Genomic DNA, 57,671 nt, shown 5'->3' with positions numbered 1-57,671 from the left:
TTCGCCACGCACCCAATAACCATAATGACCTTTAAATCGCTCATCAATGACTTGTTTAATTTGTGCTAAAAAATCACTTAATTTCAGAGTTTCTTTAGCAGAGGTTAGCGCCGGTGAATTCATACATTGTCTTGTGCTATTGTAAGTCTAAAATATCGCTAATTTTCAGGTCTAATGTTTTAGCAATCACCGATAAAGGCACACCGGCACTTAGCATTTCTTCAGCCTCAAGCTTAAGCTCGGTATGCCGCAAATTATTTTCAAATGAAGATGAATGTTTCATAAACCCTCCTAGTTTATTTTTATATTAATTTAATTCAGTTGACATTATACGCTTTGATACAGACGCTGCTTGAGCGCTTGGCGGCGTTGCTCATAATGTTTTTGTTCATATTTACTCAACTGCAAAGTATAACTGATTTGACCATTAAATTTCAGCATGATTTTCTCCTTCTCTTTTTTTATATTTTTTATATTTTTTATGGCAAAAATGACCTATCCAAGCGCATCCCCAAGTAAACACCTTGAATGCTCACGCGATGCGCAGGATAGATCATCGGCGGGAGGTCTTCATTGTGAGGGATAAGTGTTACAGTTTTATTATCCTGCATTTTAAATTCTTTTAATGTGGCTTCCTTTTCATCGATTAATGCCACGACAATTTGACCATTGCGAGCAATGTGTTGTTTTTGAATCAGCACTAAATCACCATCTAAAATGCCACTGTCTTGCATTGAGTTGCCCGATATTTTTAATAAGTAGCGATCAGGCATATTCAAAAGCTCAGACAAATCGATGGTTTCTATCACCTCATACGCTTCTAATGGTAAACCTGCGGCGATCGTACCGACTAATGGTAAATGAAGAAGGTTGTGCTGTTCATTATCTGCTTGATCAATAATTTCAATATGCTTGCGCTTACCTTTAGGGATGTGGATATAGCCCTTTTCTTTGAGCGCTTTAATGTAGTAAGAAACTGTAGCTTTTGATTTGAGATTTAAAGCGTCTGCAATATCACTAAATGTTGGTGAGTAGCCATTTTCAACCTGAAAACTTTGGATAATGTTTAAAACCTGCTGTTCTTTGTTATTTAACATGAACTTATCTCATTGCCGTTGATCTATCGCTTATTATGTTCTAAAAAAGTTTAAAATCAAGTGCAATATGCAAATAAGTTCAAATTAAGTTTAACATCGGGAGTTAACGAGTACTTCTTCGCCAAACTTACCATTGTATAGCTAGATGATAATTCGACTTAACATATGCGTATTACTTCAAAAGACCCAAAAATTATTGTTTGCGCTGCCAAATAAAATTAGTATTAACAACATTAGAAAATTCATTTGGATAATTGATATGTATAAGCTATACCACAACCCACGGTGCAGTAAATCGCGTGCGGCATTAGCGTTTTTAACGCAAAATAATTATGAAGTTGAAGTGATTGAATATCTCAATACGCCGTTATCTCAAACAGATACATTGCGCATTTTAGAGAAGTTGACCGCTGCCAAACATATGCTTATTCGCAGTAGTGATGATGATTTCAAAGCTTTAAACATCTCAGAGGTTGAAAAGCTTTCAGATAGTGAAATTGCAGAGATTTTATTAAAAACTCCTAAATTAATGCAGCGCCCAATATTGGAGACAGAAACCAAGGCGGCGATTGCGCGCCCCATTGAAGATATGATCGCTATTTTAGAATAATCATTAAAATAACATTTCCCCTTTTTATCTGAGCGTATATTATGAGCCCTTTATTGTCGATAGTGGTCGCATAACATGAAATTTACTTTATTAAAAAAGAGTGCCAAAGCGCGTCGCGGCACCTTAACGTTTGAGCGTGGACAGGTACAAACACCCGCGTTTATGCCAGTAGGCACTTATGGAGCAGTAAAATCTTTGTCACCTGAAGACGTTAAAGCCACGGGTGCTGAAATCTTACTTGGCAACACTTTTCACTTATGGTTGCGCCCAGGCACTGAGATTGTCAAAATGCATGGTGATTTGCATGATTTTATGCAATGGCAAGGACCGATATTAACGGATTCTGGTGGTTTTCAAGTGTTTAGCTTAGGCGCTCTTAGAAAGCTTACTGAAGAAGGGGTTACCTTTCGCTCGCCACTTGATGGCTCAAAAGTATTTTTAGATCCTGAAATATCAATGCAAATTCAGCGTGATCTAGGATCTGATATCGTAATGTGTTTTGATGAATGCACACCGTATCCGGCAACAGAGCTTGAAACAAAGGCATCAATGGAGTTGTCGATGCGCTGGGCATTAAGAAGCAAAATCGCACATGGCGATAATCCATCGGCTTTATTTGGGATTATCCAAGGTGGAATGTATGAGCATCTACGTGACCAATCCTTAAAAGCACTAACGGATATTGGCTTTGATGGTTATGCAATTGGCGGTTTGTCTGTTGGTGAGCCCAAGCCTGATATGATTCGTATTTTAGATCATACAGCACATCAAATGCCTGAAGATAAGCCGCGTTATTTAATGGGTGTTGGTAAACCACAGGATCTAGTTGAAGGTGTGCGCCGAGGTGTAGATATGTTTGACTGTGTGATGCCATCAAGAAATGCTCGAAATGGTCATTTGTTTGTCAAAAGCGGTGTTATCCGCATTCGCAACAGTCAATATAAAACAGATACAGCACCATTAGATGAGAGTTGTGATTGTTACACTTGTCAGAATTTCTCAAGAAGTTATTTACATCATTTGGATAAAACCAAAGAGAGCTTGGGCGCGCGTTTAAATACAATTCACAATATCACGTATTATCAACGTTTAATGAAAAACATTCGTACAGCTTTAGATGAAGATCATTTTGAGGAGTTTGTGCAGGAATTTTATAACGATATTGGTCAAACAGTCCCTGAACTTAAAGCATAAAATGACGCAATTGTGAATTGTGTATTTCAACCTTGCTAAGGCGATGGTAACATAGATTCATTATAACCATGCCAATGCAAGATTCATGAGTATCTATTTATACAATTCATTATCTGGAAAGAAAGAGCTTTTTCAGCCGATTAGCCCACAAAAATTAAAAATGTATGTCTGTGGCATGACGGTTTATGATGATTGTCATATTGGACATGCACGCACACAAATCGCTTTTGATGTTATTGTGCGTTATTTTCGCTTTTGCAATTACGATGTGACTTATGTACGCAATATTACCGATATTGATGATAAAATCATTAAGCGAGCCAATGAAAACGGTGAATCAACTGATGCACTCGTTGAGCGCACAATCAAAAGCATGTATGACGATTTAGATCGTTTAAATATTCTACGGCCTGATTTTGACCCACGAGCTACGCAAACGATTCCTGAAATGTGTCAGATGATCGAAAACCTCATTGATAAAGGCTTTGCTTATGCCCCAGGCAATGGTGATGTTTATTATCGTGTCGAAGCATTTAAAGACTATGGTAAATTAAGTAAACAAAGCTTGGAGCACCTGCGTGTTGGTGCACGAATTGAAAGCAATGAACAAAAAGAAAATCCTTTAGACTTTGTGTTGTGGAAAGCGGCTAAAGCTGGTGAGCCAAGTTGGGATTCGCCATGGGGGAAAGGTCGTCCTGGTTGGCATATTGAGTGCTCGGCGATGTCTAAAAATCTATTAGGCGATAATTTTGATATTCATGCAGGAGGTTCAGATTTACGCTTCCCACATCATGAGAATGAAATCGCGCAATCAGAAGCCGCGAATGGCTGCAGCTTTGCCAATTACTGGTTGCATTCTGGCATGGTTCAGATCGATGATGAGAAAATGTCTAAATCATTGAATAATTTCTTCACAATTAAAGAAGTGCTTGCCGAGTACCATCCTGAAGTGGTTCGCTTCTTTTTGATTTCAGGACAATACCGCAGTGAAATCAATTACTCTAAAGAGAATTTAGATCAGGCAAAAGCCGCTGTTGAGCGTCTATACACTGCATTGCGTGGTATTGATGTCACTGAAAACACAGTAGCATTAGCCGAAGCTGATCGGTATATTAATGACTTTAAGCAGGCAATGAATAATGACTTCAACACACCAGAAGCATTGCCAGTATTGTTTGCCATTGCTAAGGAGATCAATAAATACCGTACAAATGATCAACAAAAAGCAGCAAGCTTTGCGAAACTATTATTACAGCTTGCCGATGTGTTGGGTATATTGAAACATTCGCCTGAGAGCTACTTCAAGCATAGTGGTGCCAATGACTTAAGTGATGAGGTCATTGAGCACATGATTGCTGAGCGCATGGATGCGAAAAAGAATAAAGATTATGCCAAAGCCGATCAGATTCGCCAAACTCTAGCAGAACAAGGTGTATTGCTTGAAGACTCAGCAACGGGCACAATCTGGAAAAGAGCATAAGGCACATAAAGCATAAGTGAGGATAAAAGATGAGTGATATTTTTGGAGGGGACGTCAATGTTGATGCATTGGCGCAGGACTTACATACAATACGTGATTATTTGCGTTGGGCAACATCTCGTTTCCTCGAAGCAGAGCTTTTTTATGGGCATGGTACAGATTCAGCATGGGATGAGGCCGTACACTTAGTGCTGCAGGCACTTTACTTACCATTAGATGTTGATCATCGTATTTTGGATGCGCGTTTAACGCATGTAGAACGCCAGAAAGTCATCAAATGGATTTATCGACGTGTAGTTGATCGTGTGCCATTGCCATATTTGACAAAAACAGCATGGTTTGCAGGAATGAAGTTCTATGTTGATCAACGAGTGATTGTGCCGCGCTCCCCTATTGGTGAGCTGATTCGCAATGAGTTTGAGCCATGGGTTAATCACCATAATGTCGCGCGCATATTGGACTTATGCACCGGCAGCGGTTGTATCGGTATTGCTACAGCACATGTATTCCCTGATGCAGAAGTGGTCTTAAGTGATATCTCAGAAGATGCGCTAGAAGTTGCCAAGCGCAATATCAAGCAGCATGATATGGAACAGCGTGTCACTGCCGTGCAATCGGATTTATTTGCAAGTTTAACAGGGCAAAAGTTTGATTTGATTATCTCTAATCCGCCGTATGTTGACATGAACGATTTAGCATCGATGCCACAAGAGTATTTAAAAGAGCCAGCATTGGCACTAGGTTCAGGTGATGATGGTTTAGATATTACACGTAAAATCTTAGTTAACGCACTTGATTATCTGAATGAAGGTGGCGTGTTGATCGTTGAAGTGGGTAATAGCCAACATGCTTTACAAGAAACCTTTCAAAGTGTGCCTTTCACATGGCTTAACTTTGAAGATGGAGGTGATGGTGTGTTCTTATTAACCTATGATGAGCTCAAAACTTATCGATCAATATTTGCCGAGGATTATCAAGATGCCAGGTAATACCTTTGGAACCTTATTTAAAGTCACTACCTTTGGTGAGAGTCATGGGTTAGCTTTGGGTGCGATTATTGATGGCTGTCCACCGGGACTATCATTGAGTGAGGAGGATCTTCAAGTAGATTTAGATAGACGTAAACCTGGGCAGTCAAAGTTTACCACACAGCGACGTGAGCCTGATCAAGTGAAGATTTTATCTGGTGTCTTTGAAGGCAAAACAACCGGTACACCAATTGGTTTAATCATTGAAAATACAGATCAGAAATCCAAAGACTATGGTGAGATCAAAGATCAGTTTCGACCAGGACATGCTGATTTCACCTACTTTCATAAATATGGCATTCGTGATTATCGTGGTGGTGGACGGTCTTCCGCCAGAGAGACAACCATGCGTGTCGCCGCAGGCGCGATTGCGAAAAAGATATTAAAAGAGCAGTTTAATAGTGAAATATTTGGCTATGTTTCACAAATTGGTGATATTGAACTTGAGCTAAAAGATCAAAACTTTATTGAGCAAAATCCTTTTTTCTGTGCAGATCCAAATAAGATCCCGCAGCTCGAGGAGTTGATGCAGTCCATTCGTAAACAAGGGGATTCTATTGGTGCCAAGGTCAATGTTGTGGCACGCAACATCCCTGTTGGATTAGGGGAACCGGTATTTGATCGTTTGGATGCCGACATTGCCAAAGCATTGATGAGCATTAATGCTGTTAAAGCAGTATCTATTGGTGATGGTTTTGATGTGGTTAGCCAAAAAGGCAGCGAGCATCGCGACGAATACATTAAAGGCAAAGGTTTTTTAAGCAATCATTCAGGTGGTATTTTAGGCGGGATCTCCTCAGGACAAGAGATCTTGGCGAGTATTGCCTTTAAACCTACTTCAAGCATTTTGGTGCCTGGTCGCTCAATTGATATTCATGGCGATCAATGTCAAGTCATTACCAAGGGACGACACGACCCGTGTGTCGGCATTCGCGGTGTGCCAATTGCTGAGGCAATGTTGGCACTTGTGCTTGTTGATCACTATTTGCAACATAAAGCGCAGAATTTGTGATAAAAATTAGACATTTATACCGCTTATGTAATAATGCCAGAATAAGTTAAGCTTCAATTATACCCCTCACCTGCGCAGCTTAAGCTGCACGAGGAGCAATCCCACAAGGGGAGAGGTACTAGCTGACGCAACTTATTATTGACTCATTACTATGAATCATTTTACAAGCACTTTCACTTCGACCACTTGAGGGGAATTGATATAGAAAAATCGCGTCACAACATTTGCCACATATCGCACATAAGCGTAATAATGTGGGTAAGCTGCCTCAATCACAAGTACATTGCTAACGTGATCATAATGAACTGCTTTAATCACTGATTTAAAAAATTGATATCTTTCTGCATTTTCCTCGCCATACAGGAATTTTAATGCCAACAAAAACCCATCATTATTGCGAATATCCAAATCGGAGAAAGCTCTAAAGACCTGCACCACACGATCAATATGACGAAAACTATTTAATCTAAGTTCAGGCTTTAAAGCGATCAACTCAAAGTGTGCACTTTGAGTGGTAAAGCTATTGGTGCTCACCTTGATCAAACTGCCATGTTCAGCTTTTTGTGTCCATTCCACTTTGGCAAAAATCCTTTTCTCAATATCTAATGCCTCGTTAATATCTTTAGGAGAGTAACTTAGTTTGCCGACATGCTTATGAAAAACATATTCACTGACCGTATGATTGTAATAATCTTTATACGGCTGATTATTAACCCATACTTGATGAACATAACAAGCGCGAGCATCGGGATCCTCAGGGTGCAGCAAAGGGATTTTATCATAGCGTTGATCAATTTTTTGTGACGTTGAATAGGCTTCAAACAGATTAAATAGCGGGATAATATTAGTAATAAACAATCGATCCTTCTGGCTAATGAGCTCAAAAAAATCCGCTCTATCATATATCCCCATAGGAAATATCAACATCATTTCTTTGACTTTGGCAGTCGTTTCAGTCACCGGAATCTGCGACAGTTCGATACTTAATTTCAAAGAAAACTCAGGTGACAATAAATCTAGACGCGTTTTATCATTTAACCCTAGCGTGTATGCATCGCTATTGTAAACCCTCGCTAAGACTTCCTTTTGTGTACCATCATCATAGATCACACGCACTTTAATTTTGTTGTCTTTAAGGAGCATTTCTTTTAATTGACACAGTTTAAACTCGGCTTGTTTCCATAACAAAGGATTGACCCACAAATCAAAGACATTGTGATTAAGCTCTGTTGGGGCATTAGTTTGTAATGAAACTTGCGTCGAGGTCGTTGTTAAATCGACATGATCAACCTTAAAACACGTCAAATTAACTTCGCTTAAATTGCTATAATGAAACTGTTTTTTTGCTTGAATATCATAAACATCAAAACGCTCTTTTGGCTCAAGGTTTAAGCAAGCTTTTTTAATCTTTGACTTAACAGCGATGAGCATATGCTTAGGCAACTGCATTAGCAAATTTTGGTTATAGCGTGATAAGCGATAATCTCGCTCACTTCTAAGTTGTGCCACCAAGTTGCTTTGAATATCCTTACCTAATGCATCAAACAAATGGGTCAACACCTGATAATGATCATCTGATAAATCATAGCTTTTACTAACAAAAGTCATTTTTTCATCAAGAAAATTCATACCCTTCACCCTGTCATTGTTGTCATTTGTGATGGATTGATAAAACTAACAACCCCGCCAACTGCTGTCGTGCACATTGCTTTATTATTCATCGTATTAATGGGAGAACCTTGCACCATTGTCATAATATTTGTTGGGATAAACTGTCCTGCTGGAATGCACGGCGAAATCGGCTTTAATGGGTTCCATGCCGGATTTGTCACTGCTGTGCAACTTGGCATCGGCAAAATATTTACCATTGGGGCGGCATCGGTGATATTAGCTGCCGGTTTATTGTTAATCAACACAGTTGCACGCAAGGTGCTATACATACCAGGACCCAAACCAAAGGTGCATAACATTTGTGAGCTGGTACACGTGACCATGGTTGCTTGTGGTGAGCCACTACTGGCACTTAATGTACTTGCTGCTTGACCACTTAATACGGCGGTATTACTCAGCGAGTTATTTAAATTTGCTAAAGTAACCTCAAGTTCAGCTTGCTCAGCTACCTGTTTTGCTGTTTGCGTGCTTTGAGTATTACGCTGCTGAGTCGCAATCACATTTTGCATCTGCATCGTCTTTGCTTGCATTTCATCTAACGCTTTGGCTGCATTTTTTGACTTTTGCGCATGTGAGCCAATCTCGCCTGCGGCTGAAGCTAAAGCACTATTAATCTCATTAATTTCATCTTCAATATGCGTTAAATTCTCACAACTTTGTAGCTGATTCAATAGCTTTGGTGTTTCAGGAATTAAATCATTAACACTAGGAACACCAGATGTTGACATACTAGGAATCTCACCACTTAACAAAGCTTGCATGTTAGGTAGCGATTGGTTCCCCATGGTATTGATGAAATTTTGCTGATCCAATGCCATAAATTGATTTTGATAATTAAGCACTGGCACCAACACATCATTAAGGTTAGCCACACTTGCCATAGAGACACCATTAGGTAATGGAGCCTCCTGATTTAGTAACATTGACAAGCAATTTTGCAAGTCTTGCAAAGGAGGTAATAAATCAACGGACAACGAAGGTAAGTTTGGCACCCCCATCAAAGGAGGCATCGAAAAGCTCATCGCATTTGCTAAATTTTGACACAATGCATCAAGCTTCATTTGAATTTGTTTAAGCGAACTTAACACATCAGGCAATGACATTGTATTAAGATCTATGCCTTGCAAAAAGCTTGCCAGATCAGGCAATGACGCCAAGCTTGACGTATTGACACTAGGTAAACTGATCTTGCCAATAAGCGATTTTAACTGACTAAAAGCATCCAACACCTCATCGCACAAACAACTGGCCACTTGCATATTCGCCGTAGGCGTTTTAGGTAGATTTTGTGATAGATTTTTAAGCTTCATCATTTCCGCATTGATACTTCTTTGCAATGCCAATGACTCACTACCTTGTTCAGCCAACATCGCATTTAAACTTGACATATACGGTCCAACAATAGCGCTACTATCTAAGCTTTCTCCTTGAGGTAATTGCGGGAGTTTAGGCAAATGATCTAATGCGCTTTGTAGCTCAGTCATTTTTGGTAGCATCTCTTGTGCATTAAAACTCACATCAGGCACGCATGGACAGAGTGAATCATGTAGTGCATTAGCCTTTGCAGCAAGTTGTGATTGGAATGCCAAAGCCGTTGGTATTTGTTGCTTAAAATGCTCCAACGCTGTTGTCGTACTTTGTAAATGTGTTTGATAGTTTGCTGAAAGCTCATCGCTACTGGGGTTTCTTTGCCACGCCAATGCACTTGTCTTTAATCCCGAGAATTCTGTCATAACTGCGGCATTCGCATTGATTAATTCTGATAATGGTGACGTGCTTACCTGTAATTGAGCAATAAGTAAACTTGGTGTCACTTTCACAACACTCATCAAATAATCACTTTGCAAACGCGTCACTTGCTGTGATGGCATACTTGCAAATGCTTGCTCGAAACGCGCCTGCTTAGCCATTTGTAGATCACTGCCCATAAGATGTGATGCACCATGATCATTTAACACCATTACTACACTTTCTCCGGCAACAACCTCCATCTTGCGGTTTCCTATTGTCTGGCTTTGCTTAGATGCTGCTGGTTGTACATCGCCTAACATCCGCGCCTTTTTACTGACATTTTCAGCCACAAATGGTAAATCAGCAGGTACCACAAACATTGACCAACTTTGTACTTGCCCATTTAGCTTATTCAACGCTTGTTGCTTTTGTGTATCTTGCGTACTGCTTGCCAGCTCTTGGACATGTGCTGATGCCGTATTCGGATCCCCTAGTTGCACATTTTGCGTCTTGGTAACTTCTTCATGGTAACTGACGATTGATTTAACCATTTCAGCGTCATGCTCAGGCAGTTTTATTTGTCCTGTTTGCTGCAAAAAGTGTGTATTTTTCATCATCAACTGATCGGTCGTGGGTAAAGCCGCTGTATTTGCAGTCTTAGCATCAAAAGAAGCATTGGGATAACCCATAAAATCAGCTAAGGTTTGCTTTTTTGCAATCTCACTTACTGCATCTTTTCCTTTATTTTCTCTATTTCCTTTATTCCCATTACTCAAATCACTTAACTCTTTTGATAGATTTTCTTGATAATGAGCATACGCCTGTGTCTGACTATTAATATCTTCAACACTACTTTCTGAATTTAAGCCGAGAATATTTTTATGGATCTGTAGCAAACTTGTCCTTTGACTATTATCGCCTGCTACATTAGTCACGCTTATTGCAGGCACTTGTGCCTGGCTTTTCTTTAGCTGATCACTCAAGGTATTGATATATTCACTGCTTGGTGTCATGGTTTGCGGGTCAACATTAACTCGCTGTGATTGCCGTGTTAATAGTGCGTCCTTTTCACTTTGCTGAAAATTGCTTACTTGCGAGCTTAAACTCTCGGAGATTTTAGCAACTTTGGATATATCACCAGCGGATCTTGCATCAGTTAATGCCTCATTTGCTGCTTTTAAACTTTGTATATTTGGTGCATCTGGTGCTTGGGTTGATCTAGAAGTCAAATCCGCAATTAATTTCTGTGTTTGATCCAGATGAACATTCTCAATACCACTGGCTTTATACTCAGGGTTTGCATATTGCTTTAATGAACTTAAGTTACGCTGCAAAATACTACTTTTTTGTGTTAAGCCTTTTATCTCACTTTCATTATAGACTGATAAGTTGTCAATAAACTTTTGAAAATATGCCAATTCATTTGCCATAAGCAGCCCTTAACCCAATGAGGTGGTTAAACCTTTTACCGTCGTACTTGTCGTGCCTTTAATATCCACTGTCATACCTTGCACAGAGGCTGCTTGAGAGGCCTTAACGGCGATACTGCCACCTTGCAAACTTGCACTACTTGTTGATTTTAAACTTAACGAATTTGATCCAGTAATACTGACTTTATCCGCATTAAGCGTAATTTCACCGTCTTTGACTTCAATCACACTGCTACCCACTGCAAGCTTAATATCTTTATCTTTCAGTGAAATGCTCGTACTACTTTTTTGAATCAACACTTCATCCGTAGTCACTTTGACCGTGATATCACCAACGACAAATGCAATTGTTTTTTCAGCCTTTAAATTGTATTCATTACCAATTTGCAATACGGCATCACCCGCACTTTTATATTGGATATTACAGACTTCTTTTTCTTCTTTACCCTTCACAGCAACCGAAATCCCGTCGCTGTTCATTGCGATTGCGTGCTTTGCCATTATGAATCCTTTTTAACACTATATTGATTAATGATGAAACTGATACTCTCACCTTGCGGCTTCTCAATAAAATACTTCCAACCAGATACCGGCTGATGCTTTAAGATAAAATAAATAGCAACAGGCGTGTCACTCACATCTAAAGAGATCTTTTGTGCCCCTTGATCTGGCATAAATACATAGCGGCTAACACCTTGATCAAGTGCATTTTGGCTAATCGTTGCGTAGTCTGCGGTAACAAAATTCTTTTGATCTGCCGGTTGACTAATCAACATTGTGATTGGCTGTTTATCATTGGCATCTTTTGACATATCGACCTTAACCGTCATCGTTGTTGAGTGATACCAAGGGATTAACGAGCAACCGCTCAACATTAAAAGCACGGCTGCTATCATTGTATACTTCATCATTTTTGCCATTATTTTACTCCTTTGTGGCGATTTAAGCCTCTGGCTGATTTATATGCCCATATTTCTTTGGGCGTATGCAATACGCCCCTACATGTTTTTTATTTCCCGCTAAACAACACCCCGTCAGCCTACGGCTGCCACCCCTCTTGAAAAGAGGGGAATAATAAAGGATGTCGCAACATTCCCCTCTTTTCAAGAGGGGTGCTTAAGCTTGCGAGGCGGGGTGTTTATAAATCATATCTACGCCTGAAAATTATTCGCATTATTGTCTTGTTGGTATTTAACCAATTTCAAAATATCCGATTTTAACTGAAAGCTCACGACAAAAGGCGCTACTTTGCTATTATCACTACTAATCTTCCAACTACATAACCAGTCACTATTGCAATTAGCATCTGCCAACATCTTAAATACTGCCCATTCACCTTGATAGGTTTTTTGATAAGTTATATTGCTGTTACTTAACCAGCCAATGGATACCGTTGGTTGCAGTTGCCAATCATAAACAACCGGATGATTGCGTTGATCATAAGTATCTAAGCCCAATACACGATCCTTGCTACCAATCTGCATAAACGACAATACCATTTTGCTAATGCCATCTAGGGAAACCTGTTTAAAAGGCGTTGCCGCTACAAACATATCAACTGCTCGCGGTTTGCCATCTGATGTCCATAAGTCACTTTGCAAACGATAGAAATAATTAAGTGAATCAACATAGCTGACAAGCGTCTTTTGTTGCTCTTGAGTTAAATTATTATCTACCTGCCAAACGCCACTAATCGCATCTAAGTGAATAAAGCCTTTAAGTAGTGAATACATTTCATTATAAACAACACCTTTAGGTCCAAACATGTCATTTAATGCATCTGAGCTAATAGTGCTACCGGAGCTTAAATCCAATGGAAACTTGCTTTTCACCAATGCGATTTTAGGCACGATATCCAGATCCCATTGCTGTTTCAAATCAGTAATAAGATACTGTGCAACACTCAAGCGAATGATACTCTCTGGTACTTTAAGCAATTGATATGCCTCATTATTTGGCACACCTAAGGCGTCGATCAGACCATTGAGTTTAGCTAACAATGAATCTTCTTTGGTTGAATTGATCTCTTCATATAAACGGGTGTAATTTTCACGATTACGTTGATAGAGATTATTACTAATGGATGACAATACTTGCTTATAATCTTGATATTTCTCGGATGCCACAAATTCATTTAGTCGCGCGAAATTATTCGGAATAATTTGCAGCTCAGCAGGTAGTGTTTCCCCTTTAGCAAAGCTTGTATTGGTTTTGATATAATCAAGCATATTGCTAAATGGCGTATTATCCGAAGTGATATCAATCAAAAACATCTGCAGATTATCGATCGACACTTTGGTTGGTAGCGCGTTTTGCAATACTTGATTCAACATCTGCACATATTGACTGGCATAATGTGTTAACGCTCCTTTTTCCAAACGATCAAATGCGCCATAGTTGATATTGTATTGCTGTAGTAACTTCACCAAACTCTCATAGCGTTTTAATAGCGGTAATACAGCATTCATTAAAGTGTTTTTTGAATAAACTAACGACACAGCGGTTACGTTACGCGAGAACACCGTTTTAAAAGTATATTGATAGTAATCACTGTCATCGAGCAAATTGATTGTATTTTGATTGCGATTAAGAACACTGACCAAAATAGAGTTAAGCTCAGCACTTAATAAAATACGCTTCCAATTCTGTTCTTTTGACTGATCAACTGAACGCTTACTAAAAAACGCATTGATTTTATCGTTATAGTGAAACATTTGTTCAACGATATCCGAAAAGCTTGTAATATTATTCTGCGTAGCTGGAATAAGATTTTGTAAATCAATCAATGCCGTGCTACCGCTACAATAAGACTGATCCTGTGGTAAGGCGCTACCTAGTTTTGCTAAAAACTTGCTCACGCCTGAATTATTATTAAGCACATCATTGGTTAACATGTCAGGCACAACTTGTTGCAATAAACATACCTCTTGATGGGTAATCACGTTGCGACTGATATACTCCTTTAACTGATCATTAGTCGCATGGAAGTAATCACCATCAAAAAAAGTGCTCAACATCTTACCTGAAGTAATCGTGCTGGCTGAATGGATAATTTTAGAATCATCGGATTCTGCGTTGTATAAGTTATTGGGAATATGTGAGACCAGTTTGCTGTTGTTGCTGCCATAACGATAAATAATACCTAATTGCTCAGAAGACAATCCAGTAATCAAAGAAATAAGCGATAAATTATCCTTTAGCACGTCGGCAACCTTACTTGAATTAGTGCTAGCAATAAGTGATAGATAAATTGCCTTATGCAGATAGTCTTCTGTTTGATAAATTTTGGGTAACAGCACGTTTTCATACAAATAATTAGCATATAAGCGGTTTAACGTTTTGTTACCATGCGCATTATATAAAAAAGGCAGCAATAATTGACTGCGATAATAACTCACCCATTGCTCATAGGTTTTAGCAGCTTCTTCCGTTTCCATCGTATCTAATGGTGCAAAAGGACGCTTTAATTGAATAAACTCACTAAACTCATATTGCTGATAGGCATTATAGGCAAAGACCGTACTAAAGCATGCCGAAACAAATACTGCTGCAGGCACCAATATATGCCTTGGCTTTAATGCATTTTTATACGCTTTGGAACCAAAATCAAAAAACGTACTGTGATAATTTTTAGCATGTATACCAAAATCAAGGTGAATTGCTTGAGCCGGCACTTGACCATAAGCGCCTTGTGTTAGTTCCGAGACTAATTGTATCGCTGGCAAAGTCGCACGCTCAATTTGAGAAGCTGCCGTTAACGCACGCTGCACTTCAGTTGTATGATTATTTAAATCACTTAGCTTCACTGAGATTCGATGACGAATAATTGCAAATTCGTCATCCAATGTTGTTTTAATCTCCTCAGCAGAGCTTGGCGCTTCAAAGCTTATCTTGGTATCATGTTTCAGCAAATCAAAAAGCGCTTCTATTTCTTCATCCATCGCAAAGTCAGCAACGGATAAATGTATCTGATAATTCCCATGTGAGAATAATGGCATCTGTGCCATAAACTTTTGAAACATCGCAAACTGACTCGATATGAAATCATTATTTGTCGCTTTTAACAGCACCACTGGTAATTGAATCGCACCACGATGATAAAGCTTATTCAAAAAGGTATTAAACAACGGAACATTTAGCTGTTTGGTACTCTCTAAGGTAATCACGACAATTACCTTGCCGTGTCCAACAATGATTGATTGATTCGCATCAATAATAGTAATCTCAAAGGCATCTAAATCAATCAAACCGCCAAGATAAGTCAAGGCATGATCCATATTACCTTCATAAACACATAAAAAGGATGACCAAAAAGCGTGTTTTGCCTGCTTTTGAATATTTAGTTGAGCATCCGCATAGGGGTTTTTATTTTTCTTGGCTTTTGGCGCTACTTTTTTCAAGCGACCAAACAGAGACGTTGCCTTACTTTTTTCGCTTTTTAAGGTCTTAATTAACCACACAATAAAGACCAAAAAAGCAGCCACGCCCATCGCACCAAACAGCATAATGGCATATTTACTGGTTAATAGACTCATTTTGACTCCTTTTCATCACTAAAGCTTAATATAATTCCCTGTTTATCACTAAACGCCAGGACGTTAGTCCCCTCGCCATTTTTTGTCGATTGTTTTAGGTTAAACTGTTGATCGTTCGCATCTTGGGTATAACTAAGTGCACATTCTTGCTGTGCCCCATAGAGCGTCTGTTGAGCTATCTTCTGAGAAGCTTTATCTTCGATTGTTGCTGTGTTTAGCTTAATGGATTTAATTTCAACGGTTTCTGCCGAGCTAAATTGCAATAACACAACATCACCATTTCGCAACAAATTAAATGTATTTGCTGTTAAGCCAAAGCTTGCTACCGGAACATACAACGGTACAGGTTTACTTGGATCTTTATAAAGGGCTTTTGGCAAAGTACATGCATAACTTAATAAGTTCTCACTTTGCTTAGCATAGACGTAATTGGTGAGCTTAGTGCCTTGATCGTCAGCAAACGAGCTTTCGGTTTCAGACTGTCCTTTATAAAGCTTATAAGCATACTTAACACTATCATCAACATCTTTACCAATCGTTATCATCGCCTGTGTTTGAAATGCAGTAAACGGCTGATATTGAGGTAAATCATTTGCCTTAGCACTTTGATCTAACCATTGACTTTTAAGCTGCACAAAGTGCGTAATACCAGCAAGTGAGCCAATCATCGTGATTTTCTCATAGCGATCCTTGTCCGTTTCTGACTCATAGTTTTGCTCGGTTAATTTACGCTTCACAAATTCGATCGTTGCCTTATTTTGCACAAACTGAAAACGTTGAGAGCTCAAGATCACTGCTGTGCTTTGCCCGACAAAGGTGTTTTGCCATTGTATTTTATCCAAAGCGATCAAGTCATAACTTGGTGTTATCGGGAAAAAAGGCATAAGCTCACGCAAACTCACATCAAACCTTACCACACAAGATAAAGTGCTTTGCAAGTCATTTGTAATCTTTTGCTCCGTGTTGGCGTAGACCTTGGGATCCTCAACTAATTGAACTCGATCAAGTGTAAACCCCTTAATTAATGGCTGTTTTTCATTATAAATTTTTGCCAAGGTTTTTCTATCCGTATTCATATCTGCGAGATTCATCATATTCTGTGTTTTTGACCATAGTGGCTGCACTTGGCAGTGTGCATGATCGATTTGAAATAAATCTTTTGAGGTTAATGTGCCCTTACCTTCTGGCTTTTTTTGCCAGTCACTGGTTAACGTGTCATATAAAACATAGCTGCTTTTACCCTTTGCAAGCTTACTATAGTCATACACCAAATAAACACTGTAATGATCCAAAGCTTCAATGAAATAGTCATAGAAACTACGTGCGTAAGCGGACACCATAATTTGTTTTTGCTTGGTTGCCAGCTTTTTGCATTTAGCGCCATCAATCTGCACCCAACTTTGGAAAAAATTATTGTCATTAAACACATCGATATATGATTTATCAAAATCAACATAGATAGGTTGATGCTGTGACCAGAATGCCTTTAGTGGATCGCTAAATTTCAAAGTAAAAAAGGGCAACATCGAGGCAATTTTACTCGTTTGCTTATCAATATTTTGCTCAACCAAAGGATCGGCAAAACGCAAATGTTCATCATTTGTCATCGAAGCAATTGCTTGTAATTGCAGCTTAGTCTGATACTTGGTGTTTTTCTTATCCGGATCATCAAAAACATAGGTGTTTTCTAATGTAATCGCCATTGATAGCGGAACATTCTGATACAAAAATGCATAATCTGGATGCACGCCATCATCATATGAGATTTGAAACTTAAGCATACCATCAAAGCCATAGCGCTTTAATTCAAGATCAAGCTTCATAATATGGTAATTCGCTAACATCAACCCTTTAAACTGCGATTTTTCAGTTTGATTTTGATATTTATTACTGACTAACGTTAGCGGCTTTGTTGCCAAGTTTTCATCTAATGGATTAAGCTCAATCGTAATCACTTGCTCAACGATAAAGGGATCATAACCAATCACTGGGCGAATCTTAGTTTGTAGTAACGCAAACAACTTGCGTGACTCATTTTTACTGACGATACTCAGCGCGAAAAAGCGTGATAGCTTATTCACCACCTGTTTAAATTTAAAAATATCCACACCATCAAGTTGCAATAGTACTTCTTCAACTAATAAAGTCTCAAGCTCATCCAACATTAAGCGTGCATTCTCAAGCATGTTTGATGTGTTTTGAAAATTTGTCTCTAGAATCTCATCCAATAGATTAATAAAAGTCAACTTTTCAAAATACACCTTAAAGGGGCGTATCACATAGCGTGATAACACACCTGCAGATAATAAATCAAGCACACGAGCATAAGCAATACTTTGGCGAAACCCAGGCTTTTGTTTGGCTTTGATTAAGCCCAGAACCTTTTGATGCAACAGCTTTAATTTATCGGTGCTTTGATCATTTAACTCATCAATCACGGCAATGGTTAATACATCCAGTAACGCGTGTGAGATATAGGCAAAACGCTCTGGACTTAAGCTTAAATTTGGCAAAATTTCAGCTAAGATATCTGCCAATTGACTATTAATATCTTTTGTTTCAGATGCCTTTTGCTCTTGTTCTACTGCACTTGTGCTCTCATTATCAAGCACTGTGCTTTCATCTATTGTTGCCGCACCCATACTTCTTCCTTACATTGCCACTGGCTGTTTAAATTGACGCTTGGGATAAAACTCATGGCTATTAGGGTCTTTCTTGCCCTCATCCGCCACGGAAGTCACTGCAGTGCCATCTAGCAACACCAAATCAAATTGACCACTTGTCTGATAAGCATCAATTAAGCTTTGTAATTTAGCAGGTTCATCAAGAATCAAATATGCTTGCGCAAGCAATGCCTGTTTTTTTCCTTCATCAAAGACACCTCTGACTGCCAACCAGGTATTTTTCTTATTGGCATATGCGGGCTGATCAATATTCGATTTAGGGCACGACAAATACTCCATCACATCTTGATCAAAGCCACCAAAACTTTGAAAGGCAATTTCTCGCTGCGATTTCGGATCAATCATCACCCCTTTAAGCAATCGATACTTTTCAATTTCAACAATACTATCTTGAGTAAAAGTCTGCTTATCAAGCACATGATAGCTTGATTTAAACGTGTATTTTGATAAGGCACGTAAGCTCGCATCAGATTCCATACTGGTTAGAATATTCATATAAACTGGCGTTTTACGCTGACCACTGCGAGTGGTTTTCCTCGTGATAAGCGCATTATACTGAAGATCTTTTCTGCCTGCCGATGAACCTGTTAAATTATAAATATGTGCTAAAAATTGTGCTTGTGTGTTTTTTAGCTGCTCTTGTACGGCTAATTGTATTGTTGTGCGCTGTGTGCTTAGACTGCCAACCGCTTCCTTTTGGCGCTCACTGGTATTTGATAGCATTGCTTTTAATAATAAGCTTACCTTTAAATCATCCACTTTATACACTGGCGAGAACCCTTGATAACGCACATCACCACTCTCGTCAAAACGCTTGATCTGTAATTTAGTCATCACATCAACCGCCCAGACGCTTAATTGGTTTTGCTCACTGCCACTGAAATTTCTGCTGCGTGTTGCGTATTCAATATTGATCGCAATTTTGACATAGGTTTGTAACAAAGCATGCATGATTTCAGCCGCAACCGTGTAGAAGCTAACACTGTCATCATTTAATAATCTTTTCTCATTATTTTTAAATTCACTCACGGAGATTAGGTCTAAATACTTAGCGATAAATTCACTCAAAGAAACATTTGTATCACCATTACATAGCTGTGCATAGCGGCTTTGTGCTGTGCCCTGCCCTAATGCTGATTGCATGCGTTCTGATAACACTTTATCTTTGCTATCACCCTGATAAATCGGCTCATCACCAATACCATGGGCATACATCTTAAGCATTAGTTCATTAAGTTGACTAAATAAACCATAGAGATTTACCATGTCTTCAGTATTAATGACAAAAGATACTAATTGACGTATATTTACATCGTTTTTCAAAGTCGAACTGCTACTGGATAACACTAATTGCATATAAATATAGGCTTTACTCTCAGAGTTAAATCCGCTCATAATCTGGCTTGGAATATCTTGAGCGGCGCCAACAGCCTGCACCATGGCAGTGAAGTTATAAGGTCTGCTGCCTAGCTTCTGTCCTAGCGCAATTTCTGTTAATTGATCCTCAATAACCATACTGACAAGCTTTGGCTGTTGATTATCAAAGCGCAAATCCTTTAAAATTTTGGCACCTTGCTCTAAATATGCATGCATTGAATCTTGGAAATCTTTGTAGCGCTTATCTTTCAAAGTGCTGGCAGCTTTAATGACATTCGCATCATAAAATGTATCTAGATTCTCTTCTAATTGTGGCGCATAGATTTGAGCCTTACTATCCTCAACAAAGGTTTGACAGAAACCAGTATAGCCTTGGGCTTTTGCCCAATCCTGCGCACCTTCAATAGCTTGCACCTGCTCATTAGTTTTGGTCACCAACTCCTTATAAACATCTAAGCGCTCTCTTAATTTGCTAATTTTACGAGCTGCTTGGTAGCTATTACCATGCACCTTGACACGCGTTGCATCTTTTTGCAAAGACTCCTTCCACGCATCAATGCTTTTGGTTAACGCACGCGAGCTATCTTCAAATTTTGTATGCACTTCAGACAATACTTTAGTAAAGTTGGCAATAATCTGTTGAAAACTCTTTGTTCTAATAAACTCCTCGCCATACAACCCAACAAGCTGTCTTAGCGCTTGCTGCACTAAGTAAAGCTGAACCAAATGGTCATATTCAACCATTAAAGCCGCAACACATAGCGAAATCAAAAAGCGAAAATCGGTATCACTAACTCTTAAACTGGCAATTTGTTCAATAAGTGATAATTTTTGCTCTAAAAACAAATTGGTCTCATCAATATTAGGCGTTTTACCTTGAAAATAAGTAAATAGTTTTGCTTGAAGCTCTTTTTGGTCGATTTTACCGCGTTCAATCGCCCCTTTACCATATAATTCTTGGGTTGAGAAATACAGCATACTGTGCGCTAATTGCCAATGCACTACTATGTCATAGCTACTAAACTTAGCAAATTCATTGAGTAAACCCATGCGCGTTCTAAACATGTGTTGTAAAAATGGCATTTGTTCAGGGTATGACGCTGAAAACATCTGCATCGTTAATTCAGACACTTGTTTGATATGTGACTGATTAATGCCAAATACAAACTCATTAATAAATGCCGTCATCTGTCCATAGCATGCCTCACGATAATCTTGACTAGCATCAACATTAATGACTTTTTCTTTTGTTAAAAATGCCGCTTCAATTTCCTTTAAAAAGCCTTTTAACCCTTCCAAAGCCTCATGTCGTGCTTGGATAAATTGTGCAAATTCATCCTTACTCTCAGGCGCAAAGCATACCAACAGTTCATTGAGCTTTTTCTTGCCTTTAATTGCCGCTTTTTGCTCTAACTGGTAATTTATTACAAGTTCTTTAACTTGTGGGATTTGAGCAGTTTGATTATGAGTTAATGTCAGAGTATCTTTTTGTGCTACATATTCAATTGTTACTAATTTTAACGCATCAGTGACCTGATCCAATTTATCCACATCAGCTGTTGTTAATTTATCCTCTTCAACCATTAAAAACTCAAAGCTTGATGAAGTCATTTGTTGAAAGTATTTCTCTTTGCAGGTAGTAATAAAAATCCCATTATCAATCACTGGATAACTTGGGAATATAATTGTTGATAATTGAAATGGCAGATTTTTGACTACATATTCAAGCGACTTATCGGCAAGCATCAATGACACTTGATCTCCTGGCAAGCTCCTTTGTGCAAAGCTTTCAACCGCAACAATATAGTCTTGGAAAACACGTAAATGCCCTTGAAAATCATGCAGCTTAAAATAGCTTGATATCACTGTCTGGCGTTTATTCTTTAATATGCCAAATAGGTTACCCAATGATGCACTATCGACAAATACATCACACTGTTGTGCTGATTGCTGCAAATCATGAATAGCTTTTACTGACTCAGCATGTGCTTGTTGTGCCTCAACCAAATCTTTAGATACTTCATCAAACTGTGTTTGAAAATTAACCACTGCTTCACTTTCTTTGAAGCTACCCAAGACACCACTTTTTGATGTGTTCTGCGACTCCTTTAAGTTTTGACTAATAAGCTGTAACGCTTTAATATTTAGCAAGTTTGCCACCTCGGTATCGGTAATTGCTGAAGCTTGACTACCACTGGCATAATCTGCCATCTTTTTAACTAATGCACCTTTGGAGGTTGTCTTTGAAAGCTTCTCAACAACCGCTTTGGCATCACTTGCAAGCTTTTGACGTTTATCTTTAATCTCCTGATCATGCTCAGGTCGGCGATACTCTTTTTGTAAGAACTCATTTAAGAAATGCATATGATAAAGGGCAATAGGCACAATACTGGCAATACCAAAGCTGCCTGAAACAAGTGTTTTATCATTATGACATTGCACATTTGGGCAGGTTAAGATCTTGACCAAGTGTGTCACAATTACCGCTGTTTTCCATAAGTTCTCATCATGGATAATCCATAGCTTTTTCTGCTCAGAGTAGTAGCATCCAGCATACAGCTTTTCATCGTCCTCTTGAGTGACCTTTTTAGCGTCCTCATTCATTGCCAACCATTCATAATAAGAAACATATTCGTGATAGAGGGATTCAAGCACTTTAGCAATCAACTTTAAGTTATCACTTTCGAGATTTTCATAATTAAATGTCAGCACATTTTTTAACATCCGTGGGTTTAAACAATCGGTAATATAAGCATTTTTACCTTGGAACCAATCTGCAAAACGAATTTTTGTCTTTTGCCAAAATGAGGTTTTTTCCTGTACTTTATCAAACTGCTCTTTACTAACTTGCGCGCCCATTTTAACGGCGACATCAAAAGCGCGCTCGTTATAGCCTGAGCTGACCATGTTCTTAAGTGCTAATTTCTTTTCATTAAAGAAGTCACGATAGGCTTGCGCTTGCGCCGGTTTGGCAATAATCACCACCGTATCATAATCAGCAACAGCCAGTTGGGTTTCAATATCCTCACTAGCACTTAAACGCTTTTGCACCTCATTGTAGCCATCGATTACCTTACCTGCATTTGAGGCTAATGTCGCCAATTGTACTGCTCCACTAATTAAGCCCATGCTCAAACTCCTTTTTATCTATTTTTTCTGCTACTGGTCTACTGCTTTAATGCTTTTTCAAAATCTGAGACATACGCTTGTAGTTTCTTAATGCGCAACTTTGTATCCTGCTTATCCATCCAGTCTGGATCATCATATAAACGGATTAATGCTTGTTCGTCGTATAGATCAACACCACTCCATTCCTCTTGCCAATCAAGACTCGGCTTCATAACCACTGTATCTACCAATAGACTTTGTAACTCGCTTGCTTCCATCGCTTTAGATCGGCGTGTTATAAAAACGCCTGCACCTTTATCTTGAGCAAAGCGCTCAAATGAATCTTGATCAATTAATCTTCGCATCGCCTCCAAATGATTGACTTTAGTTGCCCTAGAGCTTTTTGAATCATCAAAAATATCTACATGCTCTGAGGTAACATACTCTTGATATGATTTGATATATAAATCATCGTACTCAGTATATAACATGCAAAACTCTTTAAATCGATAATCTGTAATAGTACAAAGTCTCTTACTCAACGTTGAGGCATCAATATCAGACTTCGCATCAAACACATAGGATGATTTGGCTATATAAGCCATCATTACCATAGCAATCGATAGTGTAATGGCGCTGGTATGCGCAGGTAAGGTCTTTTTAGGCAGAGGCACTTCATTCAGACTAATCAAATCCAGAAGTCTATCTGCTTCTTGCTTAACTAAAACATAAACTGCGGGCATACTTAACATACTTAGCGCTATTTTAAGCCTTACATCCCACTCCTTTGCTTGAGGGTCTGTAAAATTATTCCCCATAATATCGCTGACTTTTATTCGCTGAACAGGGACATATTTCTCCTCACCAAAGCGCGTTGTATTCCATTGAAAATTTCCTTTAGTTACAAATTTAGGTGATGACTGATCTTTTTTCTCATTATTCACAAATTTAAAAAAGCTTGCATGTCGCATATTACCCATGTCACCACTCTTGCTATCTTGAGTTGTAACTTTTTCTTTCTCTAAAATTTTAAACACCTGTAGAGACCGAGTATATATCTGGCTGTTGTATAGTTGATCTTTCAATCGTTTTACACTTTTTGCCGATACTTTTTGAATCTGCTGTTGCATTCTTTGCTGCAACTCAGGATCTTCTAGCTTAATTTTTAATTTGCTAAATGCTTGGTGGATGTCATTTTGAATATTAGCAACCATTAATTCAATCTGCTGAGAGATAAGCTCAAGATCAAATGAACTATCTTCTGCTATCGCTAACAAGCTTTTTTGCTCATGGTCAGATAACTTATGTCGGTGAGATAAAACAGCTTTTTTCATACTATCGGCGAAGTCACTTGCAAGAACTTCATTTTGACAAAGCAAATATAGAATATATATTAAGAAATACATAGCTCCTGGCATTTCTGCATCGTCATAACGAAAGTGCTGAATAAAATGGCTTAGGATATCATCATAATATTGTCCCTTATCATCTATTGCTGTCAAACTTAAAGAAAGAGGGTGAGATTTATAGTAAAATCCGTTCTCTAATGAGGCATATAAAAGCGCAGCGACAATCGCTTTTTTATCAACGACCTGATAACTTTTAAAACTATTGAATAATTGACTTACTTGCGCAATCTGAGTTTGCAATGATTCTCTTAAGGGATTTTGGTCTTCTGGCAAAAAATGCAACCATATAATGACTTTATCAAAATCTTGTATCTCATAACTCCCTTTACGCGCATGATGAGATGCCTCTAATAAACACCAATCTAAGGTACTATCTGACTGATATTTTTTTATAAATTGTTGATTTAAATCCAAAAACATTTCACTTGGAACAGGAAATGATTGTTCTTGTTTAGAGAGTAAATTTTGATGCCTATCATCTAAAAATGAATACATCAACTGCGCACTATCAACACTCGACAACAAAAACTCATCCGATGGAATGGGATGAGTGCTAAATAAACTCCAAGCACCACCTCTTAACATACTGTAAAAGAACATTTTTGTTTCTAATGGGTATTGTTTGGACTTTGAGTATTCAGATACTTTATCAAGTAATGCGCGCTTTTGTTTTTCAACACTATCTGTGATTTGATCTCTTTTTATAATCGCTGATTGCACAAAGGTATCATATTCAAATGTTTCCCCTTTGGCGTTATAAGGCACTGCTTGTACTTGTTGCTTTAAGAATTCATGGATATTACTAAGCAAGGTTAAATAGGCTTTTTGTTTAACTTCAACTTTCTGCCCATCTTTGAGGTAAACACTGGCTTTATCCAAATAGTCAACTGCCATCTGCCCATGTTTATACAGTGAATCCGATAAAATCATCATTTGCGGGCGCACACTGTTATAGATTTTCTTTAATCCACTTAACCAATAATGACTATTCACCGTGTCAGCATACTGCTCAAGCTCAGGTAATAACTGATAAGTAATAGCTTCTAACACTTGCGCGATACTTCGCTCATCTTCATAGAGTTTTTTTAAACTTCCTCTGAACTCCTCGTTATGAAAAATCATACTGCCATACTGTTTGATCATACTGCTTGCAGATCGCTTACCAATATCAAGTAAAACCAAACGTTCAAATAGCGACATCATTGTTGCGAGTATCAATGCCATTGTCGGCAGTAGTGCATCTTTTGCTGAAGCGGCGATGGCTTGTACGACCTTATTAACAGGATCACCTTCTAACATCTCATCAAGTGCTTTTTGTGAGAAACACTTTTGATAACGCTTTAAATATTCTTGAATTAATTTTTCTAAGCGCTCCTCAATTTTTTTATCTTTTGCCTTTTCCTCATCCTTTACATAAAGATGCTTGTTAATCGCCTGATTTGCCTTATCCATTGACTCACGCGCATAGTGTACAACAAAGGAATGTATGACCATGCTATAACTATAATCAAGCAGCAAATAAAAAGGTGTAACACCACTTATAGCTAATGATGATTGACTGACTGCACTGCGTTTTCTAAATAAGAATTGCAGCATAGGCATTTCAAGGGGGAAACAGCTGGCAATGACTTTTTCTAAATCATCGGCACTTTCCTTAAAGTGCTTCTGTACTTCTGCATGCTTTTCTTGCTTTAAAAGCGCTGCCACATCATCACCAAATCCTTTAGCATCGGCGTCTTCAGAAACCTCAATTGCCGCCTGCGTTAAAGGTGTATCTTGTTTGGCAGCAATTGCTTTAATCATTAGCACCTTATCAACCCACGCTTGAACAATTGGGATTTGTTCAGGGTCTTTCATTTTGCCAAATAATGCATCTAATTTTAATTCTAAACTGTCTATTTCAGTACACTCAAGATATGCCATCTCAGGCATTGTTTGCTGCTTGCTGCCAAATAATAATTGTGCAATCTCTTTTTCTGTTGTGAGATTTGTACCTGAGTAGCTAATGGCAACAATTTTATGTTTTACAGGTTCTGATTCTGCGACTTTTTCAAGTGTGATGTTTATTGTAGAGTTAATATAACTTTTATCCATTAAGTCTTTGAGTTTTCCATCAACAGCCGTTTTATCTTTAACCTCGGTAAAAAACGCATCATAATAAGTAAACATCTTAAGATATAAACTACCAATAAAGGTGTTTAACATGCTGCTATTGAGTGAAATATCATTATAGCTAAACATCAGACGTAAGATTGGGCGCACTAAATCAAAGTAATAATTCATCAGCGGCATCGATTCATGAATATGTTTGAGCATTGCCGTGGGTGCTGAAGTTTCTACTTTGTACAAGACACTTTGGAAATAGGACTGCGACAAGCGTGCTACTTCAAACGGTGGAATGGCTTTTTTAAATTTGCCACCTAAGTCAACACCACCCAACATCGTATGCCCAAAATTACCACCAAAGACTTTGAGTGTTTTATCATTAGGCTTCTCTTTGATCATTTGCTTGGATGCTTCAATGGCTGCTTTATTTTGCGCAATGAGCTTTTGCATCTGATCATAATGCCCTTTTTGTTCAGCAACATCGGTCACAAATGCTTTGACATTACCCATGCTTGAGGCGATATTGCTATAGGATTTTTTTGCCAAGAAACTGGCAATCCCTGCGGTAGGAGCTGCATTCATGTAGGATACTTCATTAACCTGTTTATCCCCTATGCGACTTAGCATGGTTGACATCTTCTGCATATGGATATTTTGACTTTCTTTAAGCACACTGACTAAATGTGAGGTAGCGTTTCTAAAAGATTCAGAGCGCTCTTGTAAATTTTGCTCTTGTTTTTGCTCTAATAATGGAATGGCGATTGAAGTAATATATTCATTTAAATGATCGATATGCGCATATAGGGTTGGATAGACTAAATTGCCATTTTGATACAAATAATGCGTCATATTGAGGATATTATAAAGATGATTGGTAATGATAAATAACAAGACGATATCTAAGGATACAAAGGTATAAACCGTGCCACTTTTATTAACCATGGTTGAAATATCAGCATCGGTTTGCGCATCAGAGAGTTTCTTTGGGTCTAACGAGCTTGCCGTGTGCACTTGCAAAAAAGTCACTAAATCGGCAAAAACCATAATAAGATCACGCTTCACATCATCCAATTCAAAAAAGTTTGAACCATTATCAATGCGCCCACTTTTAGAGGCTACTGCCAGTTTATATGGCGCAATACCATCGGTTAAAAATACACGTTTGCCCGTGAGGTAACCCCATATTTTTTTGGATGTTTCACGTAAACCCCAGCTTTCAGCTAAGAATTTATGCGCCTCTTTTGAGTTTTCACTGCCAAATTGCATACGGCATTGCAAATCATGACTTTCAATCTTATTAACACTTCCCTTTAAGCCTTCACGAATCTCACCAATTTTATCATCAAAGAAATTAACATATTGCTGCACAATCTGCGGATCAACAACAATCAGTGACACATCTTCAACCTTGGTATTGTCATTCACATCTTCGATTGATGCATAGCTTTTATACGCTTCCTGTAAGACTTGATAGCCCAGTTTGGCAACCGGTGAAAAACTTGCAACTGAAAAAGGCATTCCAAACATCATCCATTATCCCTGTAGGTTAGTTACTCCAATACTCAAGTTAACAACTTAAGTAACAACAGCCATTACTTGCCACTTCCTAATAAATAATCTATCGATAAAGAAACAATCAGGTCAAGTCAATTTAAAGCATTTTTTGAAAATAAAAAAAACAAAATTTGTCTGATTCATTAAAATCGTCATGCAATCATGCATAGAATTCATATAAATCAAGAGATGAATGTTATTTTTTCAAAAAAGCCTATTAAATCATTCAAAAAATAAATTTGCATTTTTTGCTTCTAGCTATTGACTAATCATAAATCAAGAGGTTACATTGATTTAGCCAAATAGCTAACCAGAAAATTGAATTTCTAGTGAAAATCCGAGTGCTGATAGGAAATGTTCTCAGCATATAATCAACCATAAATGAATTAAAAAGGAACGGATAACATGGCTGTAAATAAGAAGCTTCCAAAATCAAGATTGATGATTCAATACGACACTCGCGTGAAAGGCGAGGCAAAGAAAAAAGAACTTCCTTATCGCGTTCTCGTGATGGGCGATTTATCCAAAGGCAAATCAAAAGATGCCAAACTGCCATTTGAAGATCGTGATGTCCGCGTGATTAAAAATGGACTTGATGCCACACTTAAGGATATGGAAATCACTGCAAATATGCGTGTTCCCAATAGCATCAATCCTGCGAAATCACCAATGATTGATATCAATTATAAATTCACATCAATGGCAGATTTTCAGCCTGATCGCATTGCCAAAAAAGTGCCTGAACTCAATGCACTTCTTCAATTAAAAGAAATGCTTTCTTCCTTTGAAAAAGACATTGATAACAATCGCACTTTGAAAAAAACCATTGACGGTATTTTTTCAGATAAGCAAACGCTTGAATCCTTGAAAAAAGAGATTCCCAACTTAGATCACTATAATCTTGCCAAAACTGATGATGGCACGATTGAAGGTGAAGTTGTCTCTGGCGAAGAAAACTCACAGCAAAACGGTTAAGGAGAACATGAAATGTCTGAAACAAGCACTGTAGAACAAAACGCCTTGACAAGCATTTTCTCAATGTTCGGTGGCTCACAAGAAGAGCAAAGCACCAGTATTGAAAAGATCAATGCCAATATTAAAGAAGACATCAATGCCGTTGCCAATATTGCGGATGACTATTACTCACGAAATATTGCCGCACTCGCACTGGTCTTGGCAAATAACGATGACATTGTCAATTACAATAAAATTTATGTTCAGCGTGCGATTGAGCGCATCAACCAAATTATCGAAGAGCAAGTGAATAGCATCTTATTGCACCCTGAGTTTCGCTATATTGAGAATCAATGGTTACAACTTAAAGAGGTGATGCAGCATGATTATGATAACATCGATGTTGCAATACTTGATGTTACCAAAGAAGAGCTACAATACGACTTTGAACGCAATCTGTATGATATCTCAAGCAGTGAACTATTTAAGAAAGTCTATGTTTCTGAATATGACCAATATGGTGGCGAGCCATATGGTTTATTGATGGGGCTATATGATTTTAAAAACAGCATGGATGATATCACTTGGCTAACTGGGATGGGTATGGTTGCTGAGAGCGCACACGCACCCTTTATCTCTGCGATTAACCCGCAGTTTTTTGGTGTTGATGACATTGCTGAGCTCAAACAAATCAAAAGTTTTGAAACATTACTTGAGCACCCACGCTATCGAGACTGGAATGCCTTTCGCAAAACCGATCAGGCGGCTTACGTCGGTCTATGTTTGGGTGACTTTATCTTACGTCAACCTTATCATCCAGTAAATAGTCCTGTAGCTGATAGTCGCATGAATAACTTTGTTGAGCAAGTTAACAATTATGAATCGAATGATACTTATCTGTGGGGAAGCTCATCTTTGCTATTTGCCAAAAATGTGATGCGTTCTTTTGCTGAAAGCGGTTGGTTCCAGTATATTCGCGGCCCTGAGAATGGTGGTTATATCAAAGAATTGATTGCGCCAGTTTATAACATTCGTGGATTTGATGAGCAGCGTTCGGCTTTAAACATTTCACTGCCTGATTATATGGAGCTGTCATTAGCAAATATTGGTGTTATCCCTATTATTGAGGAAAAAGGCACAGCAAACGCCTGCTTCTTTAGCGTTAACTCAATCAAACGCGTTGAAGAATTTGTGGATGACTTTGATTCAATGAACTCGCAGTTGGTCGCTAACCTTTCCTACACTTTATGTATTTCACGCATTGCACATTATATTAAATGTGTTATCCGCGATAAAATCGGTAGTGTTACCAGTACTGAGATCATCCAAGAGCAATTATCAAAATGGCTTGGTCGCTATGTTACAACAGTTTTCCAACCAACTGCACTTGAGATGGCAAAATACCCATTTAGAGCTGCTGATATTCAGGTAACCCAGATTCCAGGCAAGGCAGGCTGGTATAAGTGCAATATCACGGTATTGCCGCATATTCAATTTGAAGGTATGGACACAACCTTAAAGATTGATACGCGTCTTGACCCAGGTCTTTTTGCCACAGCAGAAGCTGAAGGCGAAGGTGAATAATTCCATTATTAACTATCATTTATGACATACCCATCGCAAGCGATATTGCGGTGTCTAATTGCAAAGGAACTTGTGATGAGTATATCTTCATTTCCCAATCACTAACCCACTAATAAACAAGGAGTTTTAACATGGCAAGTATCGAACCTAAAGTAGCAAGATCCGTTGTCTTAGATGCCAAACCACTGAGCTTTAAGCTTGGCGAAGCTGACTTTGCAGGCAGTCACTCTAAACCACGTGTTTGGTTTGACTCATTAACGATCTTAGGGCAAGACATGGGCAAATTTCTATTTGCCATCGATGGCGGTCAAAACTTAAATGATGTGACAAGCCCAACGGCTGCTTGCAACCTAATCGAGTTTCATTTATCAGGTCCACAAATGAAAGCAAGTCTTGAAGTAACCATTGGTCTACCAATTAGTCCAAAAATGAAAACCACACTAGAAGGACTTATTTCTTCTGTTAAGAAATCGGAAGCAAAAGATACATCGATTAAATTTGGTAAAACCAATGCCTCTCAAGAGTACAAAAATGATGACAAATGGGATGTAATTACTGATCTTTCTGAGCTTGTTTTAGTCCCTGTTGAAAACGCAGCCTTTAATATCGATTTCCAACAATATGGCTTCCTAGGCGGCTCAACTGCCGCAGCTGATTACTATATTGTAACGATTACTGGGGTTATGGTTGACAAGGCGAATTTCTCCAAGGCAGCATTAGATGTTGTTCATGGTGAGAGTACTGAAAAAGGACAGTATGGCTTATTGAGTATTGATGAAGCGGCTTCTTCAGCTGGTTAATATACCGCCTAAAAACAATTAAAAAGGTAAAATATGGCAGCAAAAGTTCATTGGCAAGATGGTGCGTTATTAAGTGCTAAGTATTTCATCACACAAGATATGCTGGGACATCAATATGTCGCGCAAGCACTACAATTACCCTATCAAATGCAGTATGGCATACTTAGCTTAAAACTTGATAACAAGCTCCTTAGTGTGGGTGAGCTTAAGATTGATGAGCTTGCACTATACACGCAAGCCCGTTTATTCTTTGAACTTTCGTCACAACATAATGCCTTGCATCTTTCGCTAACGGATCATGATGATACCAAAGCATCTATTTTTGTGAATGTTACACATCAAACGCATATTGCTGATATTCCGACTTTACGCCCTTGTTTTCACTTGTCATTTGCAAGTGATCCAAGTGCTGTGCATAGTATCAAAATTTGCGAGCTGCACCTTAGCAGTGACGGTTGGCAAATTTCTGAGTTCACACCGCCACTTTTAAGCTGCAATAGCACAACTTTCCTGCCGACTTTACATCGGTTAGAGAAGATTCTTATTTCTCTTAAACACCTTATCCACCATTATCAGCACAAATCCCATTTATATCCATTATTAAGCTTAATGCTGTTTAAACTTGAGGATAAACTACAATCAATTACGCAACGCGCCATCCATTACCACCCCTTTGAGTTATATACCCTCTTAAAAGAGCTTTGTTTTTTACTACCTGATGAGCATCAAGTCTTCGAGAAAAACATATTACAGATGCCTTTTGAGTTTTACGCGCCGCATAAATGCTTTCTAAGTTTATTTAACACACTTGAGGCATTCTTAAACAAACCTATAAAGCAGCAGTTTATTGAGTTACAACTTGAGGGTGAATATTTCACAGCCTCACACTTAGCGAGTGATTTCCTTGCAGCGAAGCAATTCTTTTTGGTTGTTAAGAAGCCCAGTGTTGAGAGTGTTGATCTTAACCCCAAGTTCATTAAACTCTCAGCAATTTCACGCAATAAGCATATCAATCAAATGTCACTATCAGGTGTGCAACTAGAATACATGCCAGATAGTGGAATACATCAGTTAAATAATCCATTGCTATATAAAACCTATCGCCTAGCACCAGGACAAGAGTGGGATTATATTCTAAGCGAGAAAAACCTCATTTTCCAAGCCAATACTAAAAATGAGGCGTATCAGTTTTTTATTTACTACCGTTAATGTTCGATTATGATTAAGGCATTTATTGATCGCTACCATAAACTCAAACGCTTAGTTAATATTGCCGAGTTACTTGAGTTAATCCACTATTATAATATTAGCGCGCAACATGTCTGCTTTGTGGCAAATTTCTCAATCACCCCGAGCAATCATCTAATTGAAGATGTTTATGTCAGTGATCATGATATTTTTGTGATAATTAACCTCTCTAAACTCACTATTTTTGCGGGTCTTCAACATTACTACAGTCTTGCGGATAAAAATGATCAAATGCAGATTATTAATACGCTTAATCGTGGAACCTCCTTTCTACTACACCAATACTTTTATGGCTTATATCCAGAATTTAATCAGGTCTATGATAGTAGCTATCAAAACGGTCAAGTGCTTTATTACGAACATGATACCAACAGCTTATCAGTTGCTACACTTGTCACCAGCTTACAATATGAATTATCAGAGTATTGTGTAAGCTTCAGTGTGCAATCTGATCAATTTTTGCAAGCACTGAAATCCTACCATATCAACCAAAATAGTTACTTAAATGCCTGCTATTTACAAGGACTTAAAAGCACAACCAAAGCATTTCTTAAGATGGTCATTAGCGTCCCACGATTTAATCGGCATATTATCGAAAGTATTCAAAAAATAATTAGCAACAATCCTTATTTCCAAAAAATGCAACATCTCGTCACGATTGATTTAACGATTAAGCTCAATGAAGTCGATCATAAATCGTTTTTGCCTATTACTTGCGGCAAAGACACGCTTAACTCAATTTTCCGCACACAGCTCTGAAATCAACATAAACAAAAAAGGCCGCTTACGCGACCTTTTAAATAATGGCGTCCCCAAGGGGATTCGAACCCCTGTTACCGCCGTGAAAGGGCGGTGTCCTAGGCCTCTAGACGATGGGGACACTAGGAAACTTTCACTGATTTTCAGCGTACTGCCGAAAACTTCAGCGCATTCTAGTGAGCTTTATGGTTACTGTCAAGCACTATAGAAAAATATTTTATTAATTTTCAAACACAACCATAGTTTTACTGAAATCACGCATCCCCTTGTACATATGAAAAAGTAAAATCCCCTCATTTATGGGCTACCCATAATTGGGTCATTATACTCATTGAGGTAATCCGCCAATTTGGAACACAGTTTAGCATTTTTTGAGACTTTTTTAAGTCTCTAACTGTGCGGTCTAAAATATGTGTCATTTAGCACTTGTTGCTTTGGCTGTCGGTATTATCGTATTGATCTTGTCACCGTTATTAAAACGTATTTATAAGATATAATAGCTTCACCTTTATCAACATTTCTCTAGAAACCTTACACATTCATGCTCGCAATGACACCCTATGACTTGTCATCCTGAGCCAGGATGGCGTGAGGATCCAGTAGCGAAGCTGCCATGGATGGTTAGTGCCCCTCCTAAAGGTAGTGTCATTAGTTTGTGATGGGTATCAGCATCAATCGGATAGTTCAATATGTACGAAAATACTAATGGAATAATACGCTGTATAAAAACTTGGAAATTTTTGAGATGCCTGACGATGTCTTACTTTCACATGGCGAATGCCACACTATCATCAGCGCTAAGCTGTTTCACTTCTGAGTTCGGAATGGAATCAGGTGGTACCAACTTGCTATTATCGTCAGACGAAGGGTATTTTATATATTTTAAGCTAAATGTCTAGTAGTTTTTTTGATTAAGCGCGTTTTGCTTTGTAAATCGCCGTATATTTCTTAGTGATATACCACTGTTGCGCAATACTGATCACGTTGTTTGTCAACCAGTACAATACCAAGCCTGATGGGAATGATGCAAAGAATACTGTGAAAATCACCGGCATCAACATCATGATTTTTGCTTGCGTTGGATCGGCTGACGTCGGGCTGATTTTCTGCTGCACAAACATCGAGATACCCATCAAAATTGGCAAGATAAAATACGGATCTTTGGATGCCAAGTCATGAATCCAAAAGATAAATGGCGCCTGACGCAATTGCACACTTTCCAACAACACCCAGTAAAGCGCGATAAATACAGGAATCTGAATCAAGATCGGTAAACAACCGCTGGCTGGATTCACTTTTTCTTCTTTGTACATCTCCATCATCTTGCGCCCAAGCTTCTGGCGGTCACCCTTGTAAAGCTCTTGCAGTTTCTTCATACGCGGTTGCAACATACGCATTTTTGCCATTGACTTATAGCTTTTGGCAGACAATGGGTAAAACAATAATTTAATCAACACAGTGACTAATATAATGGATAGTCCCCAGTTGGCAACAACACCATGAATAATCGTCATCAACCAAAAGATAATCACTGAGATAAATGACAACATGCCATAATCAACCAGCTTATCCAAACCCTCTGGTTTATTAGCACCAAAGTCTTTAACAATCGCTTCAAGATTCTTGGTAATCGTAGGACCTGTATAAAGGATATTGGTATTCTCAACGCTTTGATCAGCATTTAACACAACAGGCTGTGTTTTAACCCCTGATTGATAGGTATTATCGGCAAGCTTATTGGCATAAACGCTAAAACTTGTGCCTGGGTTGTTTGGCACCCAAAGACTAACAAAATAATGCTGAATCATCGCCGCCCAACCTTTATTGGTTGAAACGTCTACTTTTTCATTGGACTTAGCCAAATCGGCAAATGATTCTTTCTGGAAGGTGCGCTGCGATGAGGACAAACCAACACCTTGGAAAGAATAAGAATGCGCATCCAAAATGCTAAAGCTATGACTCTCAGGTTTCACTTGACGTGTAATTTCATTATCAAAACTAACACTTAATGGCACCTTAGTGGTGTTTTTAACACTTTGCTTAAGTGTGATTTCATAAGTGGTATCGTTAATAATATACTGACGTGTAACATCTAAGCCTTGAACGCTTGCCTTCAAAGTCACGATCGTTTGATCATCTTTCTTAGCTGTATGCGCTTGACCAAAAACAATACTTTGCGGTTGACCGTTAATGTAAATAACACTTTGGGCAATGTATTTGCTACCTGTGGTATTATTTAACATCGGCATCGGATTTTTATCCGTTAAGCTCACGTTATAATCTTTCAATGCAGCATTAATAATCGCACCATTTAATGGACTAATTTGCAGATTACTAAACACCGCTGTATTTAATGTAATAGGCTTTAGGTCTGTTTTATTAAAGTTCTGCTTAGTAACATCCGTCGTGTCACTTTGATCAGCCGCGTCACTCGCACTAACATCTTTGTTATCTTTTTGCACTGCTGTTGTTTGTGCTGGCGTATCAACTTTCGCTGGTTGCTTAGGCGCATACATCTCCTCCCAACGCGCCATCAACGACATAAAAATCACGACAATAAGCGCGATCAAGAATATTCTCACGTAGTTTGACTTCATTATACTTAACCTTTTTACCCTTTTTTAACCTTTTCTTTCGTTGGCACTGGATCGTAACCGCCTTTGCAAGCTGGGTGGCATTTTAGCAGTCTTTTTGTCATTAGCCAAAGCCCAAACACTAAACCATGCAATTTAATTGCTTCTAGTGCATATTGTGAACAAGTCGGATAGAAACGACAACGAGGTCCAAGGTATGGACTAATCGCTATTTGATAAAAACGGATGAGAACAATAAAAGGAAACGCAATAATTAAGCGTATTTTGCGAGAAATTCGTTGATAGAGTGCCACAACTCCTCCTTTGTCGCGCGCGCGGCATTGTGATTTGTAACGACGATCAACATCGTCTGATCAAACAACACTTTATGCTGGCGAAACATCTCTTTATTTAAGCGGCGACACAGATTGCGTTGCACGGCTCTTTTAACTTTTTTTTTGCCCGTGATAACACCGACACCTGAGTGCAGATCTTCACCTTTAGCAATCAAATAAGAAAAATGTTTGGTATGAACTTTTTGACAGATACGCGAAAACCCAAGTGAAAAACCCTTGGCATCTAAGATAAATTCTTTGGCTAAGCTATTAAGCGGCAAGCTTATGTCTGCCCTTAGCACGTCTGTTGCGAATCACTTTCTGACCGCTTAGCGTCTTCATGCGTGCGCGGAAACCGTGCGTTCTTTTTCTTTTTAAATTACTTGGTTGAAACGTTCTTTTCATCGTATTATCCTCAGTTTTTATTTGTATTTATAAAATTTACTGCAAATCTGCCAAATTTATGCAAGGCGCCGATTCTACGCCAAAAATAAATTTCGGTCAATTAAAATGCCTCGGCAATTTCAACCGCGCATTCTAGCGCAAAATATAAGCGCTGTCGATAACTATCCTTTGGTTATTTATGTGCGCGGCAGCGTCACACCTCTCTGCCCTTGGTATTTGCCCCCACGGTCTTTATAAGACGTCTCACATACTTCATCAGATTGATAAAATAGCATCTGTGCGATCCCTTCATTGGCATAAATCTTAGCAGGCAATGGTGTGGTGTTTGAAAACTCAAGTGTCACATGACCTTCCCATTCAGGCTCTAAAGGTGTGACATTGACAATAATACCACAACGCGCGTAGGTTGATTTACCTAGACATACAACTAATGTATCACGCGGAATTTTAAAGTACTCAACCGTGCGTGCTAAAGCAAAGGAATTCGGTGGGATAATACAAACATCACCGACAAAATCAATAAAATTATTATGATCAAAGTCTTTCGGATCAACAATTGTTGAGTTGATATTGGTAAAGATCTTAAATTCATTAGCACATCTGACATCATAGCCATAGCTTGATGTGCCAAATGATACGATCTTGCCTTCTTCATTATGACGCACTTGTCCAGTTTCAAATGGCGCAATCATTTCCTGCTCCATCGCCATTTTTTTAATCCACTTATCTGATTTAATGGACACTTTTTACTCCTTACTTATTTTCATTATTTTTATTATTTGTATCGTTTTTACTATTGCCACTAAACTCAACTTTAACGCCCGGCATATTGATCATCATTGCTTTTGGCAATGTGGCAATGTTAGCGGCAAGCTTTAACGCAATCCGGTCATAAATTCCGGCAATTGGATTATCTTTTATCGCCGTTGGCTTGCCCTTATCAGCATCTTCTCTAATGGACATATCCAATGGCAAGGCACCTAAAAATGGCAAATCAAACTGTGACGCTAACGACTCCGCACCATGCGCGCCAAAGATCGCTGACTCGGCACCGCAATTTTGGCAAATGTGTACACTCATATTCTCAACAATACCTGCCACATGAATATCAAGCTTGTTAAACATCGCAATCGCGCGTTTGGCGTCAATTAACGATAGATCTTGCGGTGTTGTTACTGTGACTGCTGCTGTTAATGGAATCTTCTTCGTCATCGTTAATTGAATATCACCTGTTCCAGGTGGCAAATCAATCAACAAATAATCAAGCTCGCCCCAGTTAGTATCATTTAGCAGTTGCATTAAAGCACCTGATACCATAGGACCGCGCCAAATAATTGCTGAATCTTGATCGATTAAATTACCCACTGAGATCATCTTAACGCCATGACGTAACAGTGGCTCGATTTTCTTTTTATCATTGGTTTTGGGATTATCAAAGCTACCCATAATGAGCGGTTGACTTGGTCCATAAATGTCCGCATCTAAGATGCCAACATTGGCACCCATTTTCTGCAATGAGATCGCTAGATTTGCTGTTGTCGTGGACTTACCCACTCCACCTTTACCTGAGGCAATCGCAATAATATTTTTAATACCTTTAATTGGCTTTAAACCAGGTTGTACTTTATGTGTATTGACATCGCATCGCACACTAAATTCAAAGGCTTGCGTGATATTTTGAGCATATAAATAATCACTTAATTGCGAAATGATATGATCAATTTGTGTCGCATTAAGATAAAAACCAAGGCGTAGTTGAATAGTGGCAACACCATCTTGTTCAATGACTTGCAAATCACGCAGAAAATCCTTGGCTGGAAGATCTAAAATTGTCTGACTATAAGCTTGTAAGCTTTGTTTTAACATAAGTATAAATTGATGACTCCAAAGATTTAAACAGTCTAACCTTAAGATGTTTTATAGTCTACATTCTTTCAGGCACTTCTATCCCAAGTAGTCCCAGAACAAAAACTAACTGTTTTAAGGTTAGCTGACATAAAGCGATTCTTGCCTCTTTCAATGCATGATTATCTTCATTGGCGATCGGTGATTCAGCATAGAATTTATTAAATTGCACGGCAACTTGATAAGCATATTCACACAAATGGTGTGGCTCACATTTGTCATACGTTTTTTGTAAGACTTGCGGCAATTCGGTTAATTTCAGCTGTAAATTACGCTCAGCATCATTACTTGCCTTAGCAATATCAGTACTGACATTTTCCAAATTGCGACCAAGCTTGCGCAAAATAGATTTAATACGTACCGCCGAATACAGCAAATATGGACCCGTTTTTCCCTCATATTGTGAGAACTTATCCAGATCAAAAATATAATCCGACGTATAAACATTTGCCAAATCAGCAAACTTCACCGTAGCCAATGCCACTTTCTCAATGATATCGGCCTTTTCAGCTTCAGTTAAGCCCTCTTGCTCTCGCAAACTGGCACGTGATTTCGCTTCATCGATTAAGGTACTTAAACGCATCACACCACCTGAGCGCGTTTTAAATGGTTTGCCATCTTTGCCATTTAGCGTACCAAAACCAATATGTACAAGCTCAGTTTCTGGGGCAATACTTGATTTTTTAGCCGCTGCAAATACTTGCTTAAAGTGCAGGCTTTGACGTTTATCAACCACATAAATAATTTTTTGCGCCTGATAATCTTGGACACGCTCTAAAATTGTTGCCAAATCGGTTGTGCCATACATAACCGCGCCATCGGACTTCACTAGAATCAATGGTGGCGTTTTATCATCTTCACTTTCAGCAACAGGAATAATAATCGCACCTTGACTGTTTTCGGCAACTTCTTGCTTTAAACAATCCTCAACCATTTGATCAATAATTGGCTGAACATCACTCTCACCTTTCCATAGATCAAAATAAATTCCAAGGTCGCCATAATCTTTTTTAAGCTCAGCAATAGACACATCAACAAAATGCTGCCACAGCGCGCGATAACCACGACGCCCTTTTTGTAGCTCAGCCGTTGCTAAACGTGCTTTTTCCATCTCATGAGCATCTTCTTTACAACGCCCTGAAGCTCGTGGATAAATTTCAGACAACTCATCCACGCTCACCGGCGACTCTTTAGGATACTCCCCAGTATACTGTTCATCAAAATACGGCAAACCAGGATGCATTTTGCGAATTTCTTCGATCAACATACCCATTTGTGTGCCCCAATCCCCTAAATGCACATCACTTAACACCTCATCACCATAAAAACGATAAACGCGTTGTAAACAATCACCAATTAACGGTGAGCGAATATGCCCAACATGCAAAGGTTTAGCGACATTAGGACCACCAAAATCCATCATCACTTTTAATGGGTGAGTGGTTTTAGGGCAACCTAGACGTGGATCCTTAAGCATGCTGTTTGACCAGCTCGCCAAGAAATCATCACTTAAAGTGATATTAATAAACCCAGGCATCACCGCATTAACATCACTAAACACCTTATCATTCTGCACTTGTGTCACAATATCATCAGCAATTTGAATTGGTGCTTTTTTAAGAATTTTAGCCAAAGGCATCGCGCCATTGCATTGAAACTGCCCAAGTTCAGGACGCGCTGATAATTGCACTTTAGCAAAACGGTTATCAAAACCTAAAACATCAAAGGCTTGTATGAATAAATCAGTTAAGTAATTCTCTAAAATAGCAGTGTGATTCGCCGTGGCTGTCATTATCTAAAACTCATTATGATAATTTTGAAAGCCTGATTATATACCGATAACCAGATGTTTTACAGATTTTCTTGTATGTCATTTGCTTATCAAATTGAGTCAAATTAAAAATCTCCAATATCACACTGCAGACACGTAATTCCGTTTTCTCGCCACATATCAACCACTTGCTGGCGATCATCCACAGCAAATAAAATATCTTTACCCTCTTGACGTAGTAAGTCTAAGATTTCTTTTTTAATAATTGCATCTTTACGATTATCTTTTATCTGGCGCATAACTAAGCGCTTAAAAGGAATTTCATGCCATATCAACCACTGCTCAGTAATTTTGCGATATTGCTCAGAGCGACCTGAAACAATAATAATTTCATATTGCCCAGACTGCCACAGTGTTTTGTACAGTGACACAATTGGCAAGTTTGGCTTATCTTCACCAATATGCGCATTAAACTGTGCCCAATTCTTTTTTTCATACATTACATAATGTCTGCGATGAGCAATATCAGCTAAGGTGCCATCAAGGTCAAAGAGGATTGTTTTCATTGCTTTTTGCTTAAACCATCTAAAATAGTCTGTAAGTTTTCTAACTGCTGTCTACTCTCACATCTAATGTGTTTACATAGCTCTTCACTATGCTTTTCTTTAAGGTCTTCTGTCCGTTTATGGGCATAGTCATTTCGTAATGCATTTAAGCAATTGAATTTTTCACCAACACTTGGATTATTATAGAAACTTGAAAGCTTCTTACCGTTTTCTTTGTAGGCATCGGTATATTTTAAAGTATATCTTAGTATTTCAGCTCTTGCATGAGTGTCTAATTTTTCAAGAACTTCAGCCAAATAATAATCCCAGCACGCTGCATTATCTTCATTCTTGATTTCAAGTTTTTCAGCAGTATCTATCATCCATGTTTTCTTCTTAGTAAGCTTACTCTCCAGTTCTTTAATAACTTTTATTTGCTCTTTACAGTTAATTTCTCCCCATATTTTTTGAGTAATCTCTGTAATGCAAATATCTATTTCACTTACTTTAGAAACTAATAACCCCCTTACTTGTTGAGGCTGTGACTCTTTCTTAAGCAATGAGGATAAAATATGATGTGTCTTGTCAAACAAGTGCTCCCTATCACAGAAATAAACGCCATCTACCCACTCATGTAAAGTGCTTCCTTTATTTAGCTCAGTAATTTTATCTGATAGCTCTAAAACACTGCTACTACTATAGAAAACAATAGGCAAATGATAATAGGACAACGTTCTTCTAATATAACGAATAACATCTGCACCCGTTACTTGCTTCTTCTTATCTTCATCATCTACTGGGTTTAAAATATTAAGATCAACAAATACCATATCCAAGTTAATATCACTAATAATGCTCAAGAAACCTTCATCTTTTAAAGGGTTACGATCAGGAGAAACTGTAAAAGCTCTAGAATTTAGTGATATACCATAGTTATCTAAAAACGCATCTATTCTTTTTATATCACCACGCACCATATTAGGATTGTCATCCACCCACAAAATTTTATATTCCATTTTCATACTATTAAAATTCCAAATTTATTACTGCGCCTTTTCCTTCATTATTTCCAATACTTAGTTTAGCTTTAAGTCTATCTGCTATTTTTTTAACATGGTATAAGCCAAGACCTGCGCCATAGGTTGTTGAAAAGCCTTTCTGAATATATTCTCCCTCTGAGAATTTACTAAAATCAAAACCTGAGCCATTATCAGCAAATGAAATCATATTATCCTGACATGTAATATTCATTTTACTTGCCCCAGCTTTACGTGCATTATCAAGAAGGTTAACTATTAGCATACATAACTCAACAGGTCGGAAAGATAACACCTTTAGACTATTTCCAATATTCATAAATGACAGCTGCACACCCCATTTCCTATCTTGAGAGGCAATTTTACTAACATAGTCTTCAACAAAACCAAAAATATCGGTTTTGATTGTTGAGACTTTTAAATCAAAACCAGCTTTTTCTGCAATATTTGCTGACTCTTTAATTGTCGACATATCAAAGGCGACATCTTCCAATACTTGCACCAAGTCTTCTTTAGTTACTTTCTCAGGTGTCTTATAGTACATGGATAATGTTGCTTTCACATCCTTTTCAACACCACCTGACACTTGTTTCATAACATGAGTAATTAAAGCCTCCAAAGTTTTTTCTGGTGAAGCTAGTCCTTCTAAAAAATTGCTACGCTTTTTCTCAACATCTAACTTTTCTGCAACCTTTTTTGTTTCTTCTTCAGCAAGCGATCTTTTTTCAAACTCATATTCCCATTCTTGCTCCGCTAGCTCTTTTTGCTCTTGCTGTTTTTGTATCGTCTTCTTAATCGCTCCTTTATCAACACTACTCCAATCTAGTGGGTCCTTTTTTTCAACAATATCAAGTGTTTTTAATACCTGCTGTTGTATTTTTTCTTCCTTTTTTTTTGATATTCTCTGCACTAGGTTCGCATTTATATCAAATTCTTGAACGTCCCAATCAGGCGTTAGAATACGCTCACAAGCTTCTCTTAACTTTTCAGCACTAACTGGTTCCAGCTCATACCTATCAGGATCATTAACCACGTTGATCAAAGAAAACTTATCGTTCTGCGGGTACAGTTTATCAATAACTTTCCCCCAATTAAGTCCTTTAACCACAAAGTTTTCCAATTGCCGTACAATTACAGGAATAAAGCCATAACCTTCTTTCCCATTCTTTAAACTAACCCTAGCTTCTTGCTCATAAGCAATCAAATCCCAAAATGCATCATTCTTAACCAGCCCTTCTCTATTGGTCATGGTAACAAATTGCTCTTCGTTGTCTTCAATACGGATTTGCCCTATAACATCCCTTGTTCCTAATCGTCTGCCGTAACCTTGAGATTTCCAATAGTCTAGCCCCAACCAATCATTCCTTGGGTTTCCGTATGGAGAAATACGAAAGTCATTGTGGAACAAGAAAATAGAGCCATAATCTCCAGCAATGACGCCATATTTTCTTTTAAAAAAACCTTTACTTACCGTATCAAGGAAATGGATTTCAACTTCCACACCCTTTAAATATTTATAAGGGTTTTTAAGGGTATACCAGTAAATCTTTTCTTTCTGATAATAAAGTGTTGTAACAATATTATCGCCCGTCTCATCAATTATAGAGTGAATATAGGTTGTTTTAAACGAAAGTGTGTCTAGGATATTGTTATTAATTTTTCCATTTAATTTTTTCCACCAGTCAGACTTGTCATTTTTCTTTTCACCATCCGTTATTTTATAATGGGTGTTTGTATAAAGATAAACATCAAAATCATTATTGAGTGATGGAGAAAATTTTTCTAGCTCGGCAATGAGTGTTTTTAATTTTTTCTTATCCCATTGGCTACGCAAATGCGTAATTTTCAGAATCGTTCCTTGAGTAAAAGGCACTTCATAAAGTGGCTTTATCTCTTTTTTAAATTGTGCTTCTGATAATACTTCACATTGCAGATCAATCGATGATATCTCATCATCTTTATCTTTATCCTCAAACCATATCCAATCAATAAACAACTTAAGGTAATCGCCCTTTGGTGACTTTGTGTAAAGTGTAAGTTGACTGCCTAATCGGTCACAGCTAAAACGCCCCACACCTTTATTACCAGCATACGCCGTTTTAGCATTTAGTCGCTTGCCTTTCTTTTCTGAGTAAGCAATATTTAGCCATTTATCCTTGATATCATCAATTGTCATTCCTATGCCATCATCGGCAATCACCATAGAAGACTCAGCAGAGGATTCAGTTTCATTAAAAAAATGGATAGCTGCCTTGGTACTTTGAGCATCTTTTGAATTTTTAACTAACTCAATAATCGCGACATTATCATCATAGATTAACCCGCGCCCAACAATATCTTTTATACCAGCATTTGCTTTAAAATTAAGCTTACTGCTTTTTGTCATCTACTCACCCTACTTCTTTAATTAGCTTGCCCAAGGCCTCTGCCATTAATGGAGGAACAGCATTACCTACTTGTGTATAACGAGGGCATTCCTCCTTCCTTCTTGCGCCACCTGTTGTATATTTCCCTTGAAACTCAAACCAATCAGGGAAGGATTGAATACGTGCATTTTCCCGAACCGTTAGAATTCGTGGCTCACTATAGTGTAACAAATCATCTGGTAAAGTGGTGATTGTTCTTGAGGGCATATTGGGATGCAAAGGTGTAAAGCATTGTTTTTTTGTGCCAAGTTCAGCCAGTTGTTTACTTGTTAAGCTTCTGCCTTTTGGGTAATAATTTAGAATCTGATTAAACCGCGTAATCGTTGCTTGATTATGCCGCGCTAGTCTTAAGCTGTTTGGTGAGTAGTCTGGACTACAATTCTCACGCATAATTTTCTGATAATTACTCAGCTTTTTGCGCTCATATTTTATCTGCTTAAAACCTTTACTATCAACACTATCCATGACATTCACTCCATGTTGGGTTTCCAGATCAGATATAGCTTGCTTGACCGTAACTTCTTTGCCACCTAATCCTTTATCTTCTTTATATTGAGCTAAGAAATCAGGCAATAAATCAAAAGGAGAACGGGTTATCTTTATGTCCTTTCTAAATGCAATCAAGATAAAACGAGCTCTTGGTTGGGGAACGCCAAAATCAGAGGCACTCACCATTTGATGAAAGACCTGATAACCAAGTGATTCAAGTTTCTTCTTAACGATCATAGCATATGGCTCTTCTGTATTTTGCTTTTTAAACGCAGTACTAAATCCTTTAACATTTTCTAATAAAAGATATTTGGGCTGTACGATGGACACAATTTCGATATATTCATCCGTAAGTTTGTTTCTAGGATCGTTAGAATCACGTTTCCCAGCAAATGAAAATCCCTGACAGGGAGGTCCTCCAGCAATCAAATCGACTTTGCCTTTTAGACAAGTCAACTGTGAGCCATATTCATCAAGGAGTGTTTTTGTTGTCATCTCTTTACAAGGTAGCCAACTTGGCCATTTAAATATTGAGGTTGCTTTATTATCAATGAGATTATGTCTGAGCGTTTTAAATGCATCTGCCGTTTTTTCAATGGCAAATACACCCTGAAAGCCCGCTTTTTGAAGCCCCAATGATAAACCACCACATCCGGCAAACAAGTCAATATAGCTTAACACTTTCACACTCTCTTAATATCAATATCAACATAGATTCGTTCTTAAGTTTACTACAAATTATTAACTATTGAGATGAATTTCTAAAATAGCAGTGTGATTCGCCGTGGCTGTCATTATCTAAAACTCATTATGATAATTTTGAAAGCCTGATTATATACCGATAACCATGTGTTTTACAGATTTTCTTGTACTGCTTTTTCAATTGTTGCCACAGGCAAAAACAACTGCAATGAATGCCCTGCCAGCTCTACAAAACCATAATTTTTATAAAAAGCCTTTGCTTCATCACTTTTAGCATCAACGATCACCGCAAATATCCCCATAATTTGTGTTGCTGTCACAATTTTAAGCAAAGCATCTTTTAGCAAATAAGCGCCAACATCTAATCCTCTATGTTGATCATTCACCGCCAAACGACAAATTCTTGCGGCACTCACAGGGTATCTTGGATGGTGGATATCCTCTGGTAATGCTTTTTGAATGATTTCTGCCGCAGTGATTGTATAGTAACCGATAATCTCATCACTATCCGTAGCATGTGCAACATATGTTTTGCTGTACATCTTCTTTTGATTTTGCAGTGCAAATTTCTGTATAAATATATCAAGCTCAGGAACGCCACAACTAAAAAAGCTACGCTTAAATGCTTTGCTCAGCGGACTAACCTTAAGCTCCATCATGATTTAAGTAAATCTTTTAATTTCTGATTTGGTTTAGGTGGGTTATCCAATAATGACAAGAACGCTTGTGCCGCTTTACTATCCACGCTAATTCTTTTTTCATTTTCAACAATTTTTCGTGCTTTAGGCAGGCAATTACTAATAATAAACGCCGATACTGCCATACCAGAAAGTGCAGCAGCTTTCTCTATCGTTTGCTTAATATCGTCCTTGGTATTTAACTCAATTCTTGCGTGCGCCATAACTTATATCCCACATTTTTCACTCACAAGGGTCTAAATCTAACCCGTTATTCTAACGGCAAGTATAGTCGATTTCGCATGAGTTTCAAACACTTAAATATCAAAACAATTCGCCATCACTTTTAACACTTCATCGCCTTCATGCACCGTTGCCGACGAAGTGCGCGTTAGTAATAAAGCCTCATGCGGCACACTTAAAACCTGCGACTTGTTAACACCTAGAATACTATTTTTATCATAAATTGCTGCCAATGGCGTATTGGGCTTTTGTAGTGAACCCAATAAATTATCCTGATAATCAACCATACCACCAATAGGGGCTCTAACGCGTGAGAAGTCCTGCTCATAGCAAGCATATTTGTTACTGGTATTTTTCGCATCGACTGGGTTATTAATAATATACTCAAGAATACCTTCCAATAAATGCTTTGCACTCTTTAAGTCAAAGCTTTCCTTACTGCCCATTTCATACGTAAACGCATGCTTTGGCGGTGTTTTACTATCTCCTGTTATACGATTCCAACACTCAGTTAATTGCCACCAAGGGTAAAAAATTGCTTGGTTAAAGCAACCACTAGGCTCATCTGGCGTCAAAATAAATGCATTACTATTAAAGTGTTTTAAGCGCGCTGAATGCAAATAACTCGGCGCATAAATATATGGCACTGAAATCGAATCACAATGTAAATCAAAGCTAAAATCAGCAGCTAATGCCAAATCATGCAGGATATTTGCAAGCTTTTCATGGGGTGCTGTGTCATTTTGCAAACTAACGGCTAAACGTGTTTTAAGCAACTCTAAAAATTGCTGACATAGCACATTAAAGCCATGGTCTTTATGTTTATCAACAAAGTCCTCAAGATCAATCTTCGTTAAACCCGCATGTGCCGTAAGCAAGTTTTTAAATCCACGATTCCAATTCTCACCCGTTTTAGCATCAAAACGTCCATAGGTATACTCACCGATTTTAATGTCCATTGCAAAAGGATTGGCAAACGGCACCAACGTCACATTATATGGAAACTCGTACGTCTCGAGATACTCACGCAATAGATAAATTAAGGCAATGCCATTGCTCTCAGCAGCATGTAGTGCCGCCTGCATATAGATATTCGCCTTGGGCTTAGGGTGTTTATATTCAATCACACTCATGCTATGTGTTAAGCCTGAGATCGTTGTTCTTAAGGGAATTTCTCTTATATTTATCATTACGCTACTTCTATTTGACCATTAAAAATCGATCTAACCACACCGCTTAATCGTACTTCTTCTGGTGTGCATTCAACCGTTAAATTACTTATGGCATTTTCCACGACCACTTTAGACTTTAAGAGACCTAAGGACACACCAGCATAAACACTAGCAATACTACCACTACCACAAGAAGGTGTTATTCCCGTGCCACGCTCCCAATGATCTAAATAGATGCGATCTTTGGATAGGCGTTTTAATGCATGCACATTAATACCGCCAGCGTATTGCATTTGTAGTGTTTTACCCAAGGTTTCAAAGTCTTTTAATTCAGTGTTTTGCGTGCGAAATAATACTAAATGCGGATTCCCCACATCAACCTCTAGCGCGTGATCAAAGCCCGAATCACTCGTCAGTTTTTTTTGAATCTCATTGACTACAGGCAATGGAAAAGCCACCTCAATCCAATCATGCGCAACCAAGCGACAACAATGGACAAAACCACCAACTTCAATATCTACCTCTGAGCTTTGTTGCTCTGCTAACAATAGACTCGCAACTGCACGCAGACCATTGCCACATTGCTTAGCCTTCGAACCATCTTGATTGTAAATATGCATACTAGCATCTGCTTTGCCCGATTTTCTAATCAACAGTAACTGATCGGCACCGACACCAAAACGCCGATGACAGATTTGCTGCACTTGTCGCGCTTGCCAATTACGTGGTTTTTTGCGCTCATCAATGACAACAAAATCATTGCCTAACGCACACATTTTATTAAACATCAAAGGCTTATTCACTGTGATAATCCTTAAAAATCAACGAGGTATTAATACCACCAAAAGCAAAATTATTACTCATAACAATGTTTGTTTTAAGCTTTTTTGGATTGCCAATGATGTAGTTAAGCTCAGCGCAAGCCCCATCGACCTTTTGCAAATTTGCCGTTGGCATAAATTCACCTTCCTTCATCATCATAATCGACAACCATGACTCAAGCGCTCCACAAGCACCTAATGTATGACCAAAGTTACCCTTAAGTGAGCTTACTGGCGTTTTGTTGCCAAACAAGGTAAAAGTCGCCTCACTTTCAGCAATATCACCTCGATCAGTTGCCGTACCATGCGCGCAAATATAACCGATATCATTGGCATTGACGTTAGCATCTGCCATGGCAAGCTTCAGGGCCTCAACCATTTTTTGTGCTGTCGGTTGTGTGATGTGTCTTGCGTCACAATTTGTGCCAAAACCGATGACTTCTGCATAAATCTTGGCACCTCGCGACTTAGCATGCTCATATTCCTCTAAGATTAAAGTACATGCCCCTTCACCAATCACCAAGCCATCACGTGCTTGATCAAAAGGTCTTGGCGTCATATGCGGCTTATCATTTTGTTGACTTGTGGCAAATAAAGTATCAAAAATCGTCACTTGACTTGGACATAACTCTTCGGCACCTCCTGCCAACATCACCTTTTGATAACCATGTTTAATCGACTCATACGCATAACCAATCGCTTGCGAGCTTGAGGTGCATGCACTTGATGTCGGGATCACACGTCCTGTCAAGCCAAAAATAAGGGCAACATTAACCGCACAGGTATGACTCATTGATTTGACATAGGTCGTGGCACTAACGTTTTGCACGGTTTTCTCAGTCTCAATCTTAATCAGATCACACAAAGCTTGCGTGCTTCCTGAGCATGATCCAAAAGCAATGCCAACATCACCATTTTCAAGCAATGCTTTTTGATCAAGAATGCCCGCATCTTTTAATGCATTCTCACTGGCAACCGTTGCTAATTGGGCAACACGTCCCATCGAGCGGGTTTGTTTGCGCGTATAATGGGTCGGCATTTCAAAATCAGTAATTGGTGCGCCTAAGTTGGTATGTAATCCGTTGATTTCTTGCCATGCTTCAATCTTCTTTGTCGCTGTTTTGCCTTGAAGCAATGATGCTTTAATCGTATGCCAATCATTGCCTAAAGCAGTAACGCCTGCCATGCCGGTAATCACAACACGCTTATTCATATCAAGCCACCGTTGACTGAGATTACTTGACGCGTGATATAACTTGCAGCATCGGAGCATAAGAAATTAATCACCGAAGCCACCTCTTCAACCTTACCTGCTCGGCGCATCGGAATATGTTTTTCAATCTCATCTTTATACTCTAAGTTTTTAATCATATCGGTTTCAATTAAGCCAGGTGCTACACAATTAACGGTGATTTTACGTTTGGCAAGCTCCAGTGCCAAGGCTTTTGTCGCGCCAATAATACCTGATTTTGCTGCACTGTAATTGACTTGCCCTTTATTGCCTGCAACGCCTGAAACAGAGGCTAATGTGACAATGCGCCCGCCTTTTCTTAGCTGAATCATCGGCATCACACACGGCTTTAATACATTATAAAAGCCATCTAAATTGGTTTGAATAACGCGATCCCACATCTCACCTTCCATTGCTGGAAACGGCACATCTTGACAAATTCCTGCATTATTAACAACTGCATAAAATGCACCATTTTGCGCAATTTCAGTGTTTAACTTTTCGTGACACGCCACTCTATCTTGTAGGTCAAATTGAATTAGCGATGCCTTGCCACCATTTTCTTCAATAAAACGCTTTGTTTGATTAGCGCCTTCAACATCGCTGTGATAATGCACCACAACCTCAAAGCCAAACTGTGCCAACATAATCGCAGCCCCTTGCCCAATACCTTTGCTTGCTCCCGTTACTAATGCTCTTTTATTCAAAATACTTTCCCCTGAATGATTTCTGTAAACGCTTGATCACTTGGCTGATAGGCGCTGAACTTTGCTTGTGCAACACATTGATCTTGTTGATGAATCTCACACCTAAACACCCCTAATGGATCATTTATAAACTCTTTGTGAGCAATAATCGTCAATAGATCCCCTTCATCAAAGTTTGCGCGTGTCGTTTTGAAATTACGCACACTAATCATAAATCCACGTCTTGGTGCGTGATCACTTTCATCTCCTTGAAAATAAGCTAATGCAGCCGAAGCTTGCGCCATCATCTCAATGCCCGCCCAAGCATACACACCATTAATTTCATCGTCATAAAAAATATGCTCCGGGGTAATTGTGGCAAGGCAAACAGATTTTTCTTCATTAACCTCTTGTAACGAGTCAATCAACTGCATAGGGGGTGATTGTGGGATAATTTCAGTTAAGTCATACATCACAAACTTAGCCTCCTTTGTTAGCTCTAGCGACAATTAAGCTGACATTATTACCACCAAATGCAAATGAATTACTTAAAAAATAAGGTTTTTGCCAAACACTCTGTTCATTCGTCAATTGAATTTCTGGTAATGCGCTATCAAATTCAGTCGTGCTGACTTGTGCAGGCAACGTACGATTTGGGTTGTACTCTTCTGATAACAATAGTGCACAAAGCGCTAACTCGGTGGCACTTGCAGCCCCCAATGTATGCCCGGTCAACGGCTTGGTCGAACCACATAAAACGTTATTAGCAAATACCTCAAAAATGGCTTTACTCTCCATCTGATCATTCTTCGGTGTTGCCGTGCCATGTGTATTAACATAGGCAATATCATCAGGCTTAAGATTGGCATCTTTTAGTGCATTTAGCATTGCCTGTTTTGCCCCTACACCTTCTGGATCGGGTGAGGTAATATGATAAGCGTCCGAAGTTTCACCTCCACCCAAAAGCGTCAAATTTGCTGGTGTTTTACTTAAAACAAATAATGCGGCTCCCTCACCGATATTAATCCCATCACGGTCGTGTCCAAAGGGCTGGCAAATGCTTTTTGTCACTGAATCTAATGCATCAAAACCATTAATTGGTAACTCTGACAAGCTATCCGCTCCACCAACAATACAGATATCACATAACCCTGAATTGATTAAACGCTTTGCCGAAAGAAAAGCTTTACCACTTGAAGAGCATGCTGTTGAGATTACATGACGCGGACCATTAGCCTCAGCAAGCTTAGCAACAAACTCTGCCATTGTGCCAAATTCTTGCTGATGGTAGTGAAAATTGGCAAGCATTTCCCCTGTTTGCATATAATGCGTAAATGACTGCTCACCCTCTAAAATACCCGAAGTACTTGTGCCCAAAATAACAGCTATCCTATGTTGATCCGTTGTTTTTGCTAGCAGATCATAAACAGGCTTTATCTCTTGAAACGCCTTATACAACATGCGGTTATTATGGCAATCAATTGACTGATACTTACTAGGCAATGCCTCTAATTGACAATCGACTTTGCCAACATAAGTTTGCCGCCCACTAAAAAGCTTATTATATGGTGTCAATGGTGAAGCATTCGCCAACAGTGCTTTAGCAACTTCTTGCTTGTTATTGCCAAGTGCGTTTAATACCGCAAAATCATTAATATAAATAGTCTCTGGCATATTGTTAATCGCACATCGTTGAATGCATTGCTAGAAACCGTCGGATGTCATCAAAACTAACGTCTATATCACTATAAGCATGCCCTTGACCGGATTTGATATCAATGTGCGCGCCTTTAAATACCTCAAGTGCCAAATCAGCAGGTGTTGATTGATCATCCTTCTGTAATAGCAGCAAATAATCTTGTAATGCCGTTAATTTTTTTGGCATCGCATTAACTAACGCCATTGCTTCATCATGCACATGTGCATAAGCAGGCAGTTGCGCAATCAAATCTAGGCGAGCTGCCGGATTGATCAAAATGACTTTATTAACATCATCACGCGTTTGCTTTAACAAATGTGCCATATAACCACCCAATGAACTACCAATAATAATCTTATGATCAGCAGAGGCGTTATCTAACAACTTATGAATCAGATCCAGTGCGGCTTTTGTTTGCATGGGTAACTCAGGGGCATCGATCGATGCCTCTGGAAATTGCTCACCAAGCCAAGTTTTAAGCTTTTGCGCTTTTGGCGAATTAGGTGAGCCTTGAAAGCCATGTAAGTAAAGAAAATAATTATTTGTCATACATCCACCGTCCTTTTTATCGCAACATATATTGCCAACAGTTGATCAAATGATAACCTGTCGTTGATTTGACATCATCAAATCCTGCAACACCTGCATGATCAACATATTCAAGCGGTAAGTCATGCTTAAGAAATGTCTTTGAAAAAATACTTAACGTATGATCTAAGCGTTCATAGTTTGCTGTCATTGCCAAATAACGCATATACTCCAACATTGGCCAAATACGATATTGCATTTCTTTGACTTCACTACTTAAGTTAGGTTTCACAACCCCATGATCATTAATGCCAACGTTAGCTGCTGCCTGATACAATCGAGCATGATCATCCATTACATCAACATTGATTTTTAACGCTTTTGCCTCGACAATCAAACTACTCCACTCAAAACTATGTCCTGGCTCAAATAGTGCTGATTTAGCTTCTTTAGAGTATTCACGCATTAAATGTTTTTCATTATCAAAAAACAGTGTAATAATCTGACGATATAGCGCTTCAGCTTGGGTTTTGAAAGTACTATCTTGGGTGTGGCAATACGCACTTAGATACGCCTCGAATAAGTGCATTAAAGCATTTTGCCCAATCACCCCATTATCGTCTTTGAGCGCTTTAAAATCATTTACAATAAACTTTTCAGTGATTAGCTTATTGACATGTTCAATATCCGCTCTAATTACGCTTTCTTTGAACGTGCCATACAGCCTTGATAAAGCAAATAGCACAAAAGCATATTCATACAAATCATTGTCATCTTTTGAGCTTTGCGTCTTAATCCAGACTTTCTTCTGCTCATCGAAATATTGCGACTTCATGACTTGATATAGTTTATAGGCATATGCGTTGGCAGCTTGCGTATTGGTTAATTCACCATAGGTCAATAGAAAGAACAAACTACGCGTTTGACACAATAAGCGTGTATTGGCTTGACCTATCTTTTGTGGTGCATTTAAAAACTCTGGGGCATATCCCAACTGATCAATGGCTTTTGTTAACAACTGATAATAGGCATCAATAGCGGCTGTCATATGTTCATTATTTCTAAGCTTGACTGCTGCATAAACCTTGGCAAAAACTCCATCAATATCCAATAAGCCAGTATCAATAATCAACGCATCTTCAGCTGGCTGCAATGGCGCCACCTCGCGATTACGATCTTGATGATCACGTGCTTCAAGTTGCGTTAATATTTCTGTGAAATCGGCTTGTTGACCTTTGGCAATAAGCTCATCATAACGCCTTTGGGCACGAATTTGACTGCCCGCTTCTAAGAAAAACTTGTGTCTTGCATTGGGAAAAACCACCGTCCCCATATCACGTCCATCGGCAACCAAACCTCTGACATTTTGAGAAAAAGCCTGCTGACAAGACAGTAATGCATCACGCACTATGGCGATCTTGGCAATTTTAGACGCCATCATCCCCGTCTGTTCTTGACGAATACGAGCAGTGACATCCTCGCCATCAAGAAAGGCTTTTGTTTGATTGTCCTCAACGGCAAAGTAAATATCCAGTTGACTGAGTTTATCATATAATAATTGTTCATTGCTTATATCAATTCCATGATCAAGCACATAAAGTGCTGCCAAGCGGTAAATAGCACCACTATCTAAAAGTGCATAATCAAGCTTTTGCGCTAACAGGCGCGATAATGTCCCCTTGCCGACGCCACTTGGACCATCAATCGTAATAATTTCAACTTTATTTGACATCTAAAATAAATCCTAAATACTATATATCGCAAAATGAGTTACGAACGGTATACACACAAGTCTTTGCCCAATTCTACTATCTATTGTTTTAGAAACCAATCTATAATAGCTTTTATGCTCGTTTTCAACTTAACTAGGATGATGATAATGACAGATATTCGCTGGCTGCAACGCTTTGACAACTACCAAAAAGCACTCTCGCAATTACAAAGTGCAGTCACGCTAGCACACCAAAGACCTTTGTCATTACTTGAAAAACAAGGTCTTATTCAAGCCTTTGAATATACGCATGAGCTTGCATGGAAAACATTAAAAGATTTTCTTAAACATCGCGGCAGTACCGAAGATATTTTCGGCTCAAAAGATGCAACAAGGCAAGCCTTTGCCAATGGCTTAATTGGCAATGGTGATATTTGGATGCAAATGATTAAAAGTCGCAATTTAACCTCTCACACTTATGATGAAAGCACGGTCGAAGAAATTGCTACATTGATCTTAAATGAATATATCAGCTGCTTTACTGAGCTTGCTGAAACATTACAAAATCTGGCAATAAAAGAGTAGTAACATGCCCTACGGATTAACGGATAAAACCCTTGCTGCGATTACCCACGCGATAAGTCAGCAGCCAAAGATTGCAAAAGCTATTTTGTATGGTTCACGCGCTAAAGGAAACTACCATGCAGGCTCTGATATTGACTTAGCACTCATAGGTGACAGCTTAACACTTAAGGACTTATTTCAACTCGAAGAAGCTATTGATGCGCTTTTCTTGCCTTATTTATTTGATCTATCGATTTATGCACAATTGAACAATCCGGCGCTTAAATCTCATATTGATCGCAATGGGATTACCTTATTTTCTCGTTGAGACTTTCAAACGCTTTCATCACTGAAACCAAATGCTCTACAGCACTAAGTTCAATCGAATTATATAGACTCACACGCACACCACCAACACTGCGATGCCCTGCAATACCATAAACACCCTGGCTATCCGCAAAACTTAAGAATTGAGTCGTTAATTCATCGCTTGGCAATTCAAAGACAATATTCATTGGTGAACGATTATCCAGTGGCACGTTATTACTAAAAAGCTTTGATTCATCAATTGCTTCATAAAGTAGCGCAGCTTTGCGAGCATTCTTCTGAGCAATAATATCTAAACCGCCTTGTTTGATCAAATCAGCAAGTACCAGCTCCATTGCTGCCCAAGCAAACATATCTGGCGTATTATACAAAGAATCCGCCTGCTGCATTGCTTGATAGCTTAATACCGCAGGAATCGCCTTTTGCTTGATATTTTCAATCACTGTTTTTTTAATCAAAACAACCGTCACCCCTGGCAAGCCAATATTTTTCTGCGCTCCAGCGTAAATCACATCGTATTTTGCGACATCGATGGGCTTTGATAAAAAGCTTGAGGACATATCACAGACTAACGGTAAGTTAGTCTCAGGAATCTTTTGCCATATCACGCCATCAATTGTTTCATTTTCGGTGTAATGGATATAGTCATAATTCTCTAAGACATTATCAATCGCAATATCGACGCCCTCAATAGCATTAACGTCAATAAACTTTTTTGCCTCTTTAATTGCCGCATTTGCCCAATATCCACTATTGATATATAGTGCTCTGCCATTTTGCTTAAGGTTCATCGGGACAGCAGCAAACTGCGCACTAGCACCGGCTGGCATTAGCAGTATTTCATAACTTTCAGGCAACGCTAAAAGAGTACGCAAATGCTGCTTAATCTTATTATTGATCTCAGCAAACAATTGATCACGATGTGACAATGATAATAGTGATAGTCCAGTGTCTTGATAATTTAAAACCATTTGGCTAAGTGCTTGATAAATATGCTCAGGCAAGCTTGTGGGACCTGCACAAAAATTAAGTTGATACATTCTAAATAAAGACTCTATGCATTGAAATTGCTAAAAATTATATATTACTCACTTCACATTTTGCAGTATTTATTTTAACTCCATCTTCCTATTCACTTTGCAATAACTTTAGGGCTATACTTCTTATAGTGATTGACCACAGGAGAGTACCTATGAAAAAAATATTAAGCTTCACGGCATTATGCCTATTATCCACATCCGTTTTTGCTCAAGGTGCCGAAACAGGTCTTGTAATTGGCGCCACAGCAGGTGCTGCGTCGACTGCAAGCTATGATTCAAGTGGCATTACGAGCAATATCACCAAAACAGAAGGCGGACCAATCAGCAGTGTCATGATCGGCTATGACCTTGCTTTAAACCAACAGATTAGCATAGGCTTGGAGTCTGGCTTTGGTTATGGCTATGATCTAGCATCACTCAAAGCCGATGGCTTAGACAAATCAATGCTCAATCAATGGTATATTCCGCTTCTTGTCGCTGGTAAATATACATTCACTAATGGTGTTAATATTTTTATTAAAGGTGGCGCGACGTACGTCCATCAAGATATCACCGACATGGGCGCCTATTTCAAACCTAATGTTGACAGAAGTAACGCTGAATTCCTACCAACCATTGTTGTTGGTGCGGGTTATAAATTCCAAAACGGGATTAATATTGGTGGACAATTTAGTTATTTATTTGGGTCAACCGCCAAAATTCGTAGCACTGATTCTTTCCACAATAATGATGTTAAAGTGGCAGCCAGCGCCAGCTTAAGTGCATATATTAGTTATACATTACCGATGTAGTACACTCACAAGGCAACTGCTTTAATTTAAAGAGCATCAATAAAAAACAATGTAGATAAAACTTGAAGGAACAGGACGTAATGATATCGATTATTTCTATGTTCAATTTTAGGAAAGCAGGCATCCACTATAATAAGGTTTAATACAGTAATTATCCGAGTTCAAAAGATAAAAAAAAGCGACCCTTGGTCGCTTTTACAGAATTGCCACTATTTAAAAGCGGCTTAAATAATAGTCTTAGCTTAGGCTAATTTGCACATCAACACCAGCGGCAAGATCAAGCTTCATCAAGGCATCAACTGTTTTTTCAGTTGGCTCAACGATATCGATTAAGCGCTTATGCGTTCTGATCTCATATTGATCACGCGCATCTTTATTAACGTGTGGAGAAATCAACACAGTGAAGCGCTCTTTGCGTACTGGTAAAGGTATAGGACCTTTTACTTGTGCGCCCGTTCTTTTCGCTGTTTCAACGATCTCTTTTGTTGAAAGATCTATTAATTTATGGTCAAACGCCTTCAAGCGGATGCGAATGCGTTGGTTACTAATATTTGTTGCCATTTTATTCAAACCTTCTAATTATGAGTTACGCTTTTTAATGATGTCTTCTGCAATGTTGCTT

The 57,671-nt window shown here is 38.6% G+C and carries 47 protein-coding genes, 1 tRNA gene, 1 rRNA gene and 2 pseudogenes (2 of these 51 cut by a window edge); 13 read left to right on the top strand and 38 right to left on the bottom strand.

The annotated features are described in order from the left end of the window. The 3 genes from xseA to lexA all read right to left on the bottom strand — a co-directional run. On the bottom strand, positions 1-123 hold the 5' portion of the coding sequence (xseA, locus tag ACZ5V8_RS01765) for an exodeoxyribonuclease VII large subunit (RefSeq protein WP_464218108.1). It extends 1,356 nt beyond the left edge of the window; the window shows 123 of its 1,479 coding nt (coding positions 1-123); the start codon lies at positions 121-123; its stop codon lies off the left edge, out of view. A 13-nt stretch (positions 124-136) separates the two neighbouring features. After that, on the bottom strand, positions 137-283 hold the full coding sequence (locus ACZ5V8_RS01760) for a hypothetical protein (RefSeq protein WP_440616010.1): 147 nt from the start codon (positions 281-283) through the stop codon (positions 137-139). Positions 284-479: 196 nt separating this feature from the next. Further along, on the bottom strand, positions 480-1,097 hold the full coding sequence (gene lexA / locus ACZ5V8_RS01755) for a transcriptional repressor LexA (RefSeq protein WP_464218107.1): 618 nt from the start codon (positions 1,095-1,097) through the stop codon (positions 480-482). 259 nt (positions 1,098-1,356) lie between these two features. On the opposite strand from lexA, the gene ACZ5V8_RS01750 reads away from it, so the two are divergent. The 5 genes from ACZ5V8_RS01750 to aroC all read left to right on the top strand — a co-directional run bounded on the left by ACZ5V8_RS01750 (position 1,357) and on the right by aroC (position 6,421). Then, positions 1,357-1,707: an ArsC/Spx/MgsR family protein gene (locus ACZ5V8_RS01750; RefSeq protein WP_464218106.1), complete on the top strand. Its 351-nt coding sequence runs from the start codon at positions 1,357-1,359 to the stop codon at positions 1,705-1,707. 75 nt (positions 1,708-1,782) lie between these two features. After that, positions 1,783-2,901: a tRNA guanosine(34) transglycosylase Tgt gene (tgt, locus tag ACZ5V8_RS01745; protein ID WP_464218105.1), complete on the top strand. Its 1,119-nt coding sequence runs from the start codon at positions 1,783-1,785 to the stop codon at positions 2,899-2,901. 91 nt (positions 2,902-2,992) lie between these two features. Next, positions 2,993-4,381 carry a cysteine--tRNA ligase gene (gene cysS, locus ACZ5V8_RS01740; protein ID WP_464218699.1) on the top strand — a complete coding sequence of 463 codons (1,389 nt, stop codon included), beginning with the start codon at positions 2,993-2,995 and terminating at the stop codon, positions 4,379-4,381. A 29-nt stretch (positions 4,382-4,410) separates the two neighbouring features. Next, positions 4,411-5,370 (top strand): 50S ribosomal protein L3 N(5)-glutamine methyltransferase, encoded by a 960-nt coding sequence (prmB, locus tag ACZ5V8_RS01735; RefSeq protein ID WP_464218104.1) that lies wholly within the window; start codon positions 4,411-4,413, stop codon positions 5,368-5,370. Beyond that, positions 5,360-6,421, top strand: a complete 1,062-nt coding sequence (aroC, locus tag ACZ5V8_RS01730; RefSeq protein ID WP_464218103.1) for a chorismate synthase — start codon at positions 5,360-5,362, stop codon at positions 6,419-6,421. The genes prmB and aroC overlap by 11 nt, the downstream gene beginning before the upstream one ends. Positions 6,422-6,577: 156 nt before the next feature. Here the strand turns inward: aroC and iglH are convergent, their stop codons facing one another. The 8 genes from iglH to ACZ5V8_RS01690 form a co-directional block, all read right to left on the bottom strand. Continuing rightward, positions 6,578-8,050, bottom strand: coding sequence for a type VI secretion system baseplate subunit TssF/IglH (gene iglH / locus ACZ5V8_RS01725; protein WP_464218101.1), 1,473 nt, complete (start codon positions 8,048-8,050; stop codon positions 6,578-6,580). 5 nt (positions 8,051-8,055) lie between these two features. Beyond that, positions 8,056-11,253, bottom strand: a complete 3,198-nt coding sequence (locus ACZ5V8_RS01720) for a DUF4280 domain-containing protein (RefSeq protein WP_464218100.1) — start codon at positions 11,251-11,253, stop codon at positions 8,056-8,058. A 9-nt stretch (positions 11,254-11,262) separates the two neighbouring features. After that, positions 11,263-11,754: a type VI secretion system tip protein TssI/VgrG gene (gene tssI / locus ACZ5V8_RS01715; RefSeq protein ID WP_464218099.1), complete on the bottom strand. Its 492-nt coding sequence runs from the start codon at positions 11,752-11,754 to the stop codon at positions 11,263-11,265. Next, positions 11,754-12,173: a type VI secretion system lipoprotein IglE gene (gene iglE, locus ACZ5V8_RS01710; RefSeq protein ID WP_464218098.1), complete on the bottom strand. Its 420-nt coding sequence runs from the start codon at positions 12,171-12,173 to the stop codon at positions 11,754-11,756. The genes tssI and iglE overlap by 1 nt, the downstream gene beginning before the upstream one ends. Before the next feature lie 231 nt (positions 12,174-12,404). Further along, complete coding sequence (locus ACZ5V8_RS01705; protein WP_464218097.1) at positions 12,405-15,788, bottom strand: hypothetical protein; 3,384 nt, start codon at positions 15,786-15,788, stop codon at positions 12,405-12,407. Then, positions 15,785-18,430 carry a hypothetical protein gene (locus ACZ5V8_RS01700; protein ID WP_464218096.1) on the bottom strand — a complete coding sequence of 882 codons (2,646 nt, stop codon included), beginning with the start codon at positions 18,428-18,430 and terminating at the stop codon, positions 15,785-15,787. The genes ACZ5V8_RS01705 and ACZ5V8_RS01700 overlap by 4 nt, the downstream gene beginning before the upstream one ends. Positions 18,431-18,439: 9 nt before the next feature. Further along, positions 18,440-22,978: a hypothetical protein gene (locus ACZ5V8_RS01695; RefSeq protein WP_464218095.1), complete on the bottom strand. Its 4,539-nt coding sequence runs from the start codon at positions 22,976-22,978 to the stop codon at positions 18,440-18,442. A 38-nt stretch (positions 22,979-23,016) separates the two neighbouring features. Next, positions 23,017-28,002 carry a hypothetical protein gene (locus ACZ5V8_RS01690; protein ID WP_464218094.1) on the bottom strand — a complete coding sequence of 1,662 codons (4,986 nt, stop codon included), beginning with the start codon at positions 28,000-28,002 and terminating at the stop codon, positions 23,017-23,019. Between the two features lie 429 nt (positions 28,003-28,431). Between ACZ5V8_RS01690 and tssB the strand changes: the two genes are divergently transcribed. From tssB to iglJ, 5 genes are all read left to right on the top strand, one after another. After that, positions 28,432-29,001, top strand: coding sequence for a type VI secretion system contractile sheath small subunit (gene tssB / locus ACZ5V8_RS01685; RefSeq protein WP_464218093.1), 570 nt, complete (start codon positions 28,432-28,434; stop codon positions 28,999-29,001). A gap of 12 nt (positions 29,002-29,013) precedes the next feature. Beyond that, entirely contained in the window at positions 29,014-30,564 is a 1,551-nt protein-coding gene (gene tssC / locus ACZ5V8_RS01680; RefSeq protein WP_440651614.1) for a type VI secretion system contractile sheath large subunit, read from the top strand. A gap of 131 nt (positions 30,565-30,695) precedes the next feature. Next, complete coding sequence (iglC, locus tag ACZ5V8_RS01675; RefSeq protein ID WP_464218092.1) at positions 30,696-31,364, top strand: type VI secretion system tube protein IglC; 669 nt, start codon at positions 30,696-30,698, stop codon at positions 31,362-31,364. A gap of 33 nt (positions 31,365-31,397) precedes the next feature. After that, positions 31,398-32,573, top strand: a complete 1,176-nt coding sequence (gene tssK, locus ACZ5V8_RS01670; RefSeq protein ID WP_440651616.1) for a type VI secretion system baseplate subunit TssK — start codon at positions 31,398-31,400, stop codon at positions 32,571-32,573. Between the two features lie 9 nt (positions 32,574-32,582). Beyond that, entirely contained in the window at positions 32,583-33,371 is a 789-nt protein-coding gene (iglJ, locus tag ACZ5V8_RS01665; RefSeq protein WP_440616137.1) for a type VI secretion system baseplate protein IglJ, read from the top strand. Positions 33,372-33,416: 45 nt separating this feature from the next. Here iglJ and ACZ5V8_RS01660 read toward each other — a convergent pair. From ACZ5V8_RS01660 to cmk, 24 genes and pseudogenes are all read right to left on the bottom strand, one after another. After that, positions 33,417-33,492: transfer RNA gene (locus tag ACZ5V8_RS01660), tRNA-Glu, on the bottom strand. A gap of 626 nt (positions 33,493-34,118) precedes the next feature. Further along, positions 34,119-34,233: ribosomal RNA gene (rrf, locus tag ACZ5V8_RS01655) — 5S ribosomal RNA — on the bottom strand. Between the two features lie 49 nt (positions 34,234-34,282). Further along, positions 34,283-35,968 (bottom strand): membrane protein insertase YidC, encoded by a 1,686-nt coding sequence (yidC, locus tag ACZ5V8_RS01650; RefSeq protein WP_464218091.1) that lies wholly within the window; start codon positions 35,966-35,968, stop codon positions 34,283-34,285. A 14-nt stretch (positions 35,969-35,982) separates the two neighbouring features. Beyond that, the gene (gene yidD / locus ACZ5V8_RS01645) at positions 35,983-36,258 is read right to left on the bottom strand and encodes a membrane protein insertion efficiency factor YidD (protein WP_440992733.1); all 276 of its coding nucleotides are present in this window, start codon (positions 36,256-36,258) and stop codon (positions 35,983-35,985) included. Continuing rightward, positions 36,219-36,560 (bottom strand): ribonuclease P protein component, encoded by a 342-nt coding sequence (gene rnpA / locus ACZ5V8_RS01640; protein ID WP_464218090.1) that lies wholly within the window; start codon positions 36,558-36,560, stop codon positions 36,219-36,221. The genes yidD and rnpA overlap by 40 nt, the downstream gene beginning before the upstream one ends. Continuing rightward, positions 36,550-36,684: a 50S ribosomal protein L34 gene (gene rpmH, locus ACZ5V8_RS01635; RefSeq protein ID WP_100550565.1), complete on the bottom strand. Its 135-nt coding sequence runs from the start codon at positions 36,682-36,684 to the stop codon at positions 36,550-36,552. Before rpmH ends, rnpA begins: the two co-directional genes overlap by 11 nt. Before the next feature lie 176 nt (positions 36,685-36,860). Next, positions 36,861-37,427 (bottom strand): dCTP deaminase, encoded by a 567-nt coding sequence (dcd, locus tag ACZ5V8_RS01630; RefSeq protein ID WP_464218089.1) that lies wholly within the window; start codon positions 37,425-37,427, stop codon positions 36,861-36,863. A gap of 10 nt (positions 37,428-37,437) precedes the next feature. Next, positions 37,438-38,556 carry an iron-sulfur cluster carrier protein ApbC gene (gene apbC / locus ACZ5V8_RS01625; protein WP_464218698.1) on the bottom strand — a complete coding sequence of 373 codons (1,119 nt, stop codon included), beginning with the start codon at positions 38,554-38,556 and terminating at the stop codon, positions 37,438-37,440. Between the two features lie 52 nt (positions 38,557-38,608). After that, on the bottom strand, positions 38,609-40,381 hold the full coding sequence (argS, locus tag ACZ5V8_RS01620; RefSeq protein ID WP_464218088.1) for an arginine--tRNA ligase: 1,773 nt from the start codon (positions 40,379-40,381) through the stop codon (positions 38,609-38,611). A 104-nt stretch (positions 40,382-40,485) separates the two neighbouring features. Beyond that, positions 40,486-40,926 carry a phosphatase domain-containing protein gene (locus ACZ5V8_RS01615; protein ID WP_464218087.1) on the bottom strand — a complete coding sequence of 147 codons (441 nt, stop codon included), beginning with the start codon at positions 40,924-40,926 and terminating at the stop codon, positions 40,486-40,488. Continuing rightward, entirely contained in the window at positions 40,923-41,927 is a 1,005-nt protein-coding gene (locus ACZ5V8_RS01610; protein WP_464218086.1) for a hypothetical protein, read from the bottom strand. The genes ACZ5V8_RS01615 and ACZ5V8_RS01610 overlap by 4 nt, the downstream gene beginning before the upstream one ends. Positions 41,928-41,931: 4 nt before the next feature. Then, positions 41,932-44,328 (bottom strand): sensor histidine kinase, encoded by a 2,397-nt coding sequence (locus ACZ5V8_RS01605; protein WP_464218085.1) that lies wholly within the window; start codon positions 44,326-44,328, stop codon positions 41,932-41,934. Positions 44,329-44,332: 4 nt separating this feature from the next. After that, positions 44,333-45,538, bottom strand: coding sequence for a DNA cytosine methyltransferase (locus ACZ5V8_RS01600; protein ID WP_464218084.1), 1,206 nt, complete (start codon positions 45,536-45,538; stop codon positions 44,333-44,335). A 173-nt stretch (positions 45,539-45,711) separates the two neighbouring features. Further along, positions 45,712-46,218, bottom strand: coding sequence for a GNAT family N-acetyltransferase (locus ACZ5V8_RS01595; protein WP_464218083.1), 507 nt, complete (start codon positions 46,216-46,218; stop codon positions 45,712-45,714). Beyond that, positions 46,215-46,460 (bottom strand): type II toxin-antitoxin system TacA family antitoxin, encoded by a 246-nt coding sequence (locus ACZ5V8_RS01590; RefSeq protein WP_464218082.1) that lies wholly within the window; start codon positions 46,458-46,460, stop codon positions 46,215-46,217. The genes ACZ5V8_RS01595 and ACZ5V8_RS01590 overlap by 4 nt, the downstream gene beginning before the upstream one ends. Before the next feature lie 93 nt (positions 46,461-46,553). Continuing rightward, a complete protein-coding gene (locus ACZ5V8_RS01585; protein ID WP_464218081.1) occupies positions 46,554-47,669 on the bottom strand; it encodes a M14 family metallopeptidase in 1,116 nt (371 codons plus the stop codon). After that, positions 47,669-48,454 (bottom strand): diaminopimelate epimerase, encoded by a 786-nt coding sequence (dapF, locus tag ACZ5V8_RS01580; RefSeq protein WP_464218080.1) that lies wholly within the window; start codon positions 48,452-48,454, stop codon positions 47,669-47,671. Before dapF ends, ACZ5V8_RS01585 begins: the two co-directional genes overlap by 1 nt. Continuing rightward, positions 48,447-49,685, bottom strand: a complete 1,239-nt coding sequence (locus ACZ5V8_RS01575) for a beta-ketoacyl-ACP synthase (RefSeq protein ID WP_464218079.1) — start codon at positions 49,683-49,685, stop codon at positions 48,447-48,449. Before ACZ5V8_RS01575 ends, dapF begins: the two co-directional genes overlap by 8 nt. After that, positions 49,682-50,410 (bottom strand): 3-oxoacyl-ACP reductase FabG, encoded by a 729-nt coding sequence (gene fabG / locus ACZ5V8_RS01570; RefSeq protein WP_440616152.1) that lies wholly within the window; start codon positions 50,408-50,410, stop codon positions 49,682-49,684. The genes ACZ5V8_RS01575 and fabG overlap by 4 nt, the downstream gene beginning before the upstream one ends. Beyond that, the gene (locus ACZ5V8_RS01565; RefSeq protein WP_440616209.1) at positions 50,407-50,862 is read right to left on the bottom strand and encodes a hotdog family protein; all 456 of its coding nucleotides are present in this window, start codon (positions 50,860-50,862) and stop codon (positions 50,407-50,409) included. Before ACZ5V8_RS01565 ends, fabG begins: the two co-directional genes overlap by 4 nt. Positions 50,863-50,869: 7 nt before the next feature. Beyond that, positions 50,870-52,063: a beta-ketoacyl-ACP synthase gene (locus tag ACZ5V8_RS01560; protein ID WP_464218078.1), complete on the bottom strand. Its 1,194-nt coding sequence runs from the start codon at positions 52,061-52,063 to the stop codon at positions 50,870-50,872. A gap of 4 nt (positions 52,064-52,067) precedes the next feature. Next, positions 52,068-52,637, bottom strand: coding sequence for a YqiA/YcfP family alpha/beta fold hydrolase (locus ACZ5V8_RS01555; protein ID WP_464218077.1), 570 nt, complete (start codon positions 52,635-52,637; stop codon positions 52,068-52,070). A 16-nt stretch (positions 52,638-52,653) separates the two neighbouring features. Then, positions 52,654-53,577 (bottom strand): annotated as a pseudogene (locus ACZ5V8_RS01550) (AGE family epimerase/isomerase); the annotation flags it as partial. A gap of 102 nt (positions 53,578-53,679) precedes the next feature. Then, positions 53,680-54,348: pseudogene (gene cmk, locus ACZ5V8_RS01545) on the bottom strand ((d)CMP kinase); the annotation flags it as partial. Between the two features lie 147 nt (positions 54,349-54,495). Here cmk and ACZ5V8_RS01540 point away from each other — a divergent pair. Continuing rightward, positions 54,496-54,912, top strand: a complete 417-nt coding sequence (locus ACZ5V8_RS01540) for a nucleotidyltransferase substrate binding protein (protein WP_464218076.1) — start codon at positions 54,496-54,498, stop codon at positions 54,910-54,912. A gap of 4 nt (positions 54,913-54,916) precedes the next feature. Next, positions 54,917-55,219: a nucleotidyltransferase family protein gene (locus tag ACZ5V8_RS01535; protein ID WP_464218075.1), complete on the top strand. Its 303-nt coding sequence runs from the start codon at positions 54,917-54,919 to the stop codon at positions 55,217-55,219. On the opposite strand, the gene serC is transcribed toward ACZ5V8_RS01535, so the two are convergent. Continuing rightward, positions 55,200-56,258 (bottom strand): 3-phosphoserine/phosphohydroxythreonine transaminase, encoded by a 1,059-nt coding sequence (gene serC / locus ACZ5V8_RS01530; protein ID WP_464218074.1) that lies wholly within the window; start codon positions 56,256-56,258, stop codon positions 55,200-55,202. The two genes, ACZ5V8_RS01535 and serC, sit on opposite strands and share 20 nt — an antisense overlap. A gap of 152 nt (positions 56,259-56,410) precedes the next feature. Between serC and ACZ5V8_RS01525 the strand changes: the two genes are divergently transcribed. Further along, positions 56,411-57,049: an outer membrane protein gene (locus ACZ5V8_RS01525; RefSeq protein WP_464218073.1), complete on the top strand. Its 639-nt coding sequence runs from the start codon at positions 56,411-56,413 to the stop codon at positions 57,047-57,049. A gap of 237 nt (positions 57,050-57,286) precedes the next feature. On the opposite strand, the gene rpsJ is transcribed toward ACZ5V8_RS01525, so the two are convergent. After that, positions 57,287-57,610, bottom strand: coding sequence for a 30S ribosomal protein S10 (rpsJ, locus tag ACZ5V8_RS01520; RefSeq protein WP_225630079.1), 324 nt, complete (start codon positions 57,608-57,610; stop codon positions 57,287-57,289). 18 nt (positions 57,611-57,628) lie between these two features. Beyond that, positions 57,629-57,671, bottom strand: the 3' portion of a protein-coding gene (fusA, locus tag ACZ5V8_RS01515; protein WP_464218072.1) for an elongation factor G. Its footprint extends 2,054 nt past the window's final position; the window shows 43 of its 2,097 coding nt (coding positions 2,055-2,097); its start codon lies off the right edge, out of view; the stop codon is at positions 57,629-57,631.

The organism is Cysteiniphilum sp. GTC20157 (assembly GCF_055396795.1).
The sequence above is the reverse complement of the archived record's forward strand: the minus strand, read 5'-3'. Positions and strand labels throughout refer to the sequence as shown.

Bases quoted from the DNA above. Each gene is read 5' to 3' on its own strand.
- ACZ5V8_RS01760 (WP_440616010.1), bottom strand. From the start codon at position 283: ATGAAACATTCATCTTCATTTGAAAATAATTTGCGGCATACCGAGCTT.
- lexA (WP_464218107.1), bottom strand. From the start codon at position 1,097: ATGTTAAATAACAAAGAACAGCAGGTTTTAAACATTATCCAAAGTTTT.
- ACZ5V8_RS01750 (WP_464218106.1), top strand. From the start codon at position 1,357: ATGTATAAGCTATACCACAACCCACGGTGCAGTAAATCGCGTGCGGCA.
- tgt (WP_464218105.1), top strand. From the start codon at position 1,783: ATGAAATTTACTTTATTAAAAAAGAGTGCCAAAGCGCGTCGCGGCACC.
- prmB (WP_464218104.1), top strand. From the start codon at position 4,411: ATGAGTGATATTTTTGGAGGGGACGTCAATGTTGATGCATTGGCGCAG.
- aroC (WP_464218103.1), top strand. From the start codon at position 5,360: ATGCCAGGTAATACCTTTGGAACCTTATTTAAAGTCACTACCTTTGGT.
- iglH (WP_464218101.1), bottom strand. From the start codon at position 8,050: ATGAATTTTCTTGATGAAAAAATGACTTTTGTTAGTAAAAGCTATGAT.
- ACZ5V8_RS01720 (WP_464218100.1), bottom strand. From the start codon at position 11,253: ATGGCAAATGAATTGGCATATTTTCAAAAGTTTATTGACAACTTATCA.
- tssI (WP_464218099.1), bottom strand. From the start codon at position 11,754: ATGGCAAAGCACGCAATCGCAATGAACAGCGACGGGATTTCGGTTGCT.
- iglE (WP_464218098.1), bottom strand. From the start codon at position 12,173: ATGGCAAAAATGATGAAGTATACAATGATAGCAGCCGTGCTTTTAATG.
- ACZ5V8_RS01705 (WP_464218097.1), bottom strand. From the start codon at position 15,788: ATGAGTCTATTAACCAGTAAATATGCCATTATGCTGTTTGGTGCGATG.
- ACZ5V8_RS01700 (WP_464218096.1), bottom strand. From the start codon at position 18,430: ATGGGTGCGGCAACAATAGATGAAAGCACAGTGCTTGATAATGAGAGC.
- ACZ5V8_RS01695 (WP_464218095.1), bottom strand. From the start codon at position 22,978: ATGGGCTTAATTAGTGGAGCAGTACAATTGGCGACATTAGCCTCAAAT.
- ACZ5V8_RS01690 (WP_464218094.1), bottom strand. From the start codon at position 28,002: ATGATGTTTGGAATGCCTTTTTCAGTTGCAAGTTTTTCACCGGTTGCC.
- tssB (WP_464218093.1), top strand. From the start codon at position 28,432: ATGGCTGTAAATAAGAAGCTTCCAAAATCAAGATTGATGATTCAATAC.
- tssC (WP_440651614.1), top strand. From the start codon at position 29,014: ATGTCTGAAACAAGCACTGTAGAACAAAACGCCTTGACAAGCATTTTC.
- iglC (WP_464218092.1), top strand. From the start codon at position 30,696: ATGGCAAGTATCGAACCTAAAGTAGCAAGATCCGTTGTCTTAGATGCC.
- tssK (WP_440651616.1), top strand. From the start codon at position 31,398: ATGGCAGCAAAAGTTCATTGGCAAGATGGTGCGTTATTAAGTGCTAAG.
- iglJ (WP_440616137.1), top strand. From the start codon at position 32,583: ATGATTAAGGCATTTATTGATCGCTACCATAAACTCAAACGCTTAGTT.
- yidC (WP_464218091.1), bottom strand. From the start codon at position 35,968: ATGAAGTCAAACTACGTGAGAATATTCTTGATCGCGCTTATTGTCGTG.
- rpmH (WP_100550565.1), bottom strand. From the start codon at position 36,684: ATGAAAAGAACGTTTCAACCAAGTAATTTAAAAAGAAAAAGAACGCAC.
- argS (WP_464218088.1), bottom strand. From the start codon at position 40,381: ATGACAGCCACGGCGAATCACACTGCTATTTTAGAGAATTACTTAACT.
- ACZ5V8_RS01615 (WP_464218087.1), bottom strand. From the start codon at position 40,926: ATGAAAACAATCCTCTTTGACCTTGATGGCACCTTAGCTGATATTGCT.
- ACZ5V8_RS01610 (WP_464218086.1), bottom strand. From the start codon at position 41,927: ATGAAAATGGAATATAAAATTTTGTGGGTGGATGACAATCCTAATATG.
- ACZ5V8_RS01605 (WP_464218085.1), bottom strand. From the start codon at position 44,328: ATGACAAAAAGCAGTAAGCTTAATTTTAAAGCAAATGCTGGTATAAAA.
- ACZ5V8_RS01595 (WP_464218083.1), bottom strand. From the start codon at position 46,218: ATGATGGAGCTTAAGGTTAGTCCGCTGAGCAAAGCATTTAAGCGTAGC.
- ACZ5V8_RS01590 (WP_464218082.1), bottom strand. From the start codon at position 46,460: ATGGCGCACGCAAGAATTGAGTTAAATACCAAGGACGATATTAAGCAA.
- ACZ5V8_RS01585 (WP_464218081.1), bottom strand. From the start codon at position 47,669: ATGATAAATATAAGAGAAATTCCCTTAAGAACAACGATCTCAGGCTTA.
- ACZ5V8_RS01575 (WP_464218079.1), bottom strand. From the start codon at position 49,685: ATGAATAAGCGTGTTGTGATTACCGGCATGGCAGGCGTTACTGCTTTA.
- ACZ5V8_RS01565 (WP_440616209.1), bottom strand. From the start codon at position 50,862: ATGTATGACTTAACTGAAATTATCCCACAATCACCCCCTATGCAGTTG.
- ACZ5V8_RS01560 (WP_464218078.1), bottom strand. From the start codon at position 52,063: ATGCCAGAGACTATTTATATTAATGATTTTGCGGTATTAAACGCACTT.
- ACZ5V8_RS01555 (WP_464218077.1), bottom strand. From the start codon at position 52,637: ATGACAAATAATTATTTTCTTTACTTACATGGCTTTCAAGGCTCACCT.
- ACZ5V8_RS01540 (WP_464218076.1), top strand. From the start codon at position 54,496: ATGACAGATATTCGCTGGCTGCAACGCTTTGACAACTACCAAAAAGCA.
- ACZ5V8_RS01535 (WP_464218075.1), top strand. From the start codon at position 54,917: ATGCCCTACGGATTAACGGATAAAACCCTTGCTGCGATTACCCACGCG.
- serC (WP_464218074.1), bottom strand. From the start codon at position 56,258: ATGTATCAACTTAATTTTTGTGCAGGTCCCACAAGCTTGCCTGAGCAT.
- ACZ5V8_RS01525 (WP_464218073.1), top strand. From the start codon at position 56,411: ATGAAAAAAATATTAAGCTTCACGGCATTATGCCTATTATCCACATCC.
- rpsJ (WP_225630079.1), bottom strand. From the start codon at position 57,610: ATGGCAACAAATATTAGTAACCAACGCATTCGCATCCGCTTGAAGGCG.